Annotated in this window: 47 protein-coding genes and 2 tRNA genes (1 of these 49 running past the window's edge); 25 read left to right on the plus strand and 24 right to left on the minus strand. The window is 42.1% G+C overall.

Going from position 1 to position 57,671, the window contains the following annotated elements; all coding sequences use genetic code 11:
- The 4 genes from Q0K96_RS03880 to Q0K96_RS03895 all read left to right on the plus strand — a co-directional run.
- Positions 1-348 (plus strand): transcriptional regulator (locus tag Q0K96_RS03880; protein WP_297332696.1); only part of this gene is annotated, 348 nt, incomplete at its 5' end.
- Positions 349-413: 65 nt separating this feature from the next.
- Positions 414-1,229, plus strand: coding sequence for a hypothetical protein (locus Q0K96_RS03885; RefSeq protein WP_297332697.1), 816 nt, complete (start codon positions 414-416; stop codon positions 1,227-1,229).
- 2 nt (positions 1,230-1,231) lie between these two features.
- Entirely contained in the window at positions 1,232-1,585 is a 354-nt protein-coding gene (locus Q0K96_RS03890) for a hypothetical protein (protein WP_297332698.1), read from the plus strand.
- Positions 1,582-2,484, plus strand: coding sequence for a TIGR01777 family oxidoreductase (locus Q0K96_RS03895; protein ID WP_297332699.1), 903 nt, complete (start codon positions 1,582-1,584; stop codon positions 2,482-2,484). The genes Q0K96_RS03890 and Q0K96_RS03895 overlap by 4 nt, the downstream gene beginning before the upstream one ends.
- Here Q0K96_RS03895 and Q0K96_RS03900 read toward each other — a convergent pair.
- Positions 2,481-3,299 carry a hypothetical protein gene (locus Q0K96_RS03900; protein ID WP_297332700.1) on the minus strand — a complete coding sequence of 273 codons (819 nt, stop codon included), beginning with the start codon at positions 3,297-3,299 and terminating at the stop codon, positions 2,481-2,483. The two genes, Q0K96_RS03895 and Q0K96_RS03900, sit on opposite strands and share 4 nt — an antisense overlap.
- Before the next feature lie 131 nt (positions 3,300-3,430).
- On the opposite strand from Q0K96_RS03900, the gene gcvP reads away from it, so the two are divergent.
- From gcvP to Q0K96_RS03920, 4 genes are all read left to right on the plus strand, one after another.
- Entirely contained in the window at positions 3,431-6,280 is a 2,850-nt protein-coding gene (gcvP, locus tag Q0K96_RS03905) for an aminomethyl-transferring glycine dehydrogenase (protein ID WP_297332701.1), read from the plus strand.
- Positions 6,281-6,348: 68 nt separating this feature from the next.
- On the plus strand, positions 6,349-6,615 hold the full coding sequence (locus tag Q0K96_RS03910) for a barstar family protein (RefSeq protein WP_297332702.1): 267 nt from the start codon (positions 6,349-6,351) through the stop codon (positions 6,613-6,615).
- 21 nt (positions 6,616-6,636) lie between these two features.
- Positions 6,637-7,008: a group III truncated hemoglobin gene (locus tag Q0K96_RS03915; protein WP_297332703.1), complete on the plus strand. Its 372-nt coding sequence runs from the start codon at positions 6,637-6,639 to the stop codon at positions 7,006-7,008.
- A gap of 118 nt (positions 7,009-7,126) precedes the next feature.
- Positions 7,127-8,185 (plus strand): ketoacyl-ACP synthase III, encoded by a 1,059-nt coding sequence (locus Q0K96_RS03920; RefSeq protein ID WP_297332704.1) that lies wholly within the window; start codon positions 7,127-7,129, stop codon positions 8,183-8,185.
- A 4-nt stretch (positions 8,186-8,189) separates the two neighbouring features.
- Here the strand turns inward: Q0K96_RS03920 and Q0K96_RS03925 are convergent, their stop codons facing one another.
- Positions 8,190-9,659: a polysaccharide biosynthesis C-terminal domain-containing protein gene (locus Q0K96_RS03925; RefSeq protein ID WP_297332705.1), complete on the minus strand. Its 1,470-nt coding sequence runs from the start codon at positions 9,657-9,659 to the stop codon at positions 8,190-8,192.
- Between the two features lie 89 nt (positions 9,660-9,748).
- Between Q0K96_RS03925 and Q0K96_RS03930 the strand changes: the two genes are divergently transcribed.
- The 4 genes from Q0K96_RS03930 to Q0K96_RS03945 all read left to right on the plus strand — a co-directional run bounded on the left by Q0K96_RS03930 (position 9,749) and on the right by Q0K96_RS03945 (position 12,725).
- Positions 9,749-10,270, plus strand: a complete 522-nt coding sequence (locus tag Q0K96_RS03930; protein ID WP_297332706.1) for a methyltransferase — start codon at positions 9,749-9,751, stop codon at positions 10,268-10,270.
- A 3-nt stretch (positions 10,271-10,273) separates the two neighbouring features.
- Positions 10,274-11,122, plus strand: a complete 849-nt coding sequence (locus tag Q0K96_RS03935) for a glycosyltransferase (RefSeq protein WP_297332707.1) — start codon at positions 10,274-10,276, stop codon at positions 11,120-11,122.
- A gap of 80 nt (positions 11,123-11,202) precedes the next feature.
- Positions 11,203-11,943, plus strand: coding sequence for an ABC transporter permease (locus tag Q0K96_RS03940; protein ID WP_297332708.1), 741 nt, complete (start codon positions 11,203-11,205; stop codon positions 11,941-11,943).
- Complete coding sequence (locus tag Q0K96_RS03945; RefSeq protein ID WP_297332709.1) at positions 11,943-12,725, plus strand: ATP-binding cassette domain-containing protein; 783 nt, start codon at positions 11,943-11,945, stop codon at positions 12,723-12,725. The genes Q0K96_RS03940 and Q0K96_RS03945 overlap by 1 nt, the downstream gene beginning before the upstream one ends.
- 9 nt (positions 12,726-12,734) lie before the next feature.
- Here Q0K96_RS03945 and Q0K96_RS03950 read toward each other — a convergent pair whose 3' ends face one another.
- The 10 genes from Q0K96_RS03950 to porU form a co-directional block, all read right to left on the minus strand.
- Complete coding sequence (locus Q0K96_RS03950) at positions 12,735-16,490, minus strand: gliding motility-associated C-terminal domain-containing protein (RefSeq protein WP_297332710.1); 3,756 nt, start codon at positions 16,488-16,490, stop codon at positions 12,735-12,737.
- A 127-nt stretch (positions 16,491-16,617) separates the two neighbouring features.
- Positions 16,618-17,679: a mannose-1-phosphate guanylyltransferase gene (locus Q0K96_RS03955; RefSeq protein WP_297332711.1), complete on the minus strand. Its 1,062-nt coding sequence runs from the start codon at positions 17,677-17,679 to the stop codon at positions 16,618-16,620.
- 83 nt (positions 17,680-17,762) lie between these two features.
- Entirely contained in the window at positions 17,763-18,359 is a 597-nt protein-coding gene (locus Q0K96_RS03960; protein WP_223053500.1) for a SprT-like domain-containing protein, read from the minus strand.
- A gap of 9 nt (positions 18,360-18,368) precedes the next feature.
- On the minus strand, positions 18,369-19,046 hold the full coding sequence (locus tag Q0K96_RS03965; RefSeq protein ID WP_297332712.1) for an SDR family oxidoreductase: 678 nt from the start codon (positions 19,044-19,046) through the stop codon (positions 18,369-18,371).
- The gene (locus Q0K96_RS03970) at positions 19,046-19,996 is read right to left on the minus strand and encodes a M20/M25/M40 family metallo-hydrolase (protein WP_297332713.1); all 951 of its coding nucleotides are present in this window, start codon (positions 19,994-19,996) and stop codon (positions 19,046-19,048) included. The genes Q0K96_RS03965 and Q0K96_RS03970 overlap by 1 nt, the downstream gene beginning before the upstream one ends.
- Positions 19,997-20,087: 91 nt before the next feature.
- Positions 20,088-21,767, minus strand: coding sequence for a pyruvate dehydrogenase complex dihydrolipoamide acetyltransferase (locus Q0K96_RS03975; RefSeq protein WP_297332714.1), 1,680 nt, complete (start codon positions 21,765-21,767; stop codon positions 20,088-20,090).
- Positions 21,768-21,770: 3 nt separating this feature from the next.
- On the minus strand, positions 21,771-22,772 hold the full coding sequence (pdhA, locus tag Q0K96_RS03980) for a pyruvate dehydrogenase (acetyl-transferring) E1 component subunit alpha (protein ID WP_297332715.1): 1,002 nt from the start codon (positions 22,770-22,772) through the stop codon (positions 21,771-21,773).
- A gap of 199 nt (positions 22,773-22,971) precedes the next feature.
- A complete protein-coding gene (locus Q0K96_RS03985) occupies positions 22,972-23,454 on the minus strand; it encodes a cytidine deaminase (RefSeq protein ID WP_297332716.1) in 483 nt (160 codons plus the stop codon).
- A gap of 3 nt (positions 23,455-23,457) precedes the next feature.
- Entirely contained in the window at positions 23,458-24,696 is a 1,239-nt protein-coding gene (gene porV / locus Q0K96_RS03990) for a type IX secretion system outer membrane channel protein PorV (RefSeq protein WP_297332717.1), read from the minus strand.
- A gap of 41 nt (positions 24,697-24,737) precedes the next feature.
- Positions 24,738-28,550 carry a type IX secretion system sortase PorU gene (porU, locus tag Q0K96_RS03995; RefSeq protein WP_297332718.1) on the minus strand — a complete coding sequence of 1,271 codons (3,813 nt, stop codon included), beginning with the start codon at positions 28,548-28,550 and terminating at the stop codon, positions 24,738-24,740.
- Between the two features lie 243 nt (positions 28,551-28,793).
- Between porU and gldJ the strand changes: the two genes are divergently transcribed.
- Entirely contained in the window at positions 28,794-30,461 is a 1,668-nt protein-coding gene (gene gldJ / locus Q0K96_RS04000) for a gliding motility lipoprotein GldJ (RefSeq protein WP_297332719.1), read from the plus strand.
- Between the two features lie 63 nt (positions 30,462-30,524).
- On the plus strand, positions 30,525-31,811 hold the full coding sequence (gene murF / locus Q0K96_RS04005; RefSeq protein WP_297332720.1) for a UDP-N-acetylmuramoyl-tripeptide--D-alanyl-D-alanine ligase: 1,287 nt from the start codon (positions 30,525-30,527) through the stop codon (positions 31,809-31,811).
- Between the two features lie 253 nt (positions 31,812-32,064).
- Here murF and galE read toward each other — a convergent pair whose 3' ends face one another.
- Both galE and Q0K96_RS04015 read right to left on the minus strand, forming a co-directional pair.
- A complete protein-coding gene (gene galE / locus Q0K96_RS04010; RefSeq protein WP_297332721.1) occupies positions 32,065-33,084 on the minus strand; it encodes a UDP-glucose 4-epimerase GalE in 1,020 nt (339 codons plus the stop codon).
- Positions 33,085-33,115: 31 nt separating this feature from the next.
- A complete protein-coding gene (locus tag Q0K96_RS04015; RefSeq protein WP_297332722.1) occupies positions 33,116-34,249 on the minus strand; it encodes a DegT/DnrJ/EryC1/StrS family aminotransferase in 1,134 nt (377 codons plus the stop codon).
- Positions 34,250-34,350: 101 nt separating this feature from the next.
- On the opposite strand from Q0K96_RS04015, the gene Q0K96_RS04020 reads away from it, so the two are divergent.
- Both Q0K96_RS04020 and Q0K96_RS04025 read left to right on the plus strand, forming a co-directional pair.
- The gene (locus Q0K96_RS04020; RefSeq protein WP_297332723.1) at positions 34,351-35,580 is read left to right on the plus strand and encodes a glycosyltransferase N-terminal domain-containing protein; all 1,230 of its coding nucleotides are present in this window, start codon (positions 34,351-34,353) and stop codon (positions 35,578-35,580) included.
- On the plus strand, positions 35,580-36,026 hold the full coding sequence (locus tag Q0K96_RS04025) for a GNAT family N-acetyltransferase (RefSeq protein WP_297332724.1): 447 nt from the start codon (positions 35,580-35,582) through the stop codon (positions 36,024-36,026). The genes Q0K96_RS04020 and Q0K96_RS04025 overlap by 1 nt, the downstream gene beginning before the upstream one ends.
- Positions 36,027-36,030: 4 nt before the next feature.
- Here Q0K96_RS04025 and Q0K96_RS04030 read toward each other — a convergent pair whose 3' ends face one another.
- The 3 genes from Q0K96_RS04030 to Q0K96_RS04040 form a co-directional block, all read right to left on the minus strand.
- The gene (locus Q0K96_RS04030) at positions 36,031-36,519 is read right to left on the minus strand and encodes a hypothetical protein (RefSeq protein ID WP_297332725.1); all 489 of its coding nucleotides are present in this window, start codon (positions 36,517-36,519) and stop codon (positions 36,031-36,033) included.
- 229 nt (positions 36,520-36,748) lie between these two features.
- Positions 36,749-37,417: an SLATT domain-containing protein gene (locus tag Q0K96_RS04035; protein ID WP_297332726.1), complete on the minus strand. Its 669-nt coding sequence runs from the start codon at positions 37,415-37,417 to the stop codon at positions 36,749-36,751.
- Positions 37,418-37,426: 9 nt separating this feature from the next.
- On the minus strand, positions 37,427-37,837 hold the full coding sequence (locus Q0K96_RS04040) for a RusA family crossover junction endodeoxyribonuclease (RefSeq protein ID WP_297332727.1): 411 nt from the start codon (positions 37,835-37,837) through the stop codon (positions 37,427-37,429).
- 119 nt (positions 37,838-37,956) lie between these two features.
- On the opposite strand from Q0K96_RS04040, the gene Q0K96_RS04045 reads away from it, so the two are divergent.
- The 3 genes from Q0K96_RS04045 (at position 37,957) to Q0K96_RS04055 (ending at position 40,902) form a co-directional block, all read left to right on the plus strand.
- Positions 37,957-40,104, plus strand: coding sequence for a S46 family peptidase (locus Q0K96_RS04045; protein ID WP_297332728.1), 2,148 nt, complete (start codon positions 37,957-37,959; stop codon positions 40,102-40,104).
- A gap of 262 nt (positions 40,105-40,366) precedes the next feature.
- Positions 40,367-40,549, plus strand: a complete 183-nt coding sequence (locus tag Q0K96_RS04050; protein ID WP_297332729.1) for a hypothetical protein — start codon at positions 40,367-40,369, stop codon at positions 40,547-40,549.
- A gap of 134 nt (positions 40,550-40,683) precedes the next feature.
- Complete coding sequence (locus Q0K96_RS04055; protein WP_297332730.1) at positions 40,684-40,902, plus strand: hypothetical protein; 219 nt, start codon at positions 40,684-40,686, stop codon at positions 40,900-40,902.
- A 43-nt stretch (positions 40,903-40,945) separates the two neighbouring features.
- Here Q0K96_RS04055 and Q0K96_RS04060 read toward each other — a convergent pair whose 3' ends face one another.
- Positions 40,946-41,299 (minus strand): helix-turn-helix domain-containing protein, encoded by a 354-nt coding sequence (locus Q0K96_RS04060; protein WP_297332731.1) that lies wholly within the window; start codon positions 41,297-41,299, stop codon positions 40,946-40,948.
- A 119-nt stretch (positions 41,300-41,418) separates the two neighbouring features.
- Here Q0K96_RS04060 and Q0K96_RS04065 point away from each other — a divergent pair, with 119 nt between their 5' ends.
- The gene (locus Q0K96_RS04065) at positions 41,419-42,930 is read left to right on the plus strand and encodes an alpha/beta fold hydrolase (protein ID WP_297332732.1); all 1,512 of its coding nucleotides are present in this window, start codon (positions 41,419-41,421) and stop codon (positions 42,928-42,930) included.
- A gap of 7 nt (positions 42,931-42,937) precedes the next feature.
- Complete coding sequence (locus Q0K96_RS04070; protein WP_297332733.1) at positions 42,938-43,555, plus strand: NAD(P)-binding domain-containing protein; 618 nt, start codon at positions 42,938-42,940, stop codon at positions 43,553-43,555.
- Positions 43,556-43,631: 76 nt separating this feature from the next.
- On the opposite strand, the gene Q0K96_RS04075 is transcribed toward Q0K96_RS04070, so the two are convergent.
- The 3 genes from Q0K96_RS04075 to mutS all read right to left on the minus strand — a co-directional run bounded on the left by Q0K96_RS04075 (position 43,632) and on the right by mutS (position 46,575).
- Positions 43,632-43,717: transfer RNA gene (locus Q0K96_RS04075), tRNA-Leu, on the minus strand.
- 17 nt (positions 43,718-43,734) lie between these two features.
- Positions 43,735-43,807: transfer RNA gene (locus tag Q0K96_RS04080), tRNA-Gly, on the minus strand.
- A gap of 161 nt (positions 43,808-43,968) precedes the next feature.
- Positions 43,969-46,575: a DNA mismatch repair protein MutS gene (gene mutS, locus Q0K96_RS04085; protein WP_297332734.1), complete on the minus strand. Its 2,607-nt coding sequence runs from the start codon at positions 46,573-46,575 to the stop codon at positions 43,969-43,971.
- Between the two features lie 129 nt (positions 46,576-46,704).
- Here mutS and Q0K96_RS04090 point away from each other — a divergent pair, with 129 nt between their 5' ends.
- Positions 46,705-47,253, plus strand: coding sequence for an RNA methyltransferase (locus tag Q0K96_RS04090; protein WP_297332735.1), 549 nt, complete (start codon positions 46,705-46,707; stop codon positions 47,251-47,253).
- A gap of 17 nt (positions 47,254-47,270) precedes the next feature.
- On the plus strand, positions 47,271-50,135 hold the full coding sequence (locus Q0K96_RS04095; protein ID WP_297332736.1) for a T9SS type B sorting domain-containing protein: 2,865 nt from the start codon (positions 47,271-47,273) through the stop codon (positions 50,133-50,135).
- A gap of 4 nt (positions 50,136-50,139) precedes the next feature.
- Here Q0K96_RS04095 and Q0K96_RS04100 read toward each other — a convergent pair whose 3' ends face one another.
- Positions 50,140-50,763: an HAD hydrolase-like protein gene (locus Q0K96_RS04100; protein WP_297332737.1), complete on the minus strand. Its 624-nt coding sequence runs from the start codon at positions 50,761-50,763 to the stop codon at positions 50,140-50,142.
- A 2-nt stretch (positions 50,764-50,765) separates the two neighbouring features.
- Positions 50,766-51,899: a 2-amino-4-hydroxy-6-hydroxymethyldihydropteridine diphosphokinase gene (folK, locus tag Q0K96_RS04105; protein ID WP_297332738.1), complete on the minus strand. Its 1,134-nt coding sequence runs from the start codon at positions 51,897-51,899 to the stop codon at positions 50,766-50,768.
- 155 nt (positions 51,900-52,054) lie between these two features.
- Here folK and sppA point away from each other — a divergent pair, with 155 nt between their 5' ends.
- Both sppA and Q0K96_RS04115 read left to right on the plus strand, forming a co-directional pair.
- The gene (gene sppA / locus Q0K96_RS04110; RefSeq protein ID WP_297332739.1) at positions 52,055-53,827 is read left to right on the plus strand and encodes a signal peptide peptidase SppA; all 1,773 of its coding nucleotides are present in this window, start codon (positions 52,055-52,057) and stop codon (positions 53,825-53,827) included.
- 57 nt (positions 53,828-53,884) lie between these two features.
- Positions 53,885-56,548 (plus strand): AsmA-like C-terminal region-containing protein, encoded by a 2,664-nt coding sequence (locus Q0K96_RS04115; RefSeq protein ID WP_297332740.1) that lies wholly within the window; start codon positions 53,885-53,887, stop codon positions 56,546-56,548.
- 271 nt (positions 56,549-56,819) lie between these two features.
- Here the strand turns inward: Q0K96_RS04115 and Q0K96_RS04120 are convergent, their stop codons facing one another.
- Positions 56,820-57,671 carry the 3' portion of a T9SS type A sorting domain-containing protein gene (locus Q0K96_RS04120; RefSeq protein WP_297332741.1) on the minus strand. It continues 165 nt past the right edge of the window, so the window shows 852 of its 1,017 coding nt (coding positions 166-1,017); its start codon lies beyond the right edge, outside the window — the gene reads right to left on this strand; it ends in the stop codon at positions 56,820-56,822.

The raw sequence follows: 57,671 nt of genomic DNA on the forward strand, positions 1-57,671 counted from the left end.
CGTGGTAATGCCAGTATGAACCTGCGCGCGCTTATGGATTGGGGAATTATTTATAAAGACTTGAAGCCGGGCGAGCGCAAAGAATACTTTATTGCCGAAAAAGACCTTGACGAACTGGCGGTAAAAATTGCCAAAGAGCGCAGCCGCCGCGAAATTAAGCCTGCCCTTAAAGTGCTTAAAGATGTTTCGAGTGGGGTTAAAGACGATAAATCAGCTGAGGCAAAACATTTTACCAAAAAAACAGGTGAGCTTTATGATTTTGTATTAAAAGCAGATAACATGATAGAGAAAGTTACCGAAATGAAAGACAACTGGATGGCACGCCTTGTTATGAAGATCATGAGGTAAAAAATTTAAATATAAATTTCAATTTATTCTGAAAGTTTAATATTTACAAACGCATTTGATTTGATATGAAAACACTTGCCAATCAAACCCTTCTATATGATGAAGACTGCCCACTCTGTCAGGCTTATACAGGAGCATTTGTTAAAAACGGTATGCTCGACAATAAGGGAAGAAAACCTTATTCTGAACTCAATGATAGCGAACTAACCTTTGTAGATGCTGAGAAAGCAGTTAATGAAATTGCCCTGATAGACCGGGAAAACAATACTGTTACCTATGGCGTTGACAGCCTGATAAAAGTAATAGGAAACTCTTTCCCCATTGTGAGTACTGTCGGGAATATTAAACCGATAAAATTCTTACTTAAAAAGCTATACTCTTTTATTTCTTATAACCGCAAGGTAATTATTCCCGGTAAAAAGAATAATAATGTACTGCAATGTACGCCTGCTTTCAGCTATCGCTACCGCGTTGCCTTTATACTTTTTGCCACCATAGTAACCGCTGTAACCCTATTTAGTTATACTGCATTACTACCTATCCCGAAAGGGGGTTTTGGCCGCGAGGTAATACTTGCTGCAGGGCAGTTGGGTTTTCAGCTTATTTTTCTGTATAAGCTGGACAATAAAACAATACTAAATTACTTAGGCAATGTAATGACGGTTTCTTTGGCAGGTTCTATCGTGTTATTGCCAATTTTATTAATTAACAGCTTCATCACTCTTCCCGAAACAATAAACCTAGCTTGGTTCGGCATTACAGTAACCTTCATGTTTGCAGAACACTACCGCAGGATTAAAATACTGGAGCTTCCACCCTACTTATGCTTTACATGGGCAGCCTATCGACTGATTGCCCTTGCTATAATCTTAAATCCATAGCCATGAAAACACTACATAAAATAAATGTAATAGCTCTAATCACTACTTTACTGCTGTATATCACAGTACTATTGGGTATGTATGCACAAATACTTTTGGGGCCACTACAGTTAATTATCGCACTGATAGTCAGCTACAGTTACTATAAAAAGCTTAGCCCACGCCTGCAAAAAGGGATAATCCTTTACTGGATTGCCGCAGTGACAAGCTTAACCATCACTTACTTTTCATGGCTTGATTATCGGGCAAACGATTTTATTATCATCACACTGTTTGTTATACCAATGCTCATTGCCTGTTATTTTGCGAGGTTAACCTATTGCATTACAAAATACTTAAACATTACACAACCATGAAAAAAATAGTCATCGCCGCAGGCACAGGTTTTTTAGGGCAGGTGCTTGTAAACCATTTTAAAGACAGGGTTACAGATATTGTAGTCCTAACCCGGGGCAAAGCAAATGCATCAGGTAATGTGCGTTATATAAACTGGGATGCTAAAACCATGACAGGGTGGCAAAGTGAACTGGAAGGAGCCGACGCACTCATAAATTTAGCAGGCAAATCGGTAGATTGCCGCTATAACGAGCGCAACAAAAGCGAGATAATGGCCTCTCGGGTTGATAGTACAACATTGCTAAATAAGGCAGTGCTTGGCTGTAAAAAGCCGCCTGCGCACTGGCTTAACTCAAGTACTGCAACCATATACCGGCACAGCTTAGACAAGCAGATGGATGAGGAAACGGGCGAAACAGGGTTTGACTTTTCTATGAATGTTGCCAAAATGTGGGAGCGTGCCTTTTTTATGACTGAAACTCCCAAGACTTTGAAAACTGCCTTACGCACTTCTATAGTTTTAGGCAAAAAAGGTGGCGCCTACCCTATACTAAAACGGTTAGCACAAATTGGCTTCGGCGGCAGACAGGGAAACGGCAGGCAGTTTGTAGGCTGGATTCATGAGCAAGATTTTGCACGGGCTGTTGAATTTATACTTGAAAAGCAAATGCAGGGCGTGGTAAACATAGTTTCACCTGCACCAACACGCAATGCCGATTTTATGAAGGCTGTACGCAAACAAGTGAACATGCCTTTTGGTATTCCGCTAAGTAAAAATTTATTAGAGGTTGGTGCAGCAATTATTGGCACAGAAACAGAACTGATACTAAAAAGCCGTAATGTTATTCCGGCAAGGCTGCAACAGGCAGGGTTTCAATTCAAATATAGCAACCTGCATGATGCGTTAGGCAATCTCTAAAAATGCGAAACAAGCAATACCAGCCCAAGCCAGAAAATAGGAATACTCTCTACCCAGAATAACGTATAGTATTTTGGCCTTTCCGGTGTTGCATAAAGAGTAAATAAGGCAGTTGCCACTACAAGAACCACATTTACAGCCAACTGTTTTGCATCAACATCTGTTTTAAAGAATTCAAGGCAGTAAAAAAGGATTAGCAATATAATATTGACCTTTTTAGTATTCCTTACACCTATGCGCTGGGGTACCGTTTTTAGGAGCGGGTCGTCTTCCTTAGAGTCTATTATCTCAAAGACCAGGATAAGGATTATTACCAGTGCAAACCGCTGCACAAATTTAAGCAGCACATCTTGAGTGATGGCAACACCGGCATTAAGCAGCGGAAGCAGCGTTGTTATACCTGCCCAGCAAAGCGCTACCATATAAATCTTGATACCGGTCCAGTTGCGCATGTTCTTGCGGTTCGGGAAAAAAGGTACGGTATAAAGCAATGTAAGCCCGAAAAAGAACAATCCCCAAAGCTGTGCCGGCCTTGTTAACATTAAAAAGCTTATGCCTGCACCAATACCTGCAACAACAGTTATAACAGCATATAGCTTTACCTGAGTGCTTATCGGTTTGCGGTGGCGGAAAAGGCTTTCATATTTTACAAAATTATATCCGGCAACCGTTCCGCAAAAAGCAAAACATGCCGCAATACTATCAAAGGGCAGGGCAAACATATGCAGCGTCATAAGTGTAAGTGCCAGTACGGCAAAAGCCACATGTATGCTGCCGTGTATGTAAATGCCGAATAGCCTGCGCAGTGCCTTCATCACATAAAAATAATCAATGTGTTAAAAGTAATTGTTTTACAATGAAAAATTCACAAAATACAGCCCCGAAACAGATTTTAATTTGAAGATAAATAATTACTTTTGTGCCTTTAAAACACGCAACGAATTTTATGAGAACAGATGCTTTTGCTTTAAGACACATTGGCCCGAGGGAAAGCGACCTTGAGCATATGCTTGGTGTTATTGGTGCAGAATCTATAGACCAGCTTATATATGAAACCCTGCCGGATGATATCCGCCTTAAGGAGCCATTAAAGCTGGATCCTGCCATGACGGAATTTGAGTACATGAACCATATAAGGGAACTGGGCGGCAAAAACAAAATATACAGGTCTTACATTGGCCTTGGGTACCACTCTACCATAGTGCCCGGCCCGATACAACGTAACATTTTCGAAAACCCGGGCTGGTATACAGCTTATACACCATATCAGGCTGAAATAGCACAGGGAAGGCTTGAAGCACTCCTAAACTTCCAGACTACGGTAATAGAGCTTACCGGAATGGAAATAGCAAATGCTTCGTTACTTGACGAGGGTACTTCGGCTGCCGAAGCTATGGCACTTTTATTTGATGTGCGTACCCGCGACCAGAAAAAAAATAACGCAAACAAATTTTTTGTTTCGGAGGAGATACTTCCGCAAACACTTAGTGTGCTGCAAACACGCTCTACCCCTATCGGTGTTGAGCTTGTAGTAGGCAACCATGAAGAGTTTGATTTTTCTGAAGAATATTTCGGAGCCATACTGCAATATCCGGGTAAATTCGGGCAAGTATATGACTATGCTTCATTTATAGCAAAAGCAAAAGCAAAAGATATTAAAACAGCAGTAGCTGCCGATATATTAAGCCTTGTTAAGCTAACGCCTCCGGGAGAGCTTGGCGCCGATGTTGTAGTAGGAACTACACAGCGTTTTGGCATACCTATGGGCTATGGCGGACCTCATGCGGCGTTCTTTGCCACTAAAGAAGAATACAAACGCAGCATGCCCGGCAGGATTATAGGTGTAACTATTGATGCCAACGGTAACCGTGCACTGCGCATGGCACTGCAAACTCGCGAGCAGCACATTAAACGCGAAAAGGCTACCTCAAACATTTGTACTGCGCAGGTACTGCTTGCCGTAATGGCAGGTATGTATGCCGTATATCATGGGCCAAAAGGGCTTAATTATATAGCCGATAAAGTGCACCGCTCTGCGGTAACTACTGCCGATGCGCTTAATAAACTTGGCGTATATCAGGTAAACACAGCGTTTTTTGACACTATAGTTGTAAAAGCTGATGTTGCAAAAGTGCAGCCTGCTGCCGAAGCAAAACAAATAAACTTTTATTATGTAGACAGGGAAACCATCTCGATTTCATTTAACGAAACCACTTCCCTTAAAGATATTAACGACATAATTTCAGTGTTTGCTACAGCAGACGGAAAAGAAGCCGATGTTATTACCAAATTACTGGACGAAACGGCAATACCAGGATCTGTTCAGCGCACCAGCGATTTCCTTAAGCATGAGGTATTCAACAAATACCACTCGGAAACAGCTTTAATGCGTTACATTAAGATGCTGGAGCGTAAAGACCTTGCGCTTAACCATTCTATGATATCGCTTGGCTCTTGCACCATGAAGCTGAATGCGGCTACCGAGATGCTTCCGCTAAGCTTACCGTACTGGAACAGTATCCACCCGTTTGCCCCTGTAGAACAGGCAGAAGGCTACCAGATAATGCTTAAAAAACTGGAAGAGCAGTTAAACGTTATTACCGGTTTTGCAGGTACTACCCTACAACCAAACTCAGGCGCTCAGGGTGAGTATGCAGGGCTTATGGTTATACGCGCCTATCACCAGTCGCGTGGCGACCACCACAGGGATATTGCCCTTATACCGGCATCGGCACACGGAACCAACCCGGCTACCGCTACTATGGCAGGTATGCAGGTAGTGGTTACCAAAACATCTGAAAACGGAAATATAGATGTAGATGACCTTAGGGCTAAAGCAGAGCAATATAAAGACAGGCTTGCCTGCCTTATGGTAACCTATCCTTCTACACATGGCGTGTATGAAGCATCTATTAAAGAAATAACCAAAATAGTTCACGATAACGGCGGACAGGTGTATATGGACGGCGCTAACATGAATGCCCAGGTAGGGCTTACCAACCCTGCTACCATTGGCGCAGATGTTTGCCACCTTAACCTGCACAAAACATTTGCCATACCACACGGTGGCGGCGGCCCCGGTGTTGGCCCTATATGCGTGGCAGAGCACCTTGTGCCTTTCCTGCCTACAAACCCTGTAATACCAACAGGCGGCAGCAATGCCATTACGGCAATTTCGGCTGCACCATGGGGTTCTGCGCTTGTTTGCCTAATTTCTTACGGCTACATAACCATGCTTGGCGAAGAAGGCTTAACAATGTCTACCAAATATGCTATTGCCAATGCCAACTATATAAAAGAAAGGCTAAAAGGCCACTACGAAACCCTTTATACAGGTGAAATGGGCAGGGCTGCACACGAAATGATCATTGAGTGCCGTCCGTTCAAGCAAAAAGGTATTGAAGTTACCGATATTGCCAAGAGGCTTATGGACTATGGCTTCCATGCACCAACGGTATCTTTCCCTGTAGCCGGAACACTGATGATAGAGCCTACAGAGAGTGAGAACCTTGAGGAACTTGACCGTTTTTGCGATGCGATGATTGCCATCCGTAAAGAAATTGAGGAAGTTACCGCAGAGGATAAAGAAAACGTACTGAAAAATGCACCGCATACACTTGCAATGCTGACCACTGACAACTGGACACTTCCGTACACAAGGGAAAAAGCGGCATTCCCGCTGGATTACCTTCACGAAAATAAGTTCTGGCCATCAGTACGCAGAGTAGATGATGCCTATGGCGACCGAAACCTGGTTTGCTCCTGCGCGCCCATTGAGGCGTATATGGAAAGTTAAATCTATTAGAATATTGAAAGCTGCCTTATGGCAGCTTTTTTATTAAAATAAAATTATATGTCTATATAATGGAAATAATACTTGAAGGCAATAAATTAAAAACTGCTGAAGATTTTCAAGCGGAAATAAAACACATTTTAAAACTGCCTGATTATTATGGCAGAAATCTCGATGCTTTATGGGATTGTTTAAACGAAATTGAAATGCCACTAACATTAGTTTGGAAAAATTTCGAAATTAGTAGAACAAACATAGAAGCTTACGTAGACAAAATTTTACTTCTATTTAAAGAAGCTGAAAATGAAATCTATGGTTTTAAAATAAGACTCTTATAACCAATTTTAATTAATTCAACCATGCACGACATAAAAACCCGCGACGACCTTTTGCTGCTGATGCGTGCCTTTTACGGCAGGCTGCTTGCCGACCCTGCCATAAGCTATATCTTTACTGAGATTGCTAAAATTGACCTTGAAGCGCACCTGCCACACCTTGCTGATTTTTGGGAACAAACTTTGTTTTACACAGGCGGCTATAAAAAGAATGTTTTGCAGATTCATTTAGACCTCAACGCAAAAGAACAGCTAACTGCACAACATTTTGAAATCTGGCTGAATCATTTTTATGCTGCTACAGATAAAAACTTTACCGGAGCTAATTCAGAAAGAATCAAAACTAGGGCTGCATCTATAGCTACAGTTATGAAAATAAAATTATCAGAGACTTAAATTGCGAAATATTTAACTTATGAAGCCATCTTTAAAATATAAAATAATTATTATGCCTGCATAGCATTTTGCGTTTGTTGCTGTAATATTATTAGTTAACTTAGCTAAAAAGTAAAGTATGAATATCAGGATAACAGGCAGCGGAAGCTACATCCCGAATACAATAGTAACCAATCTGGAATTTGCAAAGCATTCTTTTTATGACGAGGCTGGCTTGCCCCTTAACTACAGTAATGAAGTTGTTGCAGAAAAATTTAAACAGATTACGGGAATAGAAGAACGCCGTTATGCTGATGATGATATGGTTACTTCTGATATTGCTTACTTGGCTGCCCAAAGGGCAATAGATGATGCCAATATTGATAAAGAAACGATAGATTATATTGTATTTGCGCATAATTTTGGTAATGTGAAAAGTGGTGCAATACAGTCGGATATGGTACCAAGCCTTGCTACCCGCGTTAAGCACAGCCTTGGCATTAAAAACCCCAAATGTGTGGCTTATGACATATTATTTGGCTGCCCCGGGTGGGTAGAGGGTGTAATACAGGCCCAGGCTTATATTAAGGCAGGCATGGCAAAACGATGCCTTGTTATAGGCGCCGAAACATTATCCCGGGTGGTAGACCCACATGATCGCGACAGCATGATATACAGCGATGGTGCCGGGGCAACTATAATAGAAGCAACCGATGAACCGGGCGGAATACTGGCACACGAATCGGCTTCCTATACACATGCTGAGGCCTATTTTCTGTTTTTTGGTAATTCTTATAATAAAGAGCTGCATCCTGATGTGCGCTACATAAAAATGTATGGCCGTAAAATATATGAATTTGCCTTAAACCATGTGCCTCAGGCTATGAAAGAATGCCTTGACAAAAGTGGCATTGCCATAGATGAGGTTACGAAAGTGCTGATACACCAGGCAAACGAAAAAATGGATGAAGCTATTATTCACCGCTTTTTTAAACTATATGACAGAACCCCGCCTGAGGGTGTTATGCCTATGAGCATACACAAACTGGGCAACAGTAGCGTTGCTACCATACCCACACTATACGACCTTCTGATAAAACACCAAATAGATAACCAGGAAATAAACAAAGGCGATGTATTACTTTTTGCCTCTGTAGGTGCAGGCATGAACATAAATGCTTTTGTTTACAGGGTATAAGGCCTTATTTAATCCCGGTATAGCGCAGGGTTTTATCTATCCACACATTTACCTGATAAACCAGTTTTAACCTGTAGGCTGCAAAAACATTAACAGCAACGGAAAGGCCAGTTTTATATATAAGGTCCAGTAAATGAGAACCTGTATCGGGCAGCAGGTAAATACCAATGCCCGACAAAACAAAAACCAATGCCAGCAGCATAAACTTTCTGTCGAATGGCAGCATACCGAATTTAACCTTTATAAACCAAAGCTTTGCTATATTAAATACAGCCATTGCAATAAGTGAAGCATAGGCAACGCCTGTTATGCCTAAATCTGTTTTATAGATAAAAAAGAAGTTAAGCCCTACATTAAGGAATATAAGCGACACAATGGTTATCATATTAAACCTGTAATATTTAGAGTAGCTTATCATTTCAGTATTAAAGCCTGTAGCTATATTAAGCAGAACGCTAAAGCCAAGAATATAAATTATGGGTATTGTTTCTTTAAGTGCCTCTTTAGCCGGCAAAAGGCTGAACAAGTCATCTATACCAAGATAGATGCAGCTTAAAAGCACTCCCCCTATAAAAAAAAGCAACCGGGCTGTTTCCCTGTATTTGGTTTTTAAGTCAGCCATGTTACCTGATGCAATGTAGTCGGATATCAGTGGCGCATATAGCGCGAACAAACCCACCGCAGGCACCTGTAACGTAGCAGCCATAGTAGAGCCGTTGCCGTAAATACCGTTAGCTTCTTCAGAGATCAGGTTAAAAATAAAGAGCCCGTCTATACGGAAAGCCAGTAGCGAGCCCAGGCTTGCAGCAAATGAATACAGGCTGTAATTGTAGTAATCTTTTCGGGACAGGGTTTCAAATAAGGGTTTAAACCTCATCGTAAATCCCGGTTTAAAATATTTATAAATATAAAAGCCTATTAACAGCAATATCAGTATATAACAGGCCATATAAATTAACAGCGCGGGCGTTTCCTGAAGGTAATTATAAACAAGCAACAGAAACACAACAGGCAGCACTACTTTCGGGATAATCTTTTCATACAAAGTAGGCAGGGCGAGTTTCTGGATATCCTGCGCCTGCTTGCGGAATAACTCTACAAAAGCAAGCGAGACACCTATGGGAAAAGCAATGTAGATATACTTTATATACTCATACCCAAACAACAGGTTGTAAAGAATTATACCACCCAGCACTATTATACTTAATGCCGCTATCGATAAAACACTGTAATTAAAAAGGTGCTTCCTCTTTTCTGTTTCAAGCAGTGGGTAAAAGCGGATAAGTGCATGAGATGCTCCTAAAACCATTATTGGGTAAAGCAGCTGCACAATGGTGTCTATAAATTTTATAGTGCCAGAAAATGCAAAATCAAGTGGATAGATGAACAATGCCGATATGATACCAATTGCAGTACCGGCATAATTGATTATGGTAAAAAATAATGCCTGCTTATGTAAATTTGAGCTTTTCAAGTTAAAATTATATTGCAGCAAACAAAGATAGGCTGAATTGTAACTGTAAATATACTTTTATTTATTTTTGAGGTCATAAAAGCAATTGCATGTACGAAAACACATTTCCACATAAAAGATATAAACATACGCTGGATTTTTTGCAGAAGCATATCTCAAAAAATGAACAAATCCTTGATTTAGGCATTACGAATCCTTTCTCTGAGATAATGAAGAAAGAAGGTTATAATGTAACAAATACTACAGGCGAAGACCTTGATTTTGACCAGTCAGCACTCATAAATAACAATTATACTGTTTTTACAGCGTTTGAAATTTTTGAGCACCTTCTTAACCCATTTACAGTGTTGCAGCACATAAAAAGCGATAAACTGATTATTTCTGTACCATTGCGACTGTGGTTCAGCCCGGCATACCGAAGTAAAACCGACATGTGGGACAGGCATTACCATGAATTTGAAGACTGGCAGCTGGACTGGCTTTTAGAGAAAACAGGGTGGGTAATTAAGGACAGGCACAAATGGACCAACCCTTCCGGTAAGATTGGCATAAGGCCATTGTTGCGAAAAATTACGCCCAGGTATTATATTATATATGCAGAGAGGAAATAACAGATGAGATATTATGTTGTCATACCCGCCTATAATGAAGCATCCTGTATCGGCAAAATGCTCGATTCGCTTGCAGGGCAAACAGTTTTGCCGGCAAAGGCAATTGTGGTAAATGACAATTCTGCCGACAGCACCGCTGATATTGTTACCAAGTATGCGAACGATTACGCCTGGCTTAGTTTAGTGAACAAACAATCAGAAGCGGCACACATGCCAGGCAGCAAAGTGATTAATGCATTTAATGCAGGCTATGAGCAGCTTGATGAAGACTATGATATAATAGTTAAACTGGATGCCGACCTAATTCTTCCCTTTGATTATTTTGAAGTTGTAATCAATACCTTTAAAAAGGATGTGAAAGTGGGTATGGCTGGTGGTTTTGCCTATGTAGAAAAAAATGGTGAATGGATTTTAGAAAGCCTTACTGATGCCGACCATATAAGGGGCGCTTTTAAAGCCTACCGCAAAGCATGTTTCCTTCAAATAGGCAAACTTAAACCCGCAATGGGTTGGGACACTGTTGATGAACTTCTTGCCAAATATTACGGATGGAAGGTAGTTACGTTAAAACAACTTAAAGTAAAGCACTTAAAGCCTACGGGTGCCAGCTATACTAAAGCAGCGCGCCACAAGCAGGGAGAAGCTTTTTACACCCTTGGTTATAGCCTTACAATTACGGCTATAGCAGGGGCTAAACTCGCAATGCGCAAAAAGAAGCCTTTACTGTTTATAGATTACATTAACGGCTATCTTAAAGCAAGCCGCGAGCATAAGCCTATGCTTGTTACACCAAAGCAGGCTGCGTTTGTAAAACAGTACCGCTGGAAGAAGATAAAACAGAAGCTCTTTTAATAAGGAAAGTATTAAAAAACTATTAACTACTATCAATAAGTGAGTACAATTCGGTACTTTAGCCGATATTTTTACCATAAATGATTAAAGCTTTACACCAGATTGGGCGCTATTTCCTGATGATAGGAGATATATTTTATAAACCTGTAAAATGGAAGGTTATGAAGCCATTGATTTTTAAGGAAATCGATGACCTCATCATAGGTTCTTTAGGAATTGTAGCGTTCATATCATTCTTTATAGGTGGGGTGGTTGCCATACAAACGGCACTTAACCTTACCAATCCGCTAATACCAAAATCCCTTATTGCATTTGCAACAAGGCAATCGGTAATATTAGAGTTCTCCCCTACTTTTATTTCAATAATCATGGCAGGGCGTGCAGGTTCTTACATTACATCAAGTATCGGGACCATGCGGGTAACAGAGCAGATAGATGCGCTGGAGGTTATGGGGGTTAATGCACTTAATTATTTAGTATTCCCTAAAATTGTTGCCTTTATACTTTACCCGTTTGTAATCTCAGTTTCGATGTTCCTTGGTGTACTTGGCGGTATGATGGCCGGCGTGTATGGGGGCTTTATAGGGATGGAAGAGTTTGTACAGGGTATACGTACCGATTTCATACCTTTTCATGTATTCTACGCCTTTTTAAAAACGTTTGTATTTGGTTTCCTGTTGGCAACCATACCTTCTTTCCACGGTTTTTATATGAAGGGCGGCGCGCTGGAGGTTGGTAAGGCAAGTACCACATCTTTTGTATGGACCAGCGTTGTAATAATCCTGGTTAACTATATAATTACACAATTACTGTTAAGCTAATGATAGAGGTTAATAACATAGAGAAGTCTTTTGGAGATACCCATGTATTAAAGGGTATATCTACAGTATTTGACACAGGCAAAACAAATCTTATTATAGGACGAAGCGGCTCTGGTAAAACCGTAATGCTTAAAACACTTTTGGGCATCCATACTCCTGAAAAGGGAACTATATCTTTTGACGGGAGGATATATTCTGACATGACCCCGGATGAAAAAAGAACCTTGCGTACCGAAATAGGGATGGTTTTTCAGGGTAGCGCACTGTTTGACTCTTTAACGGTTGAAGACAATGTGGGCTTCCCCCTAAAAATGTTTACCAGTAAACGAAGCCGAGAAATAAGGGAGAGGGTTAATGTGGTTTTAGACCGTGTTAACCTTAAAGATGCAAACAAGAAATATCCGGCAGAATTATCGGGCGGTATGCAAAAGCGTGTGGCAATTGCCAGGGCCATTGTAAACAACCCCAAATACCTTTTTTGTGATGAGCCTAACTCAGGGCTGGATCCTGAAACATCTATAGTTATAGATGAACTGATACAGGAAATTACAAAAGAGTATGAGATAACTACCGTTATAAACACCCACGACATGAACTCTGTATTACAGATTGGGGAGAAAATTGTTTTCCTTAAAAACGGTATTAAGGAGTGGGAAGGCACAAACGAGCAGATACTGGAAACACGCAACAAATCTATTGTGGAATTTGTTTACTCATCTGACCTGTTTAAAAAAGTAAGGGAAAGCCTCCTCGCCGAAGAAAACGAGGAGGACAATAAATAATAAACCTTATTAGTTTACCTGCCTTTGCAGGTATACCCAACCCGTCATTCTTTTACCTTCGGCTAAAGTAAGCACGTAAAAGTAAGTACCGGCAGGCAATTCACCTTTATCGCTCTGGCCATACCATTCGTTTACATAGTTTTGTTTTTCATAAACCTGTAAGCCGTAACGGTTAAATATCTGTATATCTTTTACATTAAGGTTAGAAAGGTCAAAATTCTGATTAAATTCATCGTCGTTTGGCGATATACCCCTCGGAATCATACAACCTGTGTTTTCTACCAAAGCAGTAGCCGTTACGCTGCAACCATCAGTATTAGTTATGGTAATCATATATTCGCCTGTGGACAAGTCTGTAATTACGGCTTCTTCACCTACATAATAATAACCGTCCGGGCCTGTCCATACATAATCTAAATCAGGTATTTCATCAGCATTCGCTACCGAGAGTGTATATTCAAAATCAACACAACCCTGCTCTAACACAATATCAAAACCGGTCGTGCCGGGCACTACCTCAAGCTGTTTTGTGGTTTCGCAACCGTTATTATTCACAGTTACTTTATAAGTACCTGTTTCAAATACTTCTATATCACCATCAGTAACATCCGCCAGTAGTTCATCGTTACGATACCACGCATACCCAGCAGCATTTGCATTAAAGTTTTCGGGGTTAACCGATAGCGTGGTGCTTTGCCCCTCGCATAGTGCGGTTTGCCCATCTATAGTAAAATCAGGCAGTGCGTTAACTGTAACGGCAACGCTTGATGCATCAGACGTACATCCGTTTGCAGTAGCTGTAACGGTATATGTGCCCGAGGCTGCGACTCCGGCGCCTGTAATAAGCGGACTCGCCCCTGTTGCGGTAAAGCCATCCGGCCCGTTCCACTGATAAGTTACACCAGGTTCTTCAGTTAATGATAGCTGTACATTTTCTCCTTCGCAAACATCGTTTACTGCTGCCACTACAGGAGGTTGCGGAGCATCATTCAGTGTTATTGTTACAACTGCATCATCAGTAAGTCCGCAAAGCCCGTTAATCGTATAGCGGAAACTATAGGTTCCGGCAGTTATGCCACTTGTATCAAAATTACTTCCTGTTAGGGCGCCTGTTAAATCAGTATCTTCCCATGTACCACCTGTATCATTCCCAACAAGATATGCCGTAAGGTTAAGGCTGCTGCCATCATTACATAGCACAACAGCGTTATCTTCGCCTGCATTAGGCAATGCGTTAGGTTGCAGTTCATATTCTAAAACTGTATTCATACACGAGGCAGGGTTAGCTGCGGTTAGCCTTACGAAATAAGTCCCTGAATCTGTATCAGAGTCAAAAGCAGGGAATGTAAGGCTGTTTGTTGTGCTTAGTATAGTATTAGGGTCAGATTCAGCATACCATTCGTAAGTAAGGAATGAGAATGGCTGAACAGCAAGAAAGCTCTCCTCGCCTTCACAAAAGCCTGTAGCCTGTATTTCTAAAGGCTCAGTTGCATTAATATTAAACTGGGCATTTAATATGTTACTGCACGCATCAGTAACCTGAAAGTTATAGTATGCAGGCTCGAGAGATGAAAATATGTTTGAATCGCCATTGTCTATAAGGAAAGGTTCACCGTCTTTTGTGGTTATTTTGTATGCAAATGGCGGCACACCTTCTACCTCAACGGCGACTTCAGTTAAACCGTCAGCACACGGAAAGCTGTATACTTCTGTAATAACAGGCCCCCCGGTAAAGCTAAATTCATGCAATATTTCAGTACACAGGTTATTAGATGTAGAGCCATTACTGTATGTGTAGAATGCCTTTACAATCCTGAAGTCGCCTATTGCCGAATAAAACGTAGAGTTATCATTAATATTAATATAGATAGAGTTAGAATTTAGCGGCAGCCCTGATGTATAAGGTGTACCAGTATAAGGGTGCCCCCATGTACCGCTAACCTCATCATAACGCTGCAACCAGAATGACTGTACATAGTTACCGTTGCTAAAATGGTCTAAATCTATCTGGAAAGAGCCGCAGTAAGGTATTACGTCAATCTCATTAACTGTTTTTGCATAGCCGGTTACCGTAACATCTCTTACCCTTACAAAATCACATTCATCTACAGTAGTAAACTCATAAAGGCCTTCAGGCAGTGAATTCATGTAGAAATCGCCATTACCGGCAATATTCCCCGAAACTACAACCGGATAACTATCGCTGAATCCGGCGGGGCCATCTGTAATAGATACTGTTACAAAATCTCCATCGGCATTAAGCCTTATAGAGCCGAATCCTTCTTCGCAACCCGGGCGCTGCAACAGGCTTATATTGGGGTTACCTCCAAAAACTTCCACTTCTATTTCCTCAGTATAAGTGTCTCCGCACTCATCTGTCAATTCAAACGTATAGGTACCTAATGGCAGGGTCATATCCAGTTTACCATCAACAAGCAAATCGGTAACATCATCAGGAAAAGGACCATATTCTACAGGGGCATCGGTAATCTCTGCCTCGGTTATATCCCTGCCTGGCAGTTCAATATGCAGAGACCCTGTGTCGCTGCCACATACAGCTTCTACAACTATCTGCGGTTCTATAATCGGGTCTGTCACTTCAAAAGTTTCAGTATAGGTACGCCCGCAGGAATCAGTAATAGAAACAGTATAATTGCCTATTGGCACAGCATTACCGGGAGCACCATATTCTGCCTCTCCGTCAAAGGTTGGATGTGAGGCATTATAATCCGCAGGGTTAAAGCCAGGCACAGGTACCGCATCAAAACTTATTGTTACAGGCCCTACATAGTTAAGCGGGTTTATTTTAAAACTTCTCTCGTCACATCCTTCATAATTAAACTCTACATTATAATCAAGCGATTGATTAACTATAATATCGTTTCTGTTCCATACATTTCCACAAGCATCGGTAACCTTCAGGTCATACTCATACTGTTGCCCGTGATAAAACGGAATTGTTTGAAAAACATCATTTATATCTGTTAAAGAGCCTATAGGGATGTTTTGTGTAATTACGGTAGGAGTACCGCCACCGGGAGGGAATACTGTGTATTGAAAGGTAAGTGGCCAGAATATATTTGCACCTCCGGAACCTAATGCATACGGTGTGTAAGCAATAATTAAATTACAGCCGGGTAATTCGTTACCATATATACCGGGCTCTAATATGTTCACGTTTGTAGTATCCTGTACTAACTGTACTGTTACAACCACAGCCTCTCCACAATTGTCATATACCCTTACACCATATATACCTACAGGCAGGTTATTAAATATATTTGATGCCTGTTGGGGAACAGTAACAGGACCCGTTAGTATTTCGTAAGAAACAGCAGTACCCGATGTTACGTTTACTGTTATCTGTCCATCATTACCACAACGTACCTTTGCAGGTGTAAGCGTATATACAAGCGGCTGAACCTGATTGGCAATCGTTGCGTTTGCAGATGCGGTATTAGAACTTGCCCCTAAAGACTGGGTTGCCACTACAAGATAATTTCCGGCAGCAAGCCCTGTAACTGTAGGTGATGTAACAACCGTTATGGGCGTAGTAGTGTTAGGCAGCAGGTAAATGGAATAATCTATTGATGCTGCGGGATTGGTACCCGAAACTGTAAAAGCCAAAGCACCGTTGCCAAGGCAGGTTTGCGGTGTAGGTGTTACAGTTAAGGTAAAATCGGGCAGTTGTGCGTAGCTAAAAATACTAAATAACAGCAAGCCTATAAGTGGCAGTACTTTTTTAATTGGCAGGTTGGTAATCATGTAGTATGAGTTTTGTTTTCTTTTAAAAGATGTGTGCTAAATATACAGCATTCCGTTACCGTAATTTTAACATAACATTCTAAAAGTATAAAACCCTACCTTATGATTTTATTTTTTTCAGAAATATTTACTGCCTGGTTACAATTTCTGCAAATTTTTTAATTTCCTGCTCTTTCTCTTTAGGATAAATAAGCAGTATATTTTCTTTATCTACTACAATATAATTATTAAGCCCGTCAACAACCACAATCTTTTCTTTATCTGTACGGATAATGTTATTTGTAGCATTTTCTATATATATATGCGCATTAACAACTGTATTATTATACACATCTTTATTAAGCTTGTCGTGCAGCGAACCCCATGTACCTAAATCATTCCAGTCAAAAGTGGCAGGAAGCACATATACGTTATCGGCATTTTCCATAACTGCATAGTCTATAGATATGTTTGCCGATTTTATATAATTTTCATGAATAAAATCTTTCTCCCCCGGCAGGTTATAATGATCGTAACCGTAATCGAAAAGTGTGTACATTACCGGCTGAAATTTTTCAAATGCAGCGGTTATCGATTTTATGCTCCATATAAAAATTCCTGCATTCCATAAAAAGTTACCGCTTTGCAAAAAAGTCTTTGCTGTTTCATAGTCCGGCTTTTCCCTGAAATGCGATACTTTTTTCACAACCTCAGTATCAGCTTTATTATATTCTATATAACCATAACCTGTGTTGGGAAAGGTAGGCTGTATGCCAAGTGTCATCAGTACATCCTGCCTTTCGGCGAACTCAAAAGCCTGTTGCAGGTCGCTGGTAAAGGCATCTTCATCCTCTATCCAGTGGTCGCTGGGCGCAACAACCATTACTGCATCAGGATTCATTTTTTTAATCTTTAAAGAAGCATATAATATACAGGGGGCAGTATTGCGCATAGCAGGCTCCAGCACTACCTGTTCCTGCTTTACCTGCGGCAGTTGCTGCAGCACAAGGTCATTATAAAGCTCATTGGTAAGTATCAGTATATTTTCCTGCGGTATTAATTTAGAAAGCCTACCAAAAGTTTTCTGGATAAGGGTTTCGCCCGTGCCAAGCATATCATGAAATTGTTTGGGAAACTGTGCGGTGCTTACAGGCCAAAAGCGTGAGCCTACCCCACCGGCCATTAATACAGCATAATAGTTGTTATTCATCTTACTGATTATCTTTAATCTGTTAGTAAAGGTTTTGATATTTCCTTTCAGTTCAAAGCGGTTTATTCTTTATTTAACACAAGCTAAGGCAGTAACTCTACCTCTGCATTCGGATTGAATAAATAAGTTTTTCCCGTACTTATTTCAAGGCATTCAAAACGCTTAACCCTCTGCGCGCCCTTCCTGAAAATTTTTCCGTTATGGATGCGGAACTGGCTGCCAAAGGGAATTTCAAAGATATAATTCTTTTCTGATTTTTCATCAAACTGCTTTAATGCAAGGGAAAGGGTAGCATCAGTATCGCTGCTCGCCTTTGGGTTGCGAAAATGCCTTGCAAGCAGGGGCAGTAATTGTGGCGGAAATATCTCGGGGCGTATAAAAGGAACCATTAACCGCTGAAAGGTAAGCTTCCACTCATTGCCGTGGGGTTTAATATTACGCCCGTATTTTTCAAATGCAGCAAGGTGCGCAATTTCATGCACCAGTGTTATCAGGAACCTGTATTTATTAAGGCTGGCATTAACGGTAATGCGGTGTGCGCCACTCCCGTCCCTGTGGTAGTCACCATGGCGGGTAACACGATCATTCACAATTTTAAGGTGTACGCCATAAACCCTTATCAGCTCAAAAACGGCATCAACGGCATGTTCGGGCAGGTATGGCTCAATAATGTGCTTCAAAATGTTATTTTACGGTGTGCTTGATGATACCTGTAACAGCTTGCCGTTATAATACCTGTTGCCTGTAAGGGCAAAATCATATATATAATCGGCCATCTCTGCCGCCGAGAGCGGCGCTTCATATCCGGGGAAAGCTTCCTGAAGCATCTCTGTATTTACCGCACCAAGTGCCAGTACGTTAAAAGCAACACCCTGTTCTTTATACTCTTCCGCAAGCAGTTCAGAAAGGGTTATTACCGCTCCTTTGCTGCTGCTGTAAGCAGAAAGCCCTGCAAACTTCATGCTGCCCTGCACACCACCCATACTGCTTATCGTTACCACGTGCCCGCCTTTGCTCATATAAGGCAATACAGCACGGTTTAAGGCCGCAACACCAAACACGTTTACTTTGTATATATATTCGAATTCTTCGGCTGTAATATCTTTAAAAGGCTTTAAAAGCAATGCGCCTGCATTATGGATAATAATATCTGCTTTTTGCCATGAGCCGGCTATAAATGCATCTACCTGTTCCAGTTGCTTTTCATCAGAAAGGTCTGTAGAAAGGCAGGTTATGTTCTGATGCTCTAAAAGTGCCTGCGGCATCTGTCTTGATAAGGCAAGCACATTATGCCCTGCATCTGCAAACTGTAGTGCAAGCTTATACCCTATGCCACGGCTGGCACCTGTAATAACTATATTCTTCATTAACCTTTTAAAACTATTTCTTTTGTTTTGGCATTTACCATTTTCTCTACAACCGGAATCATTTTATTGATGAAGCCTGCCATGTGGGCGGTATCCATATTCTCAAATTCATCATCAGGATGGTGGTAGTACGGGAAGGTGGTCATTTCTGTAGTGCTTACCGTGTGTGCCGGTATGTTGAACTCGGTAAAGAACGGGTAATTATCCGATGCCCTGAAAAGCTGGTATTTCATTTCAAACTCATTAGCGCCTATCATTTTTTTACCTGCATATTCGTTCAGCTTGTCTGCCATGTTACTACGCCCCATACCGGTGATATAAGCTTCGGTAGTACCGCCAAGCGGAACGCCTATCATCTCAAAATTAAGCATGGTATAAATATTGAAACCGGCAGCATGCAGTTTTTCAGCAAGGTGCTTACTGCCTAACAAACCTTTTTCTTCAGCCGAAAAGAAGCAGAACATAATACTGCGCTTATTGTTCTTTGCACTTCCAAAGTAATTTATCAGTTCCGCTACTGCGGTTGCTCCGGTTGCGTTATCATCGGCGCCGTTGTATATAGTGTCGCCTTTCACTTTGCGGTTTCCTGTACCGATATGATCGTAATGTGCCCCTATAACCACAAATTCATTTTTAAGTTTTGGGTCTGTGCCCTCAATCCATCCTACAATATTATAAGCTGGTTTCGCAAAATTAGAAAGGGTATCACGATAGGTTGCAAAGTAGGGTTTAAGGTTATTTTTAGCCATGATATCCTCAAGAAAAACAGCTGCTTTCTCAATCCCTTCGCTACCGCTGTCGCGGCCTGCAAGTTCATCTGACGAAAGAAATTTCAGCGTATTGGAAACCGACTCCTGTGTAGCCGTATAGTTGTTCCCCTGTTTTGTTTTTTGGGCATATCCTGTCGCAGTTATAAACAAACATGCGGCAAACATTACAATTCTATGCATACTGATTGCTTTAAAAGGCTAAAATACAAAAATAAAAATACCCGCCTTAAGGGCGGGTACCTATATAAGTAACAAATTATATTGTGCCTTTTTAAGCCAGCATGGTTACCGGATTCTCTATATACTGCTTAAGGGTTTGCAGGAATTGTGCACCTGTAGCGCCATCTACAGTCCTGTGGTCGCAGGTTAGGGTAACGGTCATGGTGTTGCCCACCACAATCTGGCCGTTCTTTACTACAGGCTTTTCTACTATTGCGCCTACAGAAAGTATGGCAGAGTTTGGCTGGTTTATGATAGAAGTAAACTCCTGTATGCCGAACATACCCAGGTTAGATACCGTAAAGGTACTGCCCTCCATATCGGCAGGGGCAAGCTTCTTACTGCGTGCTTTGCCTGCAAGGTCTTTAACATTGGCACCTATCTGAGACAGGCTCATCATATCGGCAAACTTAAGTACCGGTACTACAAGGCCGTCTTCTACTGCTACCGCCACACCAATGCTTATGTGCTTATTGTAAACAGTAACATCATCTTTCCATACAGTGTTTATCTGCGGATGTTTTCTTAGCGCCATTGCACAGGCTTTTATAACCATATCATTGAAAGATACCTTAGTATCAGGCAACGAGTTTATAACGCCGCGTGATGCTATGGCAGCATCCATATCAAGCTCTATGGTAAGGCTGTATTCCGGAGCCGTAAACTTCGATTCGGCAAGGCGGCGCGCAATGGTTTTACGCATCTGGTTGTTCTTAACCTCTTCTGTGCTTAATTCTCCTGCAGGGGTATATACCGGAGCTGCTGCCGTTTTTGCAGGAGCAGCCTGTTGCTGTGCTGCTGCGGGCTGTGCAGCCTCCTCTTTATAGCCTTCTATATCTTTGCGTACAATCCTTCCGTTTTCGCCTGTACCTTTTACTTTATTAAGGTCAACACCTTTTTCTTTAGCAAGTTTCCTTGCCAGCGGAGAAGCAAAAATGCGTCCGTTATCAGCAGTATCGCCTGATTCTTCGCTTTCTTCAGCTTTAGGCTGTTCTGCTGTGGCTTCGGCAGGTGCAGTTTCTTTTTCGTCTTCACTGCTTTCAGCAGCCTCACCGCCGTCTTTATCATAATTCTCGGCAATACCCGAAACATCTGTTCCTTCCGGGCCTATAATTGCAAGCACACTGTCAACAGGTGCCGACTGCCCTTCCTCAATACCAATATACAGTAAAGTACCCGCATTGAACGACTCAAATTCCATAGTGGCTTTGTCTGTCTCAATCTCTGCAAGTATATCGCCTTCATTTACTTTGTCGCCCACTTTTTTAAGCCATGTGGCAACAGTACCCTCTGTCATGGTATCGCTAAGGCGCGGCATGGTAATAACCTTAACGCCCTCAGGCAAACCACCGGATTTTTTAGCGGCTGGCTTTTCTTCTTTAGACGCTTCTTTTTTCTCTTCGGCTTTAGGCTCCTCTTTGTTTTCTTCTTTTTCGGCATCATCTGCCGACGCATCGCTGCCTTTTCCTTCAAGCAACGCTTTATAATCTTCGCCTTCTTTACCAATAATAGCAAGAACAGAATCTACAGCGGCAGTCTCGCCTTCCTGTACTCCTATGTACAAAAGGGTTCCGGCATCAAAAGCCTCAAACTCCATTGTTGCCTTATCGGTTTCAATTTCGGCAAGTATATCACCTTCGGTAACTTTATCTCCAACTTTCTTTAGCCACGTTGCTACAGTACCTTCGGTCATGGTATCGCTTAGGCGCGGCATTGTAATAATCTTTGCCATTTTTTATTGTAGTTTATGTGGTAAAAACGGATAATTTTCCTGTGCGTAAACAACATCATACATAATGTTAAGGTCCGGGTACGGAGACTCTTCTGCAAATTTCTCGCATTCGTCTACCAAATCCCTTACCCTTTGGTCTATCGCATCTATTTCTTCGTCTGTAGCGTAGTTATTTTCTTTAATTATATCAAGCACCTGGGTTATAGGGTCAATCTTTTTGTACTCCTCTACCTCATCTTTAGTACGATAATGCTGTGCATCACTCATAGAGTGCCCGCGGTAACGGTATGTCTTCATCTCAAGGAAGGTTGGCCCCTCGCCTTTGCGCGCCCTCTCCATTGCCTCGTGCATTGCCTCGGCAACTTTTACAGGGTTCATACCATCTACAGGGCCGCATGGCATTTCATAGCCAAGGCCAAGTTTCCATATATCGGTGTGGTTAGCAGTACGCTCTACAGATGTACCCATAGCGTAACCGTTATTCTCAACAATAAAAACCACAGGAAGTTTCCACAGCATAGCCATGTTAAACGCTTCGTGAAGCGAACCCTGGCGTGCTGCACCATCACCAAAATAGGTTAAGGTAACACCACCTGTTTCAAAATACTTATCGGCAAAGGCCAAACCGGCACCAAGCGGAATTTGCCCGCCAACAATACCATGCCCGCCATAAAAGCCATGCTCTTTAGAAAATATGTGCATAGAACCACCCAAACCTTTAGATGTTCCTGTTGCTTTCCCTAAAAGCTCTGCCATAACCTTACGCGGGTCTACACCCATGCCTATTGGCTGCACGTGGTTACGGTATGCGGTTATCATTTTATCTTTAGAAAGATCCATAGCATGAAGCGCACCTGCAAGTACGGCTTCCTGACCATTGTACAAGTGTAGGAAACCTCTAACTTTTTGCTGAATGTACAGTGCTGCAAGCTTGTCTTCAAACTTTCTCCAGAACTGCATATCCTCGTACCACTTCAGATAAACTTCTTTAGTTACTTCTTTCATTGCTGAATATTTGTTACTTAATGTGATTTAAAATAAACGGAAATAAACATTCGCAAAAAGTTTCCTCACACAAATTTGCGAAAGGCAAAAATAACACATCCCGCTTATAACTAAAAAAATAATATAAAGTATTTTAAATTATAATAACCCTTTGTACGGGAAATAAAAAAGGATTTCTTTACGAAATCCTTTTAGCTGATTATAAATATTTACTTTCAAACACCAACGGCAGCAAATTTTGCAGCGAAGGCGAATGATATACTTTTCCGGTTTCGCCCATAAAATAAATTTCTACAGGTACTTCCTGCTTCGATTCATATTCGGCAATCGATTGCCTGCACGAACCGCATGGCGGTATAGGGCTATCTACAACCTTATCTTCGGCGGCGGCAGAAATGGCAATCTTAATAATTTTTGCATCAGGGTAAACAGCACCTGCCTGAAAAACAGCCACACGCTCGGCGCAAAGCCCCGATGGGTATGCCGCGTTTTCCTGGTTTGAGCCCAGTACCACCCTGCCGTTATCCAGCAATGCGGCTGCGCCAACATGAAAATGCGAATATGGCGCATAAGATGTTTTCCTCACCTCAACTGCCTGCTGCATTAAATCTTTTACATCTTCCGGCAATTCATCTACCGACTGATATACATTAAAAGTTGATGTTATCGTGAGTTTCTCCATCTACTACCACTCGTCATAGGTGTTGTCTCCAAAATTGAAGGTAAGTGAAAAACGAAGTGTATTTTCAAGCGGGTTCCTTACGTTAGACGCAGAGAACAGGTAAGACACATCTATCTTAACCACCGTATATTTAAAGCCCGCACCAAGCGAGAAAAACTTACGCGCACCTTTTAGTTCGTTTTCATTAAAATAACCCAAGCGCAGCGCGAATGAATCCTGGTACATATATTCTGCACCTACCGAGTAAGTTACTTCTTTAAGTTCTTCACTAAAACCATCCGGCGCATCGCCAAACGATTTAAATATACCTGATACCCAGCTTGTCCTGTTGTAATCGTTAAGATCTGAAGCATATTGCTCATCTGCAATGTCTTCAGCGGCATCAACTTCAGAGTTGCTTATCTCGCCGTCGTTATTTAAGTCTATATAATTAGGCTCTGTAATTGCAGGAGGTGTTGGCACCAGTAGCTTTGCTATCTCTACGCTAACGCCTACTTTGTTATATTCGTCAAAAATAAAGTCGAAACCTGCACCAAGCCTCATGTTGGCAGGCAGGAAGTTAGAATTGCTGCTGTTGGTATCCTCATCGTTATTATAATTGATTTTAGGCCCCATGTTCTGGAAGTTAAAACCAGCTCTCCAACGCCCGTTAAAGTCTGAATACGCCACTTCTTCCGACTGGTAGAAACCGGCAACGTCAAACGCGAATGATGTAGCAGCACGTGCATCACCACCATCAGACGTTTCAGGTATCCTAAGGTTAGAACTTATAAAGCGCCCGGCAACCGCCATAGAAAAACGCTCGCTTAGCTTTAGTGAATAAGAAAGATCTAAAGCCAGTTCGTTAGGAGACCTTACCAGCGCAGGGTCTTCAGGATTTTGCCTTAATTCTATCTCACCAAGGCCAAAGTAACGAAGGCTACCTGCAAAGGCACTACGCTCGTTAAACCTGTTATAGTAATTTAGCTGTGCCAAAGATATGTCGCTTGCAATCTGGGTAAGGTATGGAGTATAGCTAACGCCTACTCCCTGCCCGTCTAAAGCAAAGGCATATTTGGCAGGGTTCCATTGCTGCGAATAAGCATCTGTAGAAGTTGCAACACCCTGGTCGGCCATACCGGCGGCACGGGCATCGGCTGCAATTAATAAAAACGGTACTCCTGTTGTAATTACTCTTTCATTTTGCGCCTTTGCAATATGCACTCCCAAAAGGCACAAAGCAAACAAGATAATTTTTTTCATTTCGGATTTTAAAATTTTAAGGGAAACAAATATAGTGTTTTTTACAGCAATACAAGTTTTTCATAACGGTATGCTGTTTTATTAGTTACGGTAGATCTTACAGTTAGCTTATATACATATACGCCTTTGCCTATTTTATCGCCAAAGTCGTCTCGCCCGTCCCACCTGATATCACGGCTTAAAAAGCCATCGGTTATTACCGACTGGTTAATTGTTTTTACCACCTTGCCCGATACCGTAAATATCTGCACCTGCACATCAAGCGGCTCAAAAGGCCTGTTATGGTTAAACCAGAATTCAGTATAGCTTACAAATGGGTTAGGGTAATTAAGCACCTTATCTATTGTAAGGGCATCATCTCCCGAAACCACAAACTGGATATCGGCAGTAACAAGGTTATTATACACATCCCATGCTTTAAAGGTTAGTGTATGTAATCCTTTTTCAAGATTGGCAAACGGAAAACGCACTGTTCCCCTTTTATAGGTATCAGGGTCGGCTTCATAATAATCGTTCATCAGGAACGGATTGTTTTCATCGCCATCCAGTATACCTATAATATCGTGGCCTATACCGCTGGCGGTATTAATACCGTGCTCATCTTCAAGAAAAGCAAGCAGCATGGGCGAATCATTCGTAATACCACCGCTCACAAAACTTTCGTCGTTCATGTACAGCCTCACAGAAGGCGCTGTCCTGTCTTCGGCGGCATTTTCGTTTATGCCCCCTATAAGGATGTCATTATCATGGCCTGTCTGGTCTTCTAAAATGTTATTGCGTTTGGCATAAAAGCTTACACGCCCGTTACCAACCGCTATTCGGATATCGCGTGGTACCACAAAGCCAACCTCAAACTGGCCGTTTGTTACCGTGGCACTACCCCTGAAAACCGTTTCGCCCAAGGTGCTAAATAAATAGGGAGTTGGTGTGTTGCCGTCGTTGTTAAGTGTCTGCCTTTGCACTTCTTTATCAAAAACTGTAACTTCAAGATCACCATTATAATTGGTGAGTACCGCGCCTCCTTCGGTAGTTACCTGGCCTTTTAGTGCAACATAATCAAGAGCCCTGATGGGCGCTGTGTTTTCGGCAACAGACACATCGTTTATATGGGTAAGCACAATTTTAGGTTTTGGCACTGCAAGCTTTAGTGCCGGGTCGCCCACAAATGCAATAACCCTGTAACCCGTACTGCTTGATGCCTGCACCTTGGTAAGCCTGAAAGCTTCTGCCATTGTAGGATATTCAGGCAGGTTAAAGGCATAAAGCCTTTCTGAAAGGTCTTTATTGAAATTATAAGCGCTGATTGTAAAGATAGCCCTTGTGGTGGTTATCATGGCAATAGCGCCGCCTTGTGGGTTCCAGTAAATAAATTCTCCCGCCGTTTGCCTGTATGGGTTGTCAAACTTGGTAAGGTCGCATGTTGCTGTTACAAACAACGGATATTTATACCTGTTGGTAAGCACCTGCGCATCGGCACTCTCCAGCATCCTTTCGCTTGCCATACCGTTCTCGCTGCCATGCCCCAGATAGTTAACCACCAACGTGCCGTAATTAATAGAACGTATAAGCTGGTCTTTGGCATCAGGGTAGCGTTCACCACCTGAAGACACCTGCTGCACAAATGAGTCGGTATAAATTTTCCTCACATTTACAAAAGGCCTGAAATCGTCAAGCTGGTTGGCAACTGTATCCTGTGTTGATGTAAACGGCACATCAGACGTGGTGTCTGCATCGTCTGCAACCAGTGTATATTCATTTCTCCACCTTCCGTATGATTCTTCCCCAAGGTATTCCGCTATTTTGTTTACCATTTCACGGGCCTGCTGAGTGCTGCTTACCAGCATCCGTCCAACTGCAATATCAGCTTCTTCACTATCACCGGCAATCCTTCCTTCTGCAGGATCCATCAATACAAAAAACTCATCTGTAGCAAAAGTACTTACTTCACTATAATTGGAAGAACCTGCATTTGTTTCGTTGTAATAGTGAAAAATCGGGACAATATTCGTGTTATTGGGTATCCTGTCTTTAAAATCGAAGGAAGCGTCGCCAAAAAGATTCACATATTTTACTTTGTTATCATCTGACGAGGCATTGTTATAAACGTATTTTATAAAGTTGCGGATTGCACCTATATCCTGTTTTCCTGATGCAAACTCCTGGTATATTTTTTCAAGCGTTACCACTTTAACTACCATACCCGAATTGGTCCTGTGGATACCGGCAAGCTCTTCGGCCTGGTTACGGAGAAACTCAGGAGTAATAATAAGGTACTCCACATCCTGAAACTGCCCCTGCGCATTATTAAAAATAGTACCTTTCAGGTTTTGGTTGGCTACCCTTGTGTTAGACTCCCTTAAAGGGGTAAGGTAGCCTGAAGATGTTACGGTAATATACTCCCTAACCTCGCCCATATTAGCCCTGAAGGCAAACTGGTTGCTGCTGTTTTCTGCTACCTGAGCGGCATTATATATATCTGTTATATCCCAGATGGCATTAATATCGCCTGCACCGGTAAACTGGTATTCTATTACCCCTATATTATTAGCTGCCTCATTATACCTGAAACGGAACTGCCCGTTACCGCCCCTGAGGCTGCGCTTGCATTCTATTGCTATATAATCCAGCCAGGCATCCGAAGTAGGCACACCATTGTTATTATAGCTCAGCGCAACAGTTATATCTTCTGCAGAGGCATTAAAGTTAGTGATAAGTGTGCCGTCAACACCCCCTGCAAGAGAGCCTACAGCGCCAAAGTTGATTGTACCTGCCGTTTGCCCGTTTACTGTTACCCCCATAGAGGTAGATGTAAGTGAGTTGGCTGCCGCCCTTACTGTTATTTTAGCTTCACCGGGCACTATATCAGGCACTGTAAAATCAAACTCCTGCTCATCTTCTATATCAAAAGCTTCGCCATGCCATTTGCGCCCTAACCTCGCTATACTTACAAGGTCGCGCTCGTGGTACACATATTCATCAAACTGTGTAGTAGTTATTGCGGGCGTGCCCGATGGCTGTGGCACAGCATTTATGCGCTTACCGTTACCTCCGTATGAAGTTACATAATAATATGACCTATTTGCATACAGGTTATTATGCGTGCCGTTTTCACGGCTAAAGTTATCTACACCTTCGGCATAAAATAATATGTAGTCAGAATTATCAAACTGCCCGTCCTGCTCGCCTACAAACATAATAGCGTTTTCGGCAAGGTCGGCAGGATAATCGGCAGAGTTAAGCAAAGGCAGCATGCGCCCGCCGTTACCATATATTTTTATCCTTCGCGGGTCTGCATTTACATCAAGCCCCAGTTGCTGCAAAAAACTTTTAGATAAACGGTATACGCCCGATTTCTCTACATAAAACCTGTACCACTCGCCTGCGGCTAGCACAGAGTTGGATATCGTATTGAAATCGTTAGTGCTCTTAAGCCTTTCGGCAGAAGCCCTGTATGAAAATGAATAGCTGAAAGATTTGACTCTTTTATAGGAATTGCCTTCTTTTATAATAGGATTTAAAGTAATAACAGCATAGTGGCTGTTGCGTGCTTTAGAAGCATTAACAACGGCATCCAGCTTTAGGGGTACTTTGTTTTTATCTATATCTCCCAGCGCTGCGGCATTAATATTTTCATAAACCACATTGGTAATGGTAAGTGAATTGGGGTCGGCTACCGAAGGCGCGGGTATTTTATACGAAAAAAGGAGCTGTTTGTTTACAAAATCAAAACCCATGTAATTTTGCTGAAACGAGGGTATCTGTAAATCTGTTTCAGCAAAAGATACTTTCTGGCTTTCGTTCCAGACAAGCTCAATAGCACCTGACTGCTGGCCGAAAACTGTAGCCGACAGCATCAATGTACATATATATAGGAGTATATTGTATTTCATCACACAACAAAACGCAAACAAAAAAAATATATTACAAAGCCGTTAAAATATTTTTTTGCCTGTACCGATGCAATATTACTTTAAAATAGCCGTTTAAGAAAGACACATTTAACATAAATTTGGATTTTTATTAAAAATTTTAAAATCGTGTTGCGGTTTAATGGTTAATTATTATATTGCGCCACGAAATTTATTACCTAGAGAAAGATGAGAATTAACAAGATGACTGCTTTAAAACTGGTTGTGGCACTGGCCATAACTTTTGGTTTTACCGCTTGTAGCAAGAAATCGGGAGGCTCTAATACCTCTACCGCTACGGGATGGAGAATTAATGACAAGAAAGGCGGATTTCAACACAACTCGCGCTACAAGCAGCAAGAGCCTGGGCCCGGACTTGTGGAAGTAGAAGGAGGAACTTTTACTATGGGTAGGGTTGCCGATGACGTTATGCACGACTGGAACAACACCCCTACGCAGCAGCACGTACAATCTTTCTACATGGATGAAACCGAGGTAACGAATGTTATGTACATGGAGTACCTTGACTGGCTAAAGAGGGTTTACCCGCCAAGCGAAGAGAACTATAAAAATATTTATGTTGGCGCACTGCCTGATACCCTTGTATGGAGGAGTGCACTTGGTTATAATGAAACCATGACCAACAACTACCTTAGGCACCCTGCTTATGGCAACTACCCGGTAGTTGGTGTTAACTGGATACAGGCTGTTGAATTCAGTAAATGGAGGACAGACCGTGTTAACGAGGCTTTACTTGAGCAGGAAGGTTATATTAAAAGAGATGCTAAAGTTACAGACGTAAGCGCTGAATCTACTTTCAGTACTGAGGCTTATCTTGAAAGCCCAAGCAAGAGCTATGGCGGTAATGAAGAAATTGTTTACAAAGGACGTAACAACAAACTTTCAGGAGACGAAGAAGCTAAAGGCGTTTATGCACAAAGAACATCAGGTTTAATTTTACCTGAATACAGGCTACCTACCGAAGCTGAGTGGGAATATGCTGCAATTGCACTTGTTGGTAACCGCGAGTACAACCTGTACAGGGGTAACAAAAAATACCCATGGAAAGGTCAGTACACCCGTAACTCAAGAAGGCAGAGCAAAGGCGACCAACTTGCAAACTTTAAGCAAGGTAAAGGTGACTACGGCGGAATTGCAGGATGGAGCGATGACAATGCAGATATTACTGCTCCTGTAAAAACATACCCTCCTAACGACTTTGGCCTTTATGATATGGCAGGTAACGTTGCTGAATGGGTTGCTGACGTTTACCGTCCGATAGTAGATGATGAAGCTAACGACTTTAACTACTACAGGGGTAACGTTTACATGAAAAACAAAATTGGCGATGACGGCAGGGCAGAACTTGTTACTGCAGAGACAATAGAATATGACACACTGGCTAACGGACGCATACAGTACCGTAACCTGCCGGGGCAAATTGCACAGGAAGCTATTACCCAGGAAGATGTTTTCTTGAGGCAAAACTACACCAGGAGTGATAACAGGGATTACAGGGATGGTGATGTACAGTCTTCACGTTTCTATAACTATGGTGCCACAGATGAAGGCGGACTTAGCGAAAACCAAAGGATGTATGATTCACCTAAGCACGAAGTAGGAAGCGACAGCCTTGGCGAAATGTACAAGAAATGGGACCCGTCTTCTGCAAGGACTACGCTTATTAACGATAACGTAAGGGTTTACAAAGGCGGCTCATGGAGAGACAGGGCTTACTGGCTAGATCCTGCACAAAGGAGGTATTTCCCTCAGGATATGGCAACCGACTATATCGGTTTCAGGTGTGCCATGAGTAAAGTAGGACCTAAAAACGGCAGGAAAACTGCAAGGAACTAAATAAATTTCAACTTAAATATTATAAATAAAGCCCTATCTTAGGGCTTTATTTTTTTGCCATATATGGAAACATCCAGCCTTTATCAATACTTTTTACAATGTGGTTCTGTATCAACCGATACCAGGAACATAATACCCGGCTCATTATTTTTTGCGTTGAAAGGCGATAACTTTAATGCCAATACTTTTGCGCAGGAAGCGCTTGCAAAAGGGGCAAAGTTTGCCGTGATAGACGAAGCTGAATATAAAACTGCCGATAATATGCTGCTGGTTAATGACAGCCTTACTGCCCTGCAGCAACTGGCTAACCACCACAGGAAGCAGCTTGGGCTGCCTGTAATAGCATTAACCGGAAGCAACGGCAAGACCACCACTAAAGAGCTTATAAACGCTGTGCTAAGCTCTAAATATACTACAAAGGCTACAGCAGGAAACCTAAATAACCATATCGGGGTACCGCTCACGCTTTTATCGTTTACCGACGAGACCGAGATAGGAATTGTAGAGATGGGGGCTAACCATCAAAAGGAAATTGAATTTTTGTGCAGCATCGCCGAACCTAACTTTGGGTACATAACCAATTTTGGAAAGGCACACCTTGAAGGATTTGGCGGTTATGAGGGCGTTATAAAAGGAAAAAGCGAACTTTATACGTACTTAAAAGAAAATATAAAAACGGTTTTCGTAAACCTGGATGATCCAATACAAAAAGAAAAAACAGAAGATATACCGCGATTTACCTTTGCTGTTGATAATTATAACAGCGACCTGCGTATCGAGAAAACAGAAGCAAATCCAATGGTTAGCATAACTTATAATGGTAATGAGATAAAAACAAATCTTATAGGCTCATATAATATCCCTAACATTTGTGCAGCAATTGCTATTGGTAATTATTTTAAGGTAAGTGATGCGAAAATTAAAGCCGCGCTTGAAGATTATACTCCCAATAATAACAGGTCGCAACTGGTACAGAGGGGCAGCAACAGCATTATCCTTGATGCCTATAATGCCAACCCAAGCAGTATGGCTGCCGCACTTAATAACTTTATCCAGCTTGAGAGAGCAAATAAAATAGCTGTTTTAGGCGATATGTTTGAGCTTGGGGATGAAAGTGCGGAAGAGCATAAAAAGATAGTCCATCTGCTTATAAACCATTCTGACAACGTTACATTTTACTTTGTAGGAAAAGAATTTTACAACCACAACCCGGAAAAAGCCAACATGAACTTCTTTGCCGATTATGACAGCTTTGCAAAGTATTTCAGCACTGTAAAGCCTCAGGGTGCCACTATACTCATTAAAGGATCAAGAGGGATGGCTTTAGAAAGGACACTCGAACTCCTGTAATTAATTTAAATATTTCTTTTTGCTTATATAAACCTTCCACATCTTAAAGATAAAAAGTGTATTAAGCAAAAACAGGAATTGCAGCAACAGATATTTTTTTTGGAATATACTTTGGGTAAACAAATCAGTCATAGCTAATACTAAAAGTAATCCGCCAATTAACCAAAGGGCAGTAAGTACTACTGCCCTTTTTTTGGTAATAAGATGAAATAAGGCTTTATCCTTTAAGCTTATATTATTGCGTTGCTCCATATTATTCTTTTCCCCTAACTTTCTTTTCCCACTTCCATGCAGAGGCCAAGGCGTCTTCCATAGTTAGCCCTGCTTTCCAGCCCAGCACATTATTAGCTTTGGCAGTATCGGCATAGGCTTCGGTAATATCGCCTGCCCTGCGCGCTACAATTCTATAATTTAGCTTTTGCCCTGTCACTTTTTCAAAAGCATTTATTACCTCAAGTACGCTGTTACCTTTGCCTGTACCCAGGTTAAACACCTCAACTTTATCTGCATTCTTGTTATCGATGAGCCTTTTTAAAGCGGTAACGTGTGCTTTGGCGAGGTCAACCACGTGGATATAATCTCTAATGCAGGTACCGTCCGGAGTTGGATAATCATCTCCAAAAACTGAAAGCTGCTCACGAAGGCCTATAGCTGTTTGCGTAATAAAAGGCACTAAGTTTTGCGGTGTACCTTTTGGCAGTTCACCAATCATTACAGAATCATGTGCCCCTACAGGATTAAAATAGCGTAATAGTATAGCGTTAATATTCGACACGTTAGCAACATCGGTAATAATCTCTTCACCTATCTGCTTGGTATTGCCGTAAGGCGACATAGCAACCTGTATAGGTGCATCTTCCGTTATAGGCATTTTTTCGGCCTGCCCGTACACAGTGCACGACGAGCTGAATATAAAATGTGATTTCTCTTTTTGTTGCAGCCCCCGCAAAAGGTACACTAAAGAGCCTAAATTGTTCTCATAATACAGCAGAGGATTTTCTACACTCTCCCCCACGGCTTTAGATGCTGCAAAATGTATAATGCTTGCCACATCATTATACTTACTGAAAAATGCCTGAACCGCAGCCTTGTCGCGCAGGTCAATCTGTTCAAAATCGGGTTTTTTGCCGGTAATGGCAGTTATGCCGTCCAGCACTTCAATTGATGAATTAGAGAGGTCGTCTATCACCACTACATCAAAACCTTCATTTTGCAGTTCGACCACTGTGTGCGAGCCAATAAATCCGAGGCCACCGGTTACAAGTATTTTCATGGGTATGTTAATTGTTTGTTTGTTTATGTGCTTATATACTCAGGAAATCTAAAATGGTTTGGGTTATAAATTCTACCTGCTCATCATCCAGCTCGGTGTGCATTGGTAATGATATTACTTCTTTTACAAGCTGGTTGGTTACGGTAAAATCATCTTCATTGTAGCGACTGCTGGCATAAGCCTTTTGGCTGTGCAGCGGTATAGGGTAGTAAATAGCACACGGTATGCCTTTATCAAGCAGGTGCTTCATCAGTGTATTCCTGTCGGCATTCAGTATCCTCAATGTGTATTGATGAAAAACATGGCTCTCATCATCACCCTTTATTACCGGAGTAATAATATCGGCATGGCCTGCAAATGCCTTGCTGTACTTATCGGCAGCGGCACGGCGCGCTTTATTATAATCATCAAGATGCGGCAGCTTCGCATTTAGTACCGCAGCCTGAACACTGTCAAGCCTTGAGTTTACCCCTACCACATCATGGTGATAGCGCTCATACATACCGTGATTAACTATACCGCGTAGCTTGTGCGCAAGCTCATCATCATTGGTAAAAATGGCACCGCCGTCTCCATAGCAGCCCAGATTTTTAGATGGGAAGAAAGAAGTAGAAGCCACATGGCCTATAGTACCCGCTTTCTTTTTAGTGCCATCTGCAAAAGTATATTCAGCGCCAATTGCCTGAGCGTTATCTTCTATAACATACAGGTTATGCTCTTCTGCGAGCGCCATTATTGCTTCCATATCCGCTACCTGACCAAACAGGTGAACCGGCACTATAGCTTTGGTTTTAGGTGTTATGGCATTGCGTATGGCTTCTACAGAAATATTAAAACTATCAGGCTCTACATCCACCAGTACCGGGGTAAGCTGTAACAATGCAATAACCTCTACTGTAGCGGCAAAGGTAAAATCGGCGGTAATAACCTCATCACCCGGCTCAAGACCAAGGCCCATCATGGCTATCTGTAAAGCATCTGTACCGTTTGCACAAGGTATTACGTGCTTAACGCCGAGGTATTCTTCAAGGTTTTTCTGGAATTTATGTACCTCCGGCCCGTTAATATAGGTTGTTGTATCAAGCACTTCCTGTATAGAGGCATCTACAGTTTGTTTTATCTTATCATACTGACCCTTAAGGTCAACCATTTGTAATTTTTTCATTTGCTTTTCTAATTTAAGCCATCGCAAAACTACTAATTAAATAGCTCCCTGCCAATGAAAATGCCCTAAAGTGCGTATTTTAGCAGCACAATACATACACCATGCTTTTTCTTTACAACCTGCTTACCTATGTCGCTATGGGCGCACTAAAAATAATTGCGCTTTTTAGCCCCAAGATAAAACTGTTCGTTAACGGGCGAAAGCCTGTGTTTGAGATACTAAAGCAAAAAATTAGCCCCAACGATAAGGTTATATGGTTTCATGCCGCATCTTTGGGCGAGTTTGAGCAGGGGTTACCGGTAATGGAGCGCATCCGCGAAAGGCATCCGCAGCACAAAATACTGCTCACTTTTTTTTCGCCGTCGGGATATGAAGTGCGTAAAAATACCCCTGCTGCCGATGTGGTGGTTTACCTGCCGATGGACACAAAAGCCAACGCCGAAAGATTCATGGAGCTGGCGCACCCCGATATGGTGTTCTTTATTAAATATGAATTCTGGCCCAACTACCTGAATGCGGTAAGGAAGCGCAATACCGAAGCCTACCTTATTTCGGGGCTGTTTCGCGAAAAGCAGGTATTCTTTAAATGGTATGGCGGGTTTTACCGCGAGGCGCTAAAGGCATTCCGGCATTTTTTTGTGCAGTACGAAAACTCTAAGCAACTGCTGCACAACATAGGCTTTACCAATGTAACCGTTAGCGGCGATACCCGCTACGACCGCGTGAGTAAAATACTGGAACGCAACAACAGCCTGCCTTTTATAGAGCAGTTCATAAACGGAAAAACATCTTTGGTGTTCGGTAGCTCGTGGCCTAAGGGCGAGGCAATGTTTACAGGGTTCATTAACAAGTCAGAAGATATTAAATGCATTATCGCCCCTCACACAGTAGGCGAAAGCCATATAGCCGAACTAAAAAGCAGTATTACCAAAAAAACAGTATTGTTCTCTGAAATGGAAGGTAAAGACCTTTTAGCTTATGATGTTTTTATTGTAGATACCATTGGCATACTGGGCAAGATATACAGCTATGCAGATGCGGCCTATGTGGGCGGCGGCTTTGGCTCAGCGGGGCTGCACAACATACTGGAGCCCGCCGCGTTTGGCGTGCCCATTGTTATTGGCCCTAACCACGAGCGTTTTCCGGAGGCGGTGGCGTTGGTAAACCTGGGCGGCTGCCTGGTGGTGCACAACAGGGAAGAAATGGAAAACACCCTTACTAAACTGGCGTATGATGCTGCCTACCGCGCGGAGTGCGGCCATATTGCAGGGACTTTTGTACACATGAACCGCGGGGCGGTTGACACTATAATGAATAAAATAGCACAATAATGGAACATTTTAAGCCGATAGCGCAACAGGATATAGAGGTGGTTACCACCATGATGGAGGAGTTTTACGGCATAGACAACTACCCCATTAACATAGAAAAAACAAAAAGCCTGCTGAAAGAGTTTATTGTAAACGATGCACTGGGCAGCGGCTGGCTTATACTGCACAACGGGCAGGCTGTGGGCTATGTGATACTGACCTTTGTGTTTAGCTTTGAGTATGCCGGGCGCATTGCTATTTTAGATGAACTGTACATACGCAACGAGTGTCGCGGGCTTGGGCTGGGCGGCAACACCCTCGATTTTATACATGAACAGGCAAAACAACTGGGCATAAAAATTATTTACCTGGAAATTGAGAACCACAACGAAAAAGCCCGCAACCTGTACCTATCTAAAAACTACACCATGCACCACAGGGGTTCGATGAAGTTGGTGGTGGAGTAGTTATTTATTCACCAAATGGCTCATCGTATTCATAACTAATAACACCTTCCGTAATAATTAGTTCCTCGCCATTTGCATTAATTTTTCCTGCAAAAGTGGCATAAAAACATTCAGACCTGTTTACCAGGACGTTGCTTTCAAAATCATCATTAACAAGTTCATACGTACCTGTATGCGCCTCATCAAAATTGCTCAGCTTTAATAGATCTATAACATTGTTCCCTGTTTCTTTATATATCATTTCCAGCCTTAGCGTACCTTGTGTGCTTCCGTAAAACAGTAAGGATAAATCATATTGTCCCGTTCCCCATATAATATCTATTCCCCTCCCTCCGGTGGTAAAGGTTTTTAATTCTCCATTAATTTTCATTGAAATGTTAGTCGCACGACAACTCTGAGATGATTCATTGTCTTTTGAAGCTGACTCATCGTCTTTTGAACATGAAAGAAACAAAGAGGCTGAAACAACAATAAGGAAGATTAGCTTTTTCATAATTTTTTAGTTAATTATTCAAATAAATAAAATTCTGACTAATTAAGCAAGCGTCACGAATAAATTGTCATTGTAGATGATTTGTAAGGCTACAATGTAGACCGGTTTACATCATCTAAATGACATGCCCGCAACCTGTACCTTTCTAAAAACTACACCATGCATCACAGGGGTTCAATGAAGTTGGTGGTGGGATAAGATAAGTTTTACATATGAAAGATGGGAAATATTATTCTCCTGTAGCTATTAAAAAGCCAATTATTATTGGAGGTACTGTTATCATTATTGTATACCAACCATACACATCCCAGTAATAATTAATTTTGACCTTCCTAATATTCTTTTTAGTTACCTTTTCTGGTAGTAGTTCTTTAATATATCGCACATTATTAATCAAAAACATATCATAATCAATAGGCGCATGATTATGATAATTATTTAAAATATTTTGATATTTTTCCGATATATTTTTAGCGAAATTATAAGTTTCATATTCGCTCACATTCAATTTTAACGTTTTAAAAATCCTTAGTTCGTTGTATAATTCAGACAATTCTAGTCCACAATCATGAAAAATTTTAGCATTTAACTTATAATCTTGGGCACTTTCAAATTGACTAAATACTAAAACCAAAATAGAAAGTGCTGTAATAATATAGTTATATATATTAACTTGATCATCTTGATTTATGTTATAAACAGATATTAATCCTGCGATAATTAGATATGCTGAAATGATTGCTAAGCTAATATTTGACATTTTAGCTTTCGACTTTAATCTTTTATCTGCAAAAAAACGAGCTCCTTTTGTAGACCAAATTTTGTAATTTAACTCTTCCAAAAAGCTTTTTTCTAGATAACTTTTTTGAGGCGAATGTTTTTCAGTTCTATTGTCCATAACAATTTATTAGCTTTGAAATATTTTTATCAAAATTGAGGATCTAGGTTCATTTATATTAATTCTTTTAATTAATAATTCATCTACCTGTCTATCATCTTGCCACACTTTTCCAGTATGTGTAATACCATCTAAAATTATCTTGCAATAATTGTCTAGGTCAGCTTTACCTAACCTATCGCTCCCATTATAAACAATAATTTGCACCTTAAATCTATTTTTTGTCGCTAGAGAATTAATAGTAGAGAAAACTTTTGCCAAACAAAAATTTGTATCTGATATCAAGTTATAGCCTTTAGAGGACTTCCTTGGAAGACGTGGTTTTCTACCATCCAAATATTCAAAGGGGTATAATTTAAATTCAAAAGATTTTGAATTTAGTTTAACAGGCAAAAAAATTTCAGCATTTAAGTAATCCATCCGGCCTTTTTTTATTAATCAAATATATTTAATTTTACTATTATTATTCTGCGCAAAACTACCTGTTTTATCCCCACCGCAAAAATCCCTATCTTGCACCAATAATTTTTAATCAAACTATGAGAATATTACGATTACTGGCATTATTGCTGCTAACGCTTCCTGCCGTTGCCCAGCAGGGCGGCATGTGGATACCCTCGCTGCTAAAGGGCATGAACGAAAAAGAAATGAAAAGCCTGGGCATGAAAATGTCGGCTTCCGATATTTATGATGTAAACAACTCATCCTTAAAAGATGCCGTTCCGCATTTTGATGGCGGCTGCACCAGCGAGGTAATTTCGCCAAAGGGGCTGCTGCTTACCAACCACCATTGCGGGTATGATGCCATACAAAGCCACTCGACCGTACAGCACGACTACCTGGCTGACGGTTTTTGGGCCATGAGCATGGAAGAAGAACTGCCTAACCCCGGTATGGAAGTAACCTTTATCGTAAAGATAGAAGATGTTACCAACCAGGTACTGGAGGGCGTAAGCCTGCTGAAAAGCGAAGAAGAAAAGCAAAAGAAAATCCAGGAAAACATATCAAAGCTCACCAATTCTCTGCCGAAAGAATCGTGGCAGGAAAACATGATCCGCACGTTCTATGAGGGCAACCAGTATATGCGCTTTGTAACCGAAACGTTTAAAGACATCCGCCTGGTAGGTGCACCGCCTTCATCAATAGGTAAGTTCGGTTCAGATACCGATAACTGGGTTTGGCCGCGCCACACCGGCGATTTTTCGCTGTTCCGCATCTATGCCGGTAAAGACAACCGCCCTGCCGAGTACAGCAAAGACAACGTACCTTATACACCTAAGCACTACTTCCCTATTTCGCTTGGCGGTGTTAAAGAAGACGATTTTACGCTGGTATTCGGTTACCCGGGCCGCACGCAGGAATACCTGCCTGCCGTTGCCGTAGAGCAGATTGTAAACGTGCTTAACCCTGCCAAGATAGAAGTGCGCGATGCAGCCCTTAAGGTTGCCGACAGCTACATGCGCAAAGACAAGCAGATAAAAATTCAGTATGCCAGCAAATATGCCAGTATAGCCAACTACTGGAAAAAATGGATAGGCGAAACGCAGGGGCTAAAGCAAACCAATGCCGTTGCCGTTAAAAGAGCTTTTGAGAAAGACTTTTTGGCAAGGGCTGCAAAGGCAGGCAAGACTGCCGAATATGGAAACCTGTTCAACGATTTTGCAAGGCTGTACTCAGAAATTGAGCCTTACCAGCTAAGCCGCGATTATTTTATAGAGGTAGCGTTGCGCAATACAGAGCTGCTTACCGTAGGCTACAGGTTGTACCAGCTTGAGCAGGTGTATAATGCACGTGGCGAACAGTCCTTTAACGACCGCAGGAACAATACCGTTGCTTCGCTTGAGGGTACTTACAAAGATTTCAGCAAGGTGGTTGACGAGAAAATATTCGAGCAACTGATAGAGCTGTATGCTACCAAATCGCCGAAGCAGTTTTTACCGGATGTATTAAAGAATAAAGACTATAAAGCGCTAACGCAGGAGATATACAGCCAGTCGAAGCTTACAAGCTACAATGGCGTAAAGGAACTGCTTCAGGGCGATGCCAAGCAGGTAATGGAAAAACTGAACAACGATAAGGGCTACAGCCTGGTAAAAGCTATGGCTACCGCTTTTATAGAGAACGTAAACCCCAAATATGAAGAGCTTAACCTTGAAATAGCAGCATTGCAGCGCACCTATATGAAAGGCATACTGGAACTGAGCCCTAAAGATGCCCGCATCTTTCCTGATGCCAACAGTACCCTGCGTGTTACCTATGGTAAAGTGAAAGGCTATGAGCCGAGGGATGCCGTTTACTATGAGCCTGTAACCTATCTTGACGGGGTTATAGAAAAATATGTGCCCGGCGATTATGAGTTTGACGTACCGCAAAAGCTGATAGAGCTATACAACAAGAAAGATTATGGCCCGTATGGTGAAAACGGCAAGATGCCGGTATGCTTTATAGGCACTAACCACACCACAGGCGGTAACAGCGGCAGCCCTGCCATAGATGCAAAAGGCAACCTTATAGGCCTTAACTTCGACCGTGTTTGGGAAGGTACCATGAGCGACATTTATTATGATCCTTTAATTTGCCGTAACATAATGGTAGATATACGCTATGTATTGTTTGTGGTAGATAAATATGCGGGTGCAAAAAGGCTTATTGAAGAGATGAAACTGGTAGATGTAAAGAAAAAATAAGGTCGTTTTACGATAGTGCACAACAGCACTTTTACCCTTACAGCTATCTTTTGGGAAGATTTATAAATACCGACAATAATCTTTATACAAAAAAAATAGGAAAATACCGAAATTTAAGCACGTAAACCTCTGAATTTCAGCATAAGCATATTTTTAAAAAAAAACTGTGTAAATATTTTGCGGAATTAAAAAATTTATATCTTTGCTCCGAATTAATAATTAACCTTTATAATTTAGTAAGATGAAAAAAGTTGTTTTAAGCATGGCTCTAATCGCTATGATGAGTGTATCTTTCGTATCATGCAAAGAGAAAGCTGAAGAGGCTCCTGTAGAAGAAACTAACGTAGAAGTTGAGGCTCCTGTAACTGAAGAAGTTGCTCCAGTTGAAGCTGACACTATGGCTGTTGACACTACTGCTGCTGCTACTGAAGAAGCTGCTCACTAAGAGAAACAGTTTAAAAGCATTAAAAGCTCCGCATTGCGGGGCTTTTTTATTTATTGATAATCATAAACATACAAGATTACAAAAAGTTTATATCTTTACTCCGAATTAATAATTAACCTTTATAATTTAGTAAGATGAAAAAAGTTGTTTTAAGCATGGCCCTTATCGCTATGATGAGTGTATCTTTTGTATCATGCAAAGAGAAAGCTGAAGAGGCTCCGGTAGAAGAAACTAACGTAGAAGTTGAGGCTCGTGTAACTGAAGAAGTTACTCCTGCTGAAGAGGTTGCCCCGGTTGAAGCGGACACTATGCATACTGAAGAAGGCCACGACCACGAAGGACATTCTCACTAAGAGAAAAATTAAAGTATCAGAAGCTCCGCATTGCGGGGCTTTTTTATTTTATCTCATTATTCTTTTTTTCCTCATCTATAAGTTCCAGCCCGTATTCCCTTATCTGCTCAATAATTACCATCAGCCTCTTGCCTTTCATAGTTAAAGCATATTCAGTTTTAGGGGGCACAACCGCATATACCTTTCTTGATATAAGCCCGTCAGCCTCAAGCTGCCGCAACTGGGTAGTAAGCATTTTGTCTGATATATGGGGAATGTCTTTGCGCAGTTCTCCGTAGCGCTTTACCTCATTTCGTAAACGCCATAATATAGGGGCTTTCCATGTACCCCCAATCATCTCCATTACAAACTGTACCGGGTTATAGTATACTTTCCCTTTATAAATAAAATCAGGCATTTGCAGTCATCACGTTTTACTAATACTAACCTAAAGGTATGTATTATACTTTTAGGTAAGCAAAATACACCTGAAAAATAAAATAGTAAAATTTGTATTGAAAATAAAATAATACAAACATGAACAAATTAATTGTAATCCTGGTTTTACTGTTGTCTTCCTTACCTTCATTTTCGCAGCACAATGCAGGCACTAAAGGAAAAATACTAATGATAGTAAGCAACCCGGCCGTGAGCAAACAAACTAACTGGCCTATAGGCGTATGGTATTCCGAATTAACCCATCCGTACTGGATATTTTCAGAAAATGGCTACGCTGTAGATATTGCAAGTTTAGATGGCGGCGAAATTAAGTTTGACTCTTTTTCAGATCCTGAAGACGAAAGCGGGTATGCCGCTTTTGATTATATATCACTCGGTTTTAAAAAAGATCCAAATAAGGCGGCACTCATCAAAAATTCATTAAAATTATCTGCTGTTAATCCTCACGATTATAAAGCAATATTTGTATGTGGCGGGCAGGGGCCTATGTACACCATGTACAAAAACAAAGAAATAGAAAGGTTTTTCTCTGACTTTTACGAAACAGGAAAGCCATCTGCGGCTATATGCCATGGCACCTGTATTTTGCTCACCACCAAAGGCAGCAACGGCAGATTATTGGTAGAAGGCAAAAAGTGGACAGGTTTTGCAAGCAGCGAAGAACAATATGCCGACAACTACGTAGGGATGAAAATACAGCCATTCCGGATAGAGGATGAGGCTAAAAAAATACCCAATACTACATTTGTTACAGGGCATCCTTTTGAAGCCTTTGCCGTAAAGGACGGCAACCTTATAACAGGCCAGCAGCAAAATAGTGGTGCGGCAGCAGCTACCTTGGTTATTGATGAGCTGGAAAAACAGAAACAGAATTATCCAACGTATGTACTTGTGCATGGCGCATGGGCCGATGAAAGCGCATGGGGCTTTGTGCGCAATAGCCTGGCCGTTAATGCAAATGTAGAAGTTATAAACCTGCCCGCGCACGGCATTGATTTAACAGATGCAGCTAAAGTATCGTTATCAGATTATGTTGAGACAGTAGAAAACCGCATCAGGAACTATAAGGGCAAAGTAATACTTGTCGGGCACAGCATGGCGGGCATAATCATATCTCAGGTGGCAGAAAATATGCCTGATAAAATCGATAAACTTATCTATGTGTCGGCCTATCTCCCAAAAAACAGAGAAGACATTCTATCATTATCCAAAAGAGACAAGCAAAGCCTTGTGGGCAATGCGCTGCAATTCAATACCGGTTATACCGCTGCAACCATTAAAAAAGATGTTATAGCACCTGCTGTTTGTGCCGACTGCCCTGATTACATGAAAGACATACTGGTTAAATACCATAAAGAAGAACCCGTTAAACCTTTAGGAGACAAAGTAACACTCACAAAAGCGAAATTCGGCAGCATACCCAAATACTATATCCATACTACTAATGACAAAGCAGTAGGCTATGCCCTGCAACAACAAATGGTAAAAGACAATGGCGGTATTAAAGAGACATTTATGATGAACACATCGCACCTTCCATTCGTTGTAAAGCCGGATGAGTTTGTTACTATCATTAAATCAATAAAATAATTTACAGATGAATATAGCAGTAATAGGAGCAGGAAACGTTGGCGGTGCTCTGGCAAAAAAATGGGCAGGCAAAGGCCACACAATTTATTTAGGTGTAAGGGATATAGGAGGTTTTAAAGGAAACGCGATAGTAGCTCATGAAAATATTAAGGCACTAAGCATTGACGAAGCAGTACAAAAATCGGATATAATTTTACTGGCAGTACCCGCTGTTAACACCATAGAAGCTGTTAAGGCACTGGGCGACACCACCGGTAAAATAATTATAGATGCCATGAACATCATTATGAACAAAGGCCCGGAAGGGTTTACCAATACATCAGATGCTATATTAGCGAACACACAAACAAAAGATGTTGTTAAGTGCTTTAACACTACAGGCTATAATAATATGGCCGATACTGTTTATGATGAAATGCAGATTGACATGTTTGTTTGCGGCAACAGCACTAAGGGCAAAGAAGCGGCAACACAGTTAGCCATTGATGCCGGGTTTGGCAAATGCTATGATGTTGGCGGAAACGATAAATTCCTCCTTATGGAACAATTTGCCTGGTTCTGGATTAACCTTGCCATGTTTCAGGGGCAAGGCAGGGAGATTGGGTTTAAATTGTTAAGCAGGTAAAGAGTATAATTTAATATTTGACACAGATATTAAAGCATAAAAAAAGCTCCGGTTATATACCGGAGCTTGTATTGTGTACTCAAGGCGGGACTTGAACCCGCACGGGCATTACTGCCCACTGGATTTTAAGTCCAGCGTGTCTACCAATTCCACCACTCGAGCTTAATTAGGTAGTGTTGAGCGAAAAACGGGATTCGAACCCGCGACCTCCACCTTGGCAAGGTGGCGCTCTACCAACTGAGCTATTTTCGCATTATATCAATTACCGCTGTTTGGTTCAGTATTGCGAGTGCAAATGTAGCACATAATTTTATTTTTGCAAGTGTTTTTTGAAAAAAAATTCACCAAAAAACATAACCAATTGATAACGTTATCCTTAAAAATAAACTTTTTTTTCGCCCGTATAACCCTGCCTACCGCGCCAGCATCCGCTTAATCTCATTCAGCTTCATTAAAGCCTCTACAGGGGTAAGGGTGTTAATATCAATATTGATTATCTCCTCTTTAATTTCTTCCAGTAACGGGTCGTCAAGATTAAAAAAGCTAAGCTGCATTTCTTCTTTAGCCGATGTTTTTATATTGGCAAGCGCTTCGCCGCTGTGGTCTTTCTCCAGCTTTTTAAGCATTTTCTGGGCTTTCTGAACAACGGTTTGCGGCATACCCGCCATCTTGGCTACATGAATACCAAAACTGTGCGCAGAGCCGCCTTTTACAAGTTTGCGTATAAACAGCACCGTATCCTTTAATTCTTTTACAGAAACATTATAATTCTGGATGCGGGCAAATATATCCTGCATATCGTTGAGCTCGTGGTAATGCGTGGCAAAAAGCGTTTTGGGCTGTGCCGGGTGCTCGTGCAGGAACTCGGCAATGGCCCAGGCTATAGATATACCGTCATACGTGCTGGTGCCCCGCCCAATCTCGTCAAGCAATATCAGGCTGCGGTCGGATATGTTGTTAAGAATACTGGCTGTTTCATTCATTTCTACCATAAAAGTAGATTCGCCCATAGAAATATTGTCGCTTGCCCCTACCCTGGTAAAGATTTTATCTACCACGCCCATGCGCACGCTACCGGCAGGCACAAAGCTGCCCATCTGTGCGAGCAGTACAATAAGCGCCGTTTGCCTTAATATTGCCGATTTACCTGACATGTTGGGACCGGTTATCATAATAATTTGCTGCTGCTCCCTGTCCAGGTATACATCGTTGGTTATGTAGGGCGTGCCAACGGGCAGTTGCTTTTCTATCACGGGGTGTCGCCCATCTTTAATATCAAGCTCAAAACTGTCATCAATTTCGGGACAGATGTATTTATTATCCAGCGCCAGTTGCGCAAAAGATGCCAGGCAGTCCACCTGCGCAATTAGCCCCGCATTAAGCTGAACAGGCTTAATATAAGTGCCAATCCAAACTACGAGCTGTTCAAACAGGCGTGTTTCTATCTGCTGTATCTTTTCTTCGGCACCCAGTATTTTTGTTTCATACTCCTTCAGCTCTTCCGTAATGTAACGCTCGGCGTTTACAAGAGTCTGTTTACGAATCCACTCCGCAGGCACTTTATCTTTATGCGTATTGCGCACTTCTATATAATAGCCAAACACATTATTAAACGCTATTTTAAGCGATGTAATACCTGTGCGCTCTGCCTCCCTCTTTTCTATACCATCAAGAAATTCTTTCCCGCTATAAGCTATACGGCGCAGTTCGTCAAGCTCCTCGCTTATGCCTTTGGCAATGGCATTGCCTTTTGCTATGCTTACGGGCGCATCGGCGTTAAGCGTTTCCTTAATTTTTTCACGGAGCAGGTCGCAGCTGTGCAGGCTGTCGCCTATAGCTTTCAATGCATCGTTCTTACTCTCAAGTGCCAGGTGCTTAACAGGCACAATGGCATCAAGCGAATCTTTTAGGTAAATAACCTCACGCGGGCTAACCTTACCAGTCGCGATTTTAGAGATAAGCCGCTCAAGGTCGCTAATCTGCTTTACCTGCTGCTGTATTTTTTGCAGCACATTTTTATTTTCTGCTAAATACGATACTACCTGGTGGCGCGAACGTATTTTATGTGCATCCTTAAGCGGAAGCGCCAGCCAGCGCTTTAAGAGCCTGCCGCCCATAGGCGAAAGCGTACGGTCTATAACATCCAGCAGGGTTACGGCATTAGGGTTATTGCTTTGGTACAGCTCCAGGTTGCGAATGGTAAAACGGTCCATCCAGACATAGGCGTCTTCCGCTATGCGCTGAATGGCAGTTATATGCTGCACTTTGTTATGCTGGGTTTCGCCAAGATAATAAAGCACGGCTCCCGAAGCTATCACGCCTTCAGGCAGCTCATCTACACCAAAGCCTTTAAGCGAATTGGTCCCGAAATGGGTGGTAAGGCTTTCAAAAGCATAATCTTCTTTATATACCCAGTCCTCAAGGTAAAAGACGTGGTAGTCATCGCCAAAGGTGTCACGGAAGTTGTTCTTTTCGGCTTTTGGCACCAGTACTTCGCTTGGGCTGAAGTTTTGCAGCAGTTTGTCGATATACTCTTCATTCCCCTGTGCCGTTAAAAACTCGCCGGTAGAAACATCCAGGAAAGAAATTCCTAAAGTTTTACGCCCGAAATATACCGAAGCGAGGAAGTTATTTGATTTGGATTGTAGTACCTCATCATTAAGCGATACACCAGGCGTTACCAGTTCGGTTACTCCTCGCTTAACAATGGTCTTGGTCATTTTAGGGTCTTCAAGCTGGTCGCAAATGGCAACACGAAGCCCTGCCTTTACCAGCTTTGGCAAATAGGTATTGAGCGAGTGGTGCGGAAACCCCGCAAGCGCTGTTTCGGTTTCGCTGCCGTTGCCGCGTTTGGTAAGCACTATGCCCAGTATGCCCGCCGCCCTTATGGCATCTTCACCAAAAGTTTCATAAAAATCGCCCACGCGAAACAACAGGCAGGCATCAGGATATTTAGCCTTAATGCTGTTGTACTGCTTCATTAAAGGGGTTTCTTTTGCGCTTTTATCTTTAGTTGCCAAGGGTATCTGCTTTTTAATTAACCAAAAGGCGAATTTAATCAAAATACCAAAAACTAAACAGCTATGTTGGTAAGTGGTGGATAAGTAAACAGCAATAATGCTTACATTTGCTTTTTATGCAATTTATAAATGAGAAAACTGGAAAACAGCGAACTGGGAAGAAAAAGCATTGAAGATTTTAAGCAGGCCGAAAAAACACCGCTCATCATTATACTGGATGACATACGCAGCCTGCATAACATCGGCTCTGTGTTCCGTACCGCCGATGCCTTTCTGGTAGAAAAGATTTACCTGTGCGGCATAAGCGCCACACCGCCCAATAAAGAAATTAATAAAACAGCTCTTGGTGCTACCGAAACGGTTGCCTGGGAATACCGCAACGATGTGGTGGAACTGATAAAGGAACTCCGCGATAACGGCACCGAGGTATGGGCTATAGAGCAGGTGGATAGCGCAGTTTACCTTAATGGATTTGTACCGAAAAGCAACAGGAAATATGCTGTTATATTCGGCAACGAAGTAAAAGGAGTACGGCAGGAAGCTATACAGCTTTGCAACGGAGCGATAGAAATACCCCAGCTTGGCACTAAACATTCCCTCAACATTTCGGTTAGTGCAGGCATAGTTGTATGGGATATCTTTCAAAAAAACTATACACAGGCTGATATGCAGCCTTAACTTGCTATTTTTATAAAATGAACTTTATTTACCCTGATAATACTCCTTTTCGTTTAAAGCTGCTTTTTGCAGGATTAATAACCATATTGCTTTTGCCATTTACTGCAATGGCACAAAATAACCAGCCTCCTGTGCTTACAGCTACAGGCAACCAAGTGTACTGCCCCGGAAGCACTAATTTTATAACCACCGCATTTAATATTACCGATCCTGACGATACAGGGCTTGAGGCTATTTATATCCAGATTTCCTCTGGCTACCAGAATACTGAAGACGTGCTTTCACTAAATGGGACACTGCCGGGACTTACCGCTTCATGGAGCGCAGCCGAAGGTAAGCTCACCATTTCGGCAACCAACGGTCAGGACGTTTTATATGCCGATCTGATAAACGCGGTTCAGAATGTTATTTATACCAATACCGCGACTAACCCCACCACCGGAACGCGAACCTTTTCAATAACCGTGGGCCAGGCCAACTACCTTGAATCTACCGGTCATTATTACTTATATGTGCCCAGCCAGGGTATTAACTGGAATGCCGCAAGGGATGCTGCCGAAGCGAGCACGTATTATGGCTGGCAGGGTTATCTTGCCACAATACTATCGGCAGACGAAGCACAGCTTATAGGTGAGCAGGCACTTGGCACAGGCTGGATAGGCGGCACCGATTCTCAAACGGAGGGAGTATGGCGTTGGGTTACCGGCCCAGAGGCGGGAACTGTATTCTGGAATGGTGGCATTAACGGCAGTACGCCTAATTATGCTTTTTGGAATACAGGCGAACCCAACAATGCAGGCGATGAAGATTATGCGCATATAACTGCACCGGGTGTAGGCATACCCGGTTCGTGGAATGACCTGCCGGTAAACGGCAGTAGCGGGCCTTATGTGCCACAGGGCTATATCGTAGAGTATGGCGGCATGCCCGGCGACCAGCCACTGCAAATTTCGGCAACAACAACCATGCAGGTAGTAGCCATTACAGGCACAACACCGGGACAGGCCTGCGGCAGTGGCCCTGTAACGCTACAGGCAACCGTTTCGGGTGGAATTGTACGCTGGTACACGAGCGCTACTGGCGGAACACCCGTTTCTACAGGCTCAAGCTTTACAACACCTGCCATAACAAGCAGCACTACCTACTACGCCTCTTCTTACGGCGCCGATTGCGCTACAGGGCCACGCACTGCGGTTATAGCTACCATTAACCCATTGCCGACATTAACAGCAAACACACCACAGGCTATCTGCGGAAGCGGTACTGCACAATTGCAGGCTACACCATCTGCAGGTACTGTAAGCTGGTATAACACCGCTACAGGCGGCACTGCTATTGGCACGGGCAACAGCATTACAAGCCCAACTTTAAGCGCTACAACAACATTTTATGCCGAAGCCGTTACAACAAACGGCTGTGTGTCGGCACAGCGGACTCCTGTAACGGTAACAGTAAGCCCGTTGCCATCGGTAACATCAAACAATAGCCCTGTTTTGTGCGGGCCCGGCACAGCAAGCCTTACCGCTACTGCCAGCAGCGGCACCATCAGGTGGTTTACTGCCGACTCCGGAGGTATGCTTATTGGCGAAGGCACAATTATTACCAGTCCGCAGGTTAACCAGACAACTATTTTTTATGCAGAAGCGGTAACCCCGGAGGGTTGTGTATCACCTACACGCACACCTGTTACCATAACCATTAACCCAAATGTTGTTATAAGCGCTACACAACCTATATTTTATATATGTGAAGAAGGCAGCGCCACACTTGAAGTAACTACTGATAACCCCAATGCAATCGTAAACTGGTATGATTCCGAAACAGGCGGAAACCAGCTTGCAACAGGAAATAGCTATACCACACCGTTTTTAAATACTGACACTGTTTTTTATGCAGAGGCAGTATCTCCCGAAGGGTGCGTGAGCGACACCCGTACACCCGTTTCGGTTGTGGTGGCACAAAGGCCTACGGTATCAGCAGAAAGTGATGCTACGGCCTGTACCGGCAGCAGCGCACAGTTAGAAGCTACGCCATCGGCGGGTACAATTAACTGGTACACCGAAACAACAGGCGGAACACCTGTGGGTACAGGTGAATTTTTTACTACACCATTGCTTACAGAAGATACTGTTTATTATGCTGAAGCAGAAAGCAACGGCTGTACTTCATTAACACGACAGGCAGTAAGTGTAACTGTTGTTCCGCTACCCGAAGCACTACCTGATGAAAATGTTACTTTTTGCGAAAACAGCAGCTATCAACTTGATGCAGAAATTACAGAACCTGTAAACTACTTATGGTCTACCGGGGAAACTACTTCGAGTATTGATATAACCGAAGCAGGTGTTTATACCGTTACACTTACTAATACTAACGGATGTACCGACACTCAAACATTTACGGCAACCACACTTACCGCACCGCAAATTATTACCGTACAGGTAAATAATATAGATGATGCCACCATTATAATGCAGGACAACAGCCAGGCTTATGAATATTCTTTAGACGGGATTGACTATCAGGCTTCTCCGGTTTTCAGGGGGCTAAGGCAGGGCACTTACATAGCATTTGCGCGCTCGCTTAACGGCTGCGGCGTTGACACACGCAACTTTACCGTGTTGCTGGTACAGCCGTTTTTTACACCAAATAACGATTCGGTAAATGATGTTTTCAGCATAGCAGGTATGGAAAATTACCCTGATGCCACCGTTACGGTTTTTGACCGCTACGGCAAACTGATAACAAGGCTTAACCGCAGTAACCGATTTTGGGATGGCACGTTTAACGGCAACAAATTACCCGCAACAGATTACTGGTATATAATACAGCTCGACAGGTTCTCGCCTGAAATAAGGGGGCATGTAAGCCTTGTAAGATAGTTTTTCAGATGATTTGAAGGAGGTCTTCAGGATTGTTAAGCACATAGTCCGGTGGGTTTGCTGTTAATGCTTCCGGCGCATCATAGCCCCATGCTGCCCATGCTACAGGTATGCCGCATTTACGGCAGGCAATAATATCGCGCAGCTCATCACCTACATACAGTACCTCGTTAGGTTGAAATTTTTTCTGCTTCAGGAATTTTTTCATCAACCGGTGCTTACCAAAAACCTTACTGCTGGTGTATATTTCAGGACAGGACAGGTTTTGTAATTGAAAAAATCCGCTGATATTTCGCACTGCGTTAGTTGAGAGTATCGCATAGGATATTCCCTCTTTAGTCAGATTCCCTAATAAATCTTCAACACCGGGATTAAAGGTAAGCTGGTGAAGCGACTTGCCATACTGCTTTATAACATAGGCCGCAATAAAAGGTATTTTATACAACGGTACATTAAGCTCGCGGCAACGGCTTTTTATGCTGAGGCTTCGCAGCTTATCAATGTTATACGCTTCTATTTTGGTGTAACCCCTGCGTGCCGCAAGTTCATTATAAACAGAAAGCACGACCGGTTTACTGTCGGCAACAGTTCCGTCAAAATCAAAAAGGATGTATTTATAGCGTTCCATTGCTAACCGAGTTGTTCTTGTATCTTATCGAGTATCCAGATATAATCTTCCTGATCATTTACAAAATCACGGTCAGAAACATCTATCAATAAAACATTCAGCCCCGGTTGCGATTTTATATAATCAAGGTAACCCCTGTTTATTTTTTCCAGATACTCGGGCTGGATGTCCTGTTCATAGCTGCGTCCTCTTTTTTTAATGTGCTGCAACAGCCTTTCGGTATTGTGGTACAGGTACACATACAGGTCGGGCTTTGGCATTTCTTTATAAATAATATCAAACAGCTTGCGGTACAGGCGGTACTCATCTTCGTTAAGGGTAACTTTAGAGAAAATGAGCGACTTAAAAATATGGTAATCGGCTACGATAAAATCCCTGAAAAGGTCAAACTGAGCCAAATCATCTGATAACTGATGGTAGCGGTCGGCCAGGAAGGCCATTTCCAAAGAAAAGGCATAGCGTGGCTGGTCTTTATAAAATTTGGGTAGGAAAGGGTTATCAGCAAAACGTTCTAATACCAGCTTTGCATTAAAGTCTTCTGCTATTTTGCCCGAAAGGGTTGTTTTGCCTGCGCCTATGTTGCCCTCTATAGCGAGGTAGTTCATGGCAGAAAGGCTGTATTTCTTCAGCGGAAGCGCTAAAGAGCCAACTTTTTTTATAGGGCTTTCGTCAGTTGATGCGGCTATTAGCTGCGTTATTGTTAAACCCGATACAGGGTGTTCCCACAGCGGCGCAACATCTCTTAACGGATAGATCACAAAATTACGCTCGTGCATCCGCGGGTGTGGCACCTGTAATGTTTCGAGCTTAAGCACATCATCGTTAAAAGCAATTATATCAATATCAATAGTACGCGAAGAATACCCCTCTCCCTCCTGCCGCACACGGCCCGCATTATTTTCTGCTTCAAGTAATGATGCGAGTAAGTCTTCAGCCATTTTTTGGGTGTGGACAATAATGCAGCAATTATAAAAGTCTTCGCCGCTAAAGCCCCATGCAGGGGTTTCATAGATATCCGAAACGCTTACCACAGTAGCGATACGGTTATTTATATAGCTTATACAGCCTTCGAGGTTATCCTGCCTGTTGCCCATGTTGCTGCCCAGTGATAATATTGCGCGGTTTTGAAATTGCATAAGAAATGCAAAATAACTAAAAACAATTGGTAAACCTGCAAAGGCAAAACATAGTGTTGATAAATTTAAGCGTTTATTGAAAAGCTATAGTTTAATAACCCTGTAACATAATGCCTACTTTTGCTACTTATAGTAAAATTATAATTTAAAACAAGATGCAGTTTTTAAAGAATGTGCTTTCCACCATAGTGGGGCTTTTTATGTTTTGCGTAATAATGTTTTTTGTACTCATTATTATTGGCATTGCAGCCGGTGGCGGCGATAAGGATGTGGTTCAGGTAAAAGAGAATTCGGTAATAGAGCTGGACATAAGCAAAGTAAGCCAGGACTACGCCGGAATTTTTTACAGTGATGAGTTTGCTTTTCTTAATGAGGAGCCAACAGATGGTTTTATTGATGTGCTTAAAGCCATAGATGCCGCTAAAAAAGACGATAAAATAAAGGGTATTACCATAACCAACAGCTACAGCATGCTGGGCATGGCCCAAAACAAGGCGCTGAGGGACAAGCTTGCAGAGTTTAAGAAGTCAGGCAAGTTTGTCGTGGCTTATTCTGACACTTATACACAGGCTGATTACTACCTCAGCTCTGTTGCGGATACGATTTACATGAACCCTGTTGCGGAGCTTGAGTTTAAAGGACTATCCAGCGAAGTAATGTTCTTTAAAGATCTTCAGGAAAAAACCGGCATTAAGATGGAGGTTATCCGCCACGGTAAGTTTAAAGCAGCAGTAGAGCCATTTTTAAGCAACGAAATGAGCCCTGAAAACCGTGAGCAGCTCACTACACTGCTAAACGCTATGTGGAACAATGTGGTGGCAGATATAGCTGAAAGCCGCAAAATACCGGCAGACAGCCTTAACAGTATAGCCAATAACCTTTCGGCACGCACGCCTGAAATGGCAAAAGAGCGCGGACTGGTAGATAAAATAGGCTATATCGATCAGTTTCATGATGGGGTCCGCAAGGCTTTAAAAATCAAAAAAGACGAAGAGATTAATACCGTAGACATCCTTGATTATGCCGAGGCTAACAAGTTCAGCGACTTGCTTAGCGGTGCTGATGATGTAATTGCGGTTGTATATGCGCAGGGCGAAATTACAGGCGGTGAAGGGGGCATAAACAATATTGGCGAAATTGCCATGCGCAAAGCGCTAAAGGCTGCGGCTGACGATAAAAATGTAAAGGCTATCGTACTTCGTGTAGACTCACCCGGGGGCAGCGCACTGGCATCTGAACTGATTTGGAGGGATATTGAGCTTGCCAAGAAAAAGAAGCCCGTTGTGGTTTCTATGGGTAACCTTGCAGCATCGGGCGGTTACTATATATCATGCAACGCCAACCGTATCTTTACAGAGCCTACCACCATAACAGGCTCTATAGGGGTTTTTGGCGTACTGCCAAACTTTACACAACTAAGTAAAAACATAGGCATACATACCGAGCAGGTTAACACACACAAGCATTCATCGGGCTACAGCCTCTTTACCCCGCTTGAAGAAGATACCCGCGAGGTAATACAGCAAAGCGTGGAAAGTGTTTATGATACTTTTATTACCCGAGTTGCCAACGGCAGGAAAATGACAAAAGAGCAGGTAGATGCCATAGGTCAGGGCCGTGTATGGGCGGGCACAGATGCTGTAAGGATCGGGCTTGCCGACGAACTGGGCGGGCTTGACGATGCCATTGCCTATGCCGCAAAACTGGGCAAAACCACCAGCTATACCACCCAAAACTATCCGGAGTATGAGCGTAACTTAGAAGACCTGTTTGGCAGCCTTACCGGTATGCCTTTTGCCAAAACAAGGGAGCAGTTCATAGCAGAAGAAATAGGTGAGGAAAACTACAGGGTTATAGAACGTATAAGGCGCGTAAGCAAGCTAAGGGGAACACAGGTTATACTGCCTTATGAAATAACCATCAGGTAACATACGTTATATACTTTACAGCTTTCTTTGTATATTTATAGCAAACGATAAAGAACCATGGTTAAGAAAATATTAAAATGGACCGGCATACTACTGCTGGTCCTTATCATTCTGCTGGCGGCAGCGCCTTTCATTTTTAAGGATAAAATTAAATCGATGGTAGCCAAGGCCATAAATGAGCAGGTAGATGCTACCGTAGCCTTTGAAGATGTAAGCCTGAGCCTGTTCCGCGATTTCCCGATGGCAAGCGTGCAGATAGAAAAACTAAGTGTTCTCAACAAAGCCCCTTTTGAAGGTGATACACTTGTTTATATGGGCGAGGTAAACCTTAGCATGTCTTTAAAAGAACTTTTTAAAAGCGAAGGCGAACCCATGAGCCTTGAATACCTTGCCACTAAAGATGGTGTTGTAAACATCCTTTTTAATGAAAACGGTTTGGGTAATTTTGATATTGCCCTAAAAAACCAGGACGAAAAGCCTGCTGATGAAGCTTCGGAGAGTAAGCCCTTTGCACTTAACATGAAAGACTACAAAGTGGAGAACCTTCGCTTTCGTTACTTTGATGCCCGCTCTAAAATAAATATGGTAATAGACAGCCTGTACCACGAAGGGCACGGCAACTTTGAGCAAAGCAAGCTCGACCTTGATACGGAAACCACCGCCTACCTTACGCTGGATATGGATAAAGCCAACTACATGCGTAATGTAAAATTGAAACTGGATGCCGTATTGGGGCTTGACCTTGAAAACAGCATTTATACCTTTAAAGAAAACAAGGCATTTATAAACAAAATGCCCCTTGAGTTTGACGGCAGTGTGGCACTTAAAGAAGATGGCCAGCTTATTAACCTTACCTTTAAGACACCTACCTCATCTTTTAGTAACTTTCTGGCGCTTATACCACAGGCGTACGCAGGCAGTATAGAATCGGTTAAGACTGAGGGAGACTTTACCATAAACGGCAGGGTTAACGGTATGAACAGTGACACAACCGTACCAAAATTCAACATTGCAATAGCATCCAACAATGCTTCTTTTAAATATCCAGACCTTCCAAAATCAGTACAGGATATTATTATCGATACTAAAATAATAAACGAAACAGGTATATTAAACGACACATACGTTAACCTTGATAAACTGTCATTCCGCATAGACCGAGACGTGTTTGATGCCAGGGCTACCATCAAAAATGTGGTGGAAAACGCTTTGGTGAAAGCCGACCTTAAAGGAACCATAAACCTGGGGAGCCTGGGGCAGGCCTATCCTGTAGATGTGGATGTACCACTTACGGGTATACTTAAAGCAGATGTATCTACCAAGTTTGATATGCAGGCTGTTGAGAAAAGTGAATATGAAAAGATAGACAACAGGGGCAGCATCAGTATTTCAGGTGTTACTTATTCGGGTGATGCGCTGCCAAAGCCTGTTAAAATTGCGCAGGCCAGCCTTCAGTTTAACCCAAGCCGCGTTAACCTTAGCCAGTTTACAGCTACAACAGGCGCTTCGGATATGGCCCTAAGCGGAACACTGGATAACTTTTATGGTTTTATGTTTAAAGATCAGGTGCTGAAAGGCAATTTCAGCATGAAATCGGATAAGTTGGTGGTTTCCGATTTTATGGCTCCGGAACCTGCGACAAAACCTGCAGAAACCAAAACAACTGAAACAAAACCTTCAGCCGGTACAGGTGAAAGCGTAAAAATTCCTGCATTTTTAGATTGTACCATAACAACACAGGCTAACACAGTGATTTATGACAACCTGAACATGAAAAATGTTTCGGGTAAGATGATTATAAAAGATGAGGCTGTAAACATACAGAACCTTAAGACCAATATGTTTGAAGGGCTTATTACGGCTAACGGTACTGTTTCCACTAAAGGAAAAGTCCCAGTATTTAAAATGGATTTAGGCCTTAATAAAGTAGATATCCCGCAGGCCTTTACACAAATAACCATGCTAAAATCTATAGCGCCGATTGCAGAGGTTATTACCGGAAGGCTTAATACGGATATAAGCGTTTCGGGTAATTTAGACCCTAAAGAAATGACGCCCGACCTTAAAACACTTACCGGAAGCCTTGCTGGGCAATTACTGAATACAGGCGTTAAGGCCGATAACTCAAAACTATTAAGCACACTTGACAGTAATGTGAAGTTTATAGATTTCGACAAGCTAAAGCTGGACAACCTAAAAGCGAATATGACGTTTAACGACGGCAAGGTAAATATTAAGCCAATAGACTTTAAGTACCAGGACATTCCGATACAGGTAAGCGGACAGCACGGTTTCGACCAAAGCATGAGTTATAATGTTACTTTTGATGTCCCCGCCAAATATCTGGGTAATGATGTAAACAAACTTTTAAACTCTTTAGGCAGCGCAGAAGCAAGTAAGATATCTGTACCTGTAACGGCTGTACTTACCGGCAGCTTTAATAACCCCGAAGTTAGTACCGACCTTTCTAAAACGGTTACCACTCTTACGCAGCAATTAGTACAGCAACAAAAAGAAAAGCTGATAAATAAAGGTAAGGAGCAACTTGGGAACAAGCTTCAGGATCTTATCGGCGGCAATAAAAGCAGTTCTGATACTACAAAAACAACAGTACCGACTACTAAAGAGGAAGTTAAAGAAGAAGTAAAGAAACAGGCTGAAGACAAAGTTAAAGGGGCTGTAAGGGACCTATTTAACCGCAATAAAAAAGATAAAAATTAGCCTGTCTAAAAGATTGATCAATACGATAAATCCCCTGCTAATTCAAAGCAGGGGATTTTTATTATCATCTGCTTATACTATCCTAACAAAGTAAACCTATATTTTGAAGCATACATACTATTTGATAAAATCACTGCAGGCTGAATATAGTCTATTATAGGTACAACGGTAATTACTTATAACTTGTAATGAATAAAAAGCTCTATAATAGCAAATAAAAAAAGGCTGCCATAAAAATGACAGCCTCTTGTTATAAGTATAGATATCTAAATTATCTCACTACAAGTTTTTTAGTAGCTGTTTTGCCTTCTTCTGTAACTTTAACAATGTAAACACCAGAAGTTAAAGCAGATACATTAACAGTACCATTTATAACCTGAGCAGTTAAAACCTGCTTACCTAACACATCATAAACAGCAACTGTTTTATCAGCGTTGTTATCAGAAGTAATGTTAAGTACATTTCCTGTCAATGGGTTAGGATATACTTTTAAGCCTGCAATGTTGTTTTGGTTAAGGCTGTTAGTAGCAGCCGGCGTTACATCTTCCCATGCAGTGCTAACCCTTATTTCGTCAATTTCTATATTACCAGTACCCGTGGTAGTAGTTCCACCCTGCCTGATAGCAAATCCCATAATTGTTTCAGCAGCACTTTGTGTACCTGTATTGTTAGTAACATCAGAAGCAAATTCTGCCTGACCTAATGCAGGGTTAACCCACATGCTTGCTGTATTGTTTTCTAAAGTATGCTTAACAACAATCAGGTAAGTAGTGTTAACTAAATATTCAACATTTATGTATGTAGGAGTAGCACTACCACCACCACTGTTAAGAATACCAAAGTTAACCGTGTTATCGCCAGCTCCTTTCTTGATATATACCCTTCCATATAAGCCACTAACACCGCTTGAGCCTACTGTTTCAGTAACACTTAAAAAATAATCTCCGCTTACAGCAGCATTATCATGTAAACCTTCAGTATTTTGCACTTTAACTAAAGCGGAGTAATACACCACACTTGTAGCAGCTTCTGCAAGAGGTTTATTAACGTCTTCATTCTGCCCTGAAGCTATCGCAATCCTGTTACCTGAAGATGCAGGGAAACCTGTATATGATAAGCTATT

Origin of the sequence: Flavobacterium sp., from assembly GCF_024305175.1 — a bacterium.
GTDB lineage: Bacteria > Bacteroidota > Bacteroidia > Flavobacteriales > Flavobacteriaceae > Flavobacterium.

What these genes read in the sequence shown, in the direction of transcription:
- Q0K96_RS04040 (WP_297332727.1), bottom strand. Translation starts at nt 37,837, where the DNA reads ATGGATTACTTAAATGCTGAAATTTTTTTGCCTGTTAAACTAAATTCA.
- Q0K96_RS04115 (WP_297332740.1), top strand. Translation starts at nt 53,885, where the DNA reads ATGGTTAAGAAAATATTAAAATGGACCGGCATACTACTGCTGGTCCTT.
- Q0K96_RS03885 (WP_297332697.1), top strand. Translation starts at nt 414, where the DNA reads ATGAAAACACTTGCCAATCAAACCCTTCTATATGATGAAGACTGCCCA.
- Q0K96_RS04055 (WP_297332730.1), top strand. Translation starts at nt 40,684, where the DNA reads ATGAAAAAAGTTGTTTTAAGCATGGCCCTTATCGCTATGATGAGTGTA.
- Q0K96_RS03895 (WP_297332699.1), top strand. Translation starts at nt 1,582, where the DNA reads ATGAAAAAAATAGTCATCGCCGCAGGCACAGGTTTTTTAGGGCAGGTG.
- folK (WP_297332738.1), bottom strand. Translation starts at nt 51,899, where the DNA reads ATGCAATTTCAAAACCGCGCAATATTATCACTGGGCAGCAACATGGGC.
- Q0K96_RS03935 (WP_297332707.1), top strand. Translation starts at nt 10,274, where the DNA reads ATGAGATATTATGTTGTCATACCCGCCTATAATGAAGCATCCTGTATC.
- Q0K96_RS03965 (WP_297332712.1), bottom strand. Translation starts at nt 19,046, where the DNA reads ATGAAGAATATAGTTATTACAGGTGCCAGCCGTGGCATAGGGTATAAG.
- murF (WP_297332720.1), top strand. Translation starts at nt 30,525, where the DNA reads ATGGAAACATCCAGCCTTTATCAATACTTTTTACAATGTGGTTCTGTA.
- Q0K96_RS03920 (WP_297332704.1), top strand. Translation starts at nt 7,127, where the DNA reads ATGAATATCAGGATAACAGGCAGCGGAAGCTACATCCCGAATACAATA.
- Q0K96_RS03915 (WP_297332703.1), top strand. Translation starts at nt 6,637, where the DNA reads ATGCACGACATAAAAACCCGCGACGACCTTTTGCTGCTGATGCGTGCC.
- Q0K96_RS04020 (WP_297332723.1), top strand. Translation starts at nt 34,351, where the DNA reads ATGCTTTTTCTTTACAACCTGCTTACCTATGTCGCTATGGGCGCACTA.
- pdhA (WP_297332715.1), bottom strand. Translation starts at nt 22,772, where the DNA reads ATGAAAGAAGTAACTAAAGAAGTTTATCTGAAGTGGTACGAGGATATG.
- galE (WP_297332721.1), bottom strand. Translation starts at nt 33,084, where the DNA reads ATGAAAATACTTGTAACCGGTGGCCTCGGATTTATTGGCTCGCACACA.
- Q0K96_RS03955 (WP_297332711.1), bottom strand. Translation starts at nt 17,679, where the DNA reads ATGAATAACAACTATTATGCTGTATTAATGGCCGGTGGGGTAGGCTCA.
- Q0K96_RS04030 (WP_297332725.1), bottom strand. Translation starts at nt 36,519, where the DNA reads ATGAAAAAGCTAATCTTCCTTATTGTTGTTTCAGCCTCTTTGTTTCTT.
- Q0K96_RS04045 (WP_297332728.1), top strand. Translation starts at nt 37,957, where the DNA reads ATGAGAATATTACGATTACTGGCATTATTGCTGCTAACGCTTCCTGCC.
- gldJ (WP_297332719.1), top strand. Translation starts at nt 28,794, where the DNA reads ATGAGAATTAACAAGATGACTGCTTTAAAACTGGTTGTGGCACTGGCC.
- Q0K96_RS03900 (WP_297332700.1), bottom strand. Translation starts at nt 3,299, where the DNA reads ATGAAGGCACTGCGCAGGCTATTCGGCATTTACATACACGGCAGCATA.
- Q0K96_RS03945 (WP_297332709.1), top strand. Translation starts at nt 11,943, where the DNA reads ATGATAGAGGTTAATAACATAGAGAAGTCTTTTGGAGATACCCATGTA.
- Q0K96_RS04090 (WP_297332735.1), top strand. Translation starts at nt 46,705, where the DNA reads ATGAGAAAACTGGAAAACAGCGAACTGGGAAGAAAAAGCATTGAAGAT.
- Q0K96_RS03975 (WP_297332714.1), bottom strand. Translation starts at nt 21,767, where the DNA reads ATGGCAAAGATTATTACAATGCCGCGCCTAAGCGATACCATGACCGAA.
- Q0K96_RS04070 (WP_297332733.1), top strand. Translation starts at nt 42,938, where the DNA reads ATGAATATAGCAGTAATAGGAGCAGGAAACGTTGGCGGTGCTCTGGCA.
- Q0K96_RS04095 (WP_297332736.1), top strand. Translation starts at nt 47,271, where the DNA reads ATGAACTTTATTTACCCTGATAATACTCCTTTTCGTTTAAAGCTGCTT.
- Q0K96_RS03940 (WP_297332708.1), top strand. Translation starts at nt 11,203, where the DNA reads ATGATTAAAGCTTTACACCAGATTGGGCGCTATTTCCTGATGATAGGA.
- Q0K96_RS03950 (WP_297332710.1), bottom strand. Translation starts at nt 16,490, where the DNA reads ATGATTACCAACCTGCCAATTAAAAAAGTACTGCCACTTATAGGCTTG.
- Q0K96_RS04100 (WP_297332737.1), bottom strand. Translation starts at nt 50,763, where the DNA reads ATGGAACGCTATAAATACATCCTTTTTGATTTTGACGGAACTGTTGCC.
- Q0K96_RS04050 (WP_297332729.1), top strand. Translation starts at nt 40,367, where the DNA reads ATGGCTCTAATCGCTATGATGAGTGTATCTTTCGTATCATGCAAAGAG.
- gcvP (WP_297332701.1), top strand. Translation starts at nt 3,431, where the DNA reads ATGAGAACAGATGCTTTTGCTTTAAGACACATTGGCCCGAGGGAAAGC.
- Q0K96_RS04025 (WP_297332724.1), top strand. Translation starts at nt 35,580, where the DNA reads ATGGAACATTTTAAGCCGATAGCGCAACAGGATATAGAGGTGGTTACC.
- Q0K96_RS03910 (WP_297332702.1), top strand. Translation starts at nt 6,349, where the DNA reads ATGGAAATAATACTTGAAGGCAATAAATTAAAAACTGCTGAAGATTTT.
- Q0K96_RS04065 (WP_297332732.1), top strand. Translation starts at nt 41,419, where the DNA reads ATGAACAAATTAATTGTAATCCTGGTTTTACTGTTGTCTTCCTTACCT.
- Q0K96_RS04060 (WP_297332731.1), bottom strand. Translation starts at nt 41,299, where the DNA reads ATGCCTGATTTTATTTATAAAGGGAAAGTATACTATAACCCGGTACAG.
- Q0K96_RS03930 (WP_297332706.1), top strand. Translation starts at nt 9,749, where the DNA reads ATGTACGAAAACACATTTCCACATAAAAGATATAAACATACGCTGGAT.
- Q0K96_RS03890 (WP_297332698.1), top strand. Translation starts at nt 1,232, where the DNA reads ATGAAAACACTACATAAAATAAATGTAATAGCTCTAATCACTACTTTA.
- Q0K96_RS03985 (WP_297332716.1), bottom strand. Translation starts at nt 23,454, where the DNA reads ATGGAGAAACTCACGATAACATCAACTTTTAATGTATATCAGTCGGTA.
- Q0K96_RS03970 (WP_297332713.1), bottom strand. Translation starts at nt 19,996, where the DNA reads ATGCATAGAATTGTAATGTTTGCCGCATGTTTGTTTATAACTGCGACA.
- Q0K96_RS04015 (WP_297332722.1), bottom strand. Translation starts at nt 34,249, where the DNA reads ATGAAAAAATTACAAATGGTTGACCTTAAGGGTCAGTATGATAAGATA.
- Q0K96_RS04035 (WP_297332726.1), bottom strand. Translation starts at nt 37,417, where the DNA reads ATGGACAATAGAACTGAAAAACATTCGCCTCAAAAAAGTTATCTAGAA.
- sppA (WP_297332739.1), top strand. Translation starts at nt 52,055, where the DNA reads ATGCAGTTTTTAAAGAATGTGCTTTCCACCATAGTGGGGCTTTTTATG.
- porU (WP_297332718.1), bottom strand. Translation starts at nt 28,550, where the DNA reads ATGCTGTCGGCTACAGTTTTCGGCCAGCAGTCAGGTGCTATTGAGCTT.
- porV (WP_297332717.1), bottom strand. Translation starts at nt 24,696, where the DNA reads ATGAAAAAAATTATCTTGTTTGCTTTGTGCCTTTTGGGAGTGCATATT.